The following is a 57,671-nucleotide window of genomic DNA, read 5'->3' on the forward strand; positions in this document are numbered from 1 at the left end:
GCATCGATTTCGGTCTTGAAGCTGGTCAGCACCATCCAGAAGATCGGAAAGAAGATCAGGATCGCGATGGCCCAGGCCAGCGTGCCCAGCAGCAGGCTTTGCAGGCGACGGGATTGTTGAAGAGTCATGGCGACGGCCTCAATGCTTGTCGGTGAGGTTTTTACCGATCATCCGGACGAGGATGATGGCGGCGATGTTGGCAATGACTACGGCAATCAAGCCACCGGCCGAAGCCATGCCGACGTCGAACTGCACCAGCGCCTGGTTGTAGATCAGGTAGGCAAGGTTGGTGGAGGCATAGCCGGGGCCACCGTTGGTGGTGGTGAAGATCTCGGCGAACACCGACAGCAGGAAGATGGTTTCGATCATCAGCACCACGGCAATCGGGCGGGCCAGGTGCGGCAGGGTCAGGTGCCAGAAGATCGCGATCGGGCCGGCACCGTCCAGGCGGGCGGCTTCTTTCTGTTCCTGGTCCAGTGACTGCATGGCGGTCATCAGGATCAGAATCGCAAAGGGCAGCCATTGCCAGCTCACGATGATGATGATCGACAGCAACGGGTAATGGGCCAGCCAGTCCACCGGCTGGGCGCCGAACAGTTTCCACACCGAGGCGAGGATGCCCGAGACCGGGTGGAAGATCAGGTTCTTCCAGATCAGCGCACCGACGGTGGGCATGATGAAGAACGGCGAGATCAGCAGCACGCGGACGATGCCGCGACCGAAAAACTCACTGGCCTCCAGCAGCGCGCTGATCAATACCCCGAGGACGATACTGATCAACAGCACGCTGCCCACCAGCAACAAAGTATTGGTGGCGCCGGGCATGAAACCCGAGTCGGTCAGGAAATAGGTGAAGTTCTCCAGCCCGACGAATTCGTTTTCGCCGGGGTAGAGCAGGTTGTAGCGGATCATCGAGAAGTAGACGGTCATGCCCAGCGGCACGATCATCCACAGCAGCAACAAGGCCACCGAAGGGCTGACCAGGAACCAGCCGGGGTTGGCCAGGCGGATCTTGCGCGCCGGCGGCGGGGCAATCTCGATGGGGGCTTTGGCGGTTGTAGTTGAGCTATTCATGGCATTGAACCGATTTTTGCGGGCCTATGAAGATCCACTGTGGGAGCGAGCTTGCTCGCGATGGCGTCGTGTCAGTCACTCGTGATATTGGCCGGGGAGCCCTCATCGCGAGCAAGCTCGCTCCCACAGGTATCGGGAGCGGGCCTCAATGAGCTGACTACTTGGGATACCCAGCGCGTTTCATCTCGCGTTCGGTGGTGGACTGCGCGGCGGTCAACGCCTGGTCCACGGTCTGCTGGCCGGTCAGCGCCCCCGAAAAGAACTTGCCCACCTGGGTGCCGATGGCCTGGAATTCGGGAATGGTCACCAACTGGATGCCGATGTAGGGCACAGGCTTGAGGGTTGGCGCTTTCGGATCGGCGACTTTCAACGATTCCAGGGTCACCTTGGCAAACGGCGCGGCCTTCATGTACTCGTCGCTGTAGGTCGAGGTGCGGGTGCCTGGCGGTACGTTGGCAATGCCGTCGGTCTTGGCGACCAATTGGCTGTACTCCTTGGACGTCGCCCAAGTGGTAAAGACCGTGGCGGCTTCCTTGGCTTTGGAACTGGTCGGGATGGCCAGTGACCAGGAGTACATCCACGAGGTGCCTTTGTCGGTTTTTTCGTGGGGGGCGAAGGTGAATCCAACGTGATCGGACACCTTGCTCTGGGTCTTGTCGGTGACGAACGAGCCGGCGACGCTGGCATCCACCCAGATTGCGCATTTGCCGCTGTTGAACAGCGCCAGGTTTTCGTTGAAACCGTTGCTGGAGGCGCCCGGCGGGCCGGATTTCTTCATGTTGTCGACATAGAAGTTGAGTGCGTCTTTCCACTCGGGGCCATTGAATTGCGGCTGCCACTTCTCATCGAACCAGCGCGCGCCATAACCGTTGGCCAGGGTGGTGATGAGCGCCATGTTCTCGCCCCAACCGGCCTTGCCCCGCAGGCACAGGCCATATTGCTCCTTGGATTTGTCGGTGAGTTTTTCCGCGAACTCACCGATCTGGGTCCAGGTCGGGTGTTCGGGCATGGTCAGTCCGGCGTTCTTGAACAGGTCCGTGCGGTAATAGGTGATCGAGCTTTCGGCGTAGAACGGCAGGGCGTACAGCGAGCCTTTGACCGACAAACCATCGCGCACGGAAGGGAAGACGTCGTCCAGGTCGTAGGAGGCCGGCAAATCCTTCATCGGCTCCAGCCAGCCCTTGGCGCCCCAGAGTGCTGCTTCGTACATGCCAATGGTCAGCACGTCGAACTGCCCGCCTTGGGTGGCGATGTCGGTGGTCAGGCGCTGGCGCAGGACGTTTTCTTCGAGCACCACCCAGTTGAGCTTGATGTCCGGGTGCTCGGCCTCGAAGGTTTTCGAGAGCTTTTGCATGCGGATCATGTCGCTGTTGTTGACGGTGGCAATGGTCAGGGTCTGTGCGCCGAAGCTGACGCTACTGAGGGTCATGCAGGTGGAGACAAGCAGAGCTTTTACCGAAGGTTTCATCGCGCACTCCTTTTCCGCGCCCGAAAGCTGCGGAAGGACAGTTATTGTTTTTGTGTCTTCCGGATGAAGGGAAGAATGTGCGCTGATTACAGCCTTCAATGGACGGTGTGACAAATCATCCGTCGCACTTGTACTGATACTTTTTTGCACTGGAGGGATTAATGCCTGCCACTTCAGGTCGAACAAAGGACCCGTGGCGAGGGAGCTCGCTCCCGCTGGGGCGCGCAGCGGCCCTCAACAATTCCCCTGACAACTCGGTGCGAAAGGCTGATCCAGGGGGGCTGCTTCGCAGCCCAGCGGGAGCAAGCTCCCTCGCCACAGGGGATCTCTGTCAGGGCGAAAAGTCTCAGCCCTGGTTCTGCTCGGTCAACCGCTGCACCGCCAGCCGCCGGTAGTGGGAAGGCGTCATGCCCTTGAGCTGCTGGAAACGCCGGTTGAAATTGGAGATGTTGTTGAAGCCGGATTCAAAACACACGTCCGTTACCGGTTTGTCGCCGTCGGCCAGCAATTCGCAGGATTTGCTGATGCGCAGGCGATTGACGAATTCGATGAAGCAGCGGCCAGTGGCCTGTTTGAACACCCGGCTGAAGTAGGTGGGTTTCATGCCCAGGTGTTCGGCGACTTCTTCCAGGGGCAGCTCCCGGGCGTAATGGGCAAAGATGTAGTCCACCGCGCGGTTGGTGCGGTCGATGCTGTGTTCGTCCGCCGTTTGCGGGGCGGTCGCGCCGGACAGCAGTTGGTAGTCATCCGTGGCGGCCAGCAGCTCCATCAGGATGAAAAAGTGCCCCAGGCGGCTCATGCCCTGGGAATCGGCGATGCGCTGCATCAGGCTCATGGCCTGGCGGATGGTGCGCTTGCAACGGAACTCGATGCCGTATTGGGCGCGTTCGAGCAGCGGTGCGACCGTCTTGAGTTCGGCGAATACCTGGTGGCCGCTTTCGAACAACTCGTCGGTGAAGTTCACCAACATGTCGCGCTTGGGCACCACTTCGTCCTCGGCCACCTGGCTGATCCAGTTGTGGGGCAGGTTGGGCCCGGTGAGAAACAGCGACTGGGGGTAGAAGTTGCCAATGTAGTCGCCAATGAACACCTTGCCGGAACTGGCAACGATCAAGTGCAGCTCGTATTCCTTGTGGAAATGCCAGCGCACCAGCGGGCAGGGAAAACCGTGCTGGCGGTAGATGATGGACAGCCCGTTATGGTCGTCCATCAGCTCATAGGAGGGGTCGGTGACTCTGGCTGTTCGGGTCATGGGCCTGGCACTTTTATTGTTATCGCCACTGGATAATGCCCCCTTCGCCAGGCAGGTGCCACCTTGGCGTCTAACCGTTGCGGTTTTTTTCTTCGATCCACTGGGACATGTATTGGGTGCTTTTGTGCTGGTGGTGACGCAGCATACTGCCGGTGAAATTGTCCCGGCGTCGTTGTGCCAGGTCTGCCCGGCAAGCGTTGATGCTGTCGATCAGCGCCGGTCCATGCACCTGTTGCCGGTAGCGGCTCGCCAGCAGCGCCAGGCCGGCGTGCTGGGCCTGGGTCCAGCGCGCCTGGTCGCTATACAACTGCACCGCCGCGCTGGCGATGCCTTCGGCACTCCAGGCAATCGACCCGGGCCAGGGCATGTCGCCGTGCATGGCTTCGGCTCCCACGGGCGTGGTGACGTTGGGGGTACCGCAGAGCATGGCGTCGATCAGCTTGCCCTTGATCCCGGCGCCGAAACGCAACGGCGCCAGGCAGATGCGTGCCGCCGACATGACCTGCAAGGCGTCCTCGGCCCAGTTCATGATGTGAAAACCCTGGGCCGGATTGTGCAATGCAGCGGCCTTGGGTGGGGTATAGGCGCCGTACAGGTGCAGTTGTGCGCCAGGCAATTGCTGGCGGATCAGCGGCCAGATGGCGTTTTTCATCCAGAGCACGGCGTCCCAGTTCGGCGCGTGGCGAAAGTTGCCGATGCTCAGGAAATGCGCCCGGTCCTCGAACGGTACCGACGGTTCACTGGGCAGGTCCAGCATCAACGGGCACCAGTGCAGCAGGTTGCGGGGCAGCTTGAAGTGCTCCACCAGCAGTTCGATTTCAACCTCGGACACCATCAGGTTGAGGTCGCAGCGGTACAGGGCGGCGATTTCCCGCTTGGCCAGGTCGGTGTCGGCCATCCGTTGGAACTCCTCGCCCAGGGCCGGGGCGAAGAGGTCGCTGAAGTCCTCGCTCGCCTCATCGCGCTTCAGGCGCTCTTTCAGGCGTTGATGCCGGGCGTGACGCAGGCTTTGCAGATCGGAGGTCTCCAGCACCCGCAGGGCGCCGGGGCAGTGCTTTTCGACGCGCCAGCCGAACTGTTCTTCCATCATGAACTGGTCGAACAGCACGATGTCCGGCGCAAGTGTCTGGATGAACGCGTCGAAGCTGCTGCTATTGAGTTCGATGGGCACTTCGCGGATACCCAGCGCGGCCAGGTCGGCGCGCTGCTCGCCCGGGCCGGCCGGGCTGCTGAAGGTGATGTCCCAGCCTTGGCCGAGGAAGGTGTCGAGGATCTGCATGACGTGCCCACTGGCCGCCGATGAGCGCGGTTCGGGCCAGACATAGCCGATAACCAGGACTTTGGTGGCAGTGGGGTGATGCATGAGCAGGGGGTTCCTCGGAGCGAATCAGGCGCCATCGGCGCGCGGGGCGCCGATAGTGACCAAGAATGCAATCCGGCTCAAGCAAGAATGCGTTTGACCTTGTCCCGCAATTGATCGATGGAGAAGGGTTTGCCGATCACCGACATGCCTTCAGGCACATCGATACTTTCGGCATAGCCGCTGGCAAACAGCACCGGCAGCTGCGGCCGCTCGAGTCGAGCCTGCTTGGCCAATTCGCGTCCGTCCATTACTGGCAGGCCGACGTCGGTCATCATCAGGGCGATCTCCTGCTGGTGGTCGCGCAAAAACCTCAGCGCCTGCTCACAACCGTCCGCCTCCAGCACCTGGTACTCCAGTTCTTCCAGCACGTCGACGATCAACATCCGCACAATGTCATCGTCTTCGACTACCAGGATGGTGGGCTGGGTGGCGGCAGGGGTGGTGGGCATAGTCGACATTCTCGAAAGATGGGAGCGGGAGGGGCACGGAAAAAAAAGGTCTCATTCATGAGTAAGTGCCAAGGCGGCACAAGTTCCCTGGGTTGTACAAGAAAGGATCTATAGTACAAGAGCTGACAAGGATAGTCGCTTCCCTGCTACAAGACGGATTGCCGTGGGATTTGCGTCTTTGACTTGTCAGAAAATGTGGATCCACGCGCGGTTTTTCGGGCAAACTCCACCGATTTCAACTGTCCACCAAGGCCCTCTCCATGACTCCTTCGTCTTCGGTCGACGAGCAAAGCTTTCGCAAACTCCTGAGCCGCAATATCAGCCTGCCGTTGGGCATGGGCGCCCTCAGCGCGGTGTTTTTCATCATCCTTATCACGTACCTGCTGTCGGTAATCCAGTGGGTCGGCCATACCGACAGGGTGATCAATAACGCCAACGAAGCGTTCAAGCTGAGCGTGGACCTGGAAACCGGCATGCGCGGCTACCTGTTGAGTGGTGACGAGCACTTCCTCGACCCCTATGAAGTGGCCAAGCCACGGATTGCCGTGACGTTGGAAACATTGTTGGAATTGACAGCCGATAACCCCGTCCAGACCGACCGCCTGCACAAGATCCAGGCACTCCAGACGGAGTGGGCCAATTACGCCCAAAGCATGATCGACCTGCAACGCACCAGCGGCGATTACCGGGGCGCGGTGAAGGCCGGGCGCGGTAAGCGCCTGACCGACGAAATTCGCCAGTCCTTCGAAGAAGTCGTCGAGACCGAGCAACAATTGCGTGCGGCCCGCAATCAGGATGTGCGCACCACGACCGTCTGGAGCATTGCCCTTTACCTGTTGTTTGTCGCAGCGGTCAGCGGGCTGCTGGCCTACGTCGGTCGCCGGGATCTGTTGAGCCTGTCCGAAAGCTACAGCGCCAGCCTGAAAGTCCAGCAACGCAGCGCTTTGCACCTGGAGAAGCAGGCCTGGCTGCGTAACGGCCAGACGCAACTGGCCGAGCAGGTCCTGGGCCAACTGTCGCTGAACCTGTTGGGTCGCAACATCCTGCAGTTCTGTGCGAAGTACCTGGGCGTCGCTGTCGCTGCGCTGTATGCGCGGGAAGAAAATGGTGTCCTCAGGCGCGTCGCCACCTACGGGCTGTCCCGGGAGGATGAAGAACAACAGCAGGTGATCTTCGCCGGCGAAGGTATTGCTGGCCAGGCCGTGCAGCAGGGGCGTCTTATCCGTCTGGACGATGTACCGGACGATTATCTGAAAGTCAGCTCCGGGCTGGGGCAAGGCCTGCCCAACAGCGTGCTGGTGGTGCCCACCAGTGACGATGACCGGATCAACGGTGTCATCGAACTGGGTTTCCTGCGGCCATTGACCGAGCGTGACGTCGAGCTGCTGGAACTGATCGCCGGCAATATCGGCACCTCCATCGAAGCGGCCCGTTATCGCCAGCGCCTGCAGGAGGTCCTGGCCGAAACCCAGCAGTTGAACGAAGAGTTGCAAGTCCAGCAGGAAGAGCTCAAGACCGCCAACGAAGAGTTGGAAGAACAGTCGCGCATCCTCAAGGAGTCCCAGGCCCACCTGGAAGCCCAGCAACAGGAACTGGAGCAGACCAACGAGCAATTGGCCGAGCAGCGCGACGCCATGGACCAGAAGAACAGCGAATTGAACCTGGCCCAGATCCAGTTGCAGGAGCGCGCCGAAGAGCTGCAGCGCTCGAGCAAGTACAAGTCCGAGTTCCTGGCCAATATGTCCCACGAGTTGCGCACGCCGCTCAACAGCTCGCTGATCCTGTCCAAGCTGCTGGCGGAGAACCCACAGCACAACCTCAGCGAGGAACAGGTCAAGTTTGCCGAGTCGATCTACTCCGCCGGCAACGACCTGCTGAACCTGATCAACGACATTCTCGACATCTCCAAGGTCGAGGCCGGAAAGCTGGAAGTGCGTCCGGAAAACACCAGTGTGCAGCGTCTGGTGGAAGGGCTGCAGGATATGTTCAAGCCGTTGGCGGCGGACAAGGGCCTGAATTTCGAGGTCCAGGTGCTGTCCGATGCGCCGGCGATGCTCTACACCGACCGCCAGCGCTTGGAGCAGGTGATCAAGAACCTGCTGTCCAACGCCGTGAAATTCACCGAGCAAGGTTCCGTCAGCCTGTCCGTGGCCGGTCAGCCAGGCTCGGGCATCGCGTTCATGGTGCGGGACTCCGGGATCGGCATCGCCGTCGATCAACAGCAAAGCATTTTCGAGGCGTTCCGCCAGGCCGATGGCACCACCAACCGTCGCTACGGCGGCACCGGCCTGGGGTTGTCGATTTCCCGGGACCTGGCCATGTTGCTGGGCGGCTCGATTTCGGTCTCCAGCGAGCCGGGGCAGGGCAGTGTGTTTACGCTGGTATTGCCTGAGCGGTATGTCGAGCCCGGTGACACGCCGATAGCGCCGATGACCTTCATCCCGACGGCCACCGCGCCGGCGCCTGTCGCGCCCCAGGCCGCACCGGCGCCGCTGGTCGCCGAGGTGGACACGCCGATTGCCCGCTTCGCCGACGACCGCGACAAGGCGCCGTTCGATACCCGGTGCATCCTGGTGATCGAAGATGAGCCCAAGTTCGCCCGGATTCTGTTCGACCTGGCCCACGAGCTCGGTTACCAGTGCCTGGTGGCCCACGGCGCCGACGAAGGCTTCGACCTGGCTTTGCAACTGGCTCCCGACGCGATCCTGCTGGACATGCGCCTGCCGGACCATTCCGGGCTGACGGTGTTGCAGCGGCTCAAGGAGCAGGCCGAAACCCGGCACATCCCGGTGCACGTGATTTCCGTCGAAGACCGTGTCGAAGCCGCCATGCACATGGGCGCCATCGGCTACGCCGTCAAGCCGACCACCCGCGAAGAACTCAAGGACGTGTTCGCCCGCCTGGAGGCCAAGCTGACCCAGAAGGTCAAGCGGGTGCTGCTGGTGGAGGACGATGATCTGCAGCGCGACAGTATTACCCGCCTGATCGGCGACGATGACATCGAGATCACCGCCGTTGGCTTGGCCCAGCAGGCCCTGGACCTGCTGCGGACCAATGTCTACGACTGCATGATCATCGACCTCAAGTTGCCGGACATGCTCGGCAATGACCTGCTCAAGCGCATGTCCAGCGAAGACATCTGTTCCTTTCCGCCGGTGATCGTCTACACCGGGCGCAACCTGACGCGGGACGAAGAAGCCGAACTGCGTAAGTATTCACGCTCGATCATCATCAAGGGCGCCCGTTCGCCAGAGCGCTTGCTGGACGAGGTGACACTCTTTCTGCACAAAGTCGAATCCCGGTTGTCCCATGAACGACAGCGGATGCTCAAGACCGCCCGCAGCCGCGACAAGGTGTTCGAAGGCCGCAAGGTGCTGTTGGTGGACGACGATGTGCGCAACATCTTTGCCCTGACCAGCGCCCTGGAGGCGAAGGGGGCGATCGTGGTCATCGGCCGTAATGGCTTGGAGGCGATCGATCGCCTGAATGAATTCGACGACATCGACCTGGTGCTGATGGATGTGATGATGCCGGAGATGGACGGTTTCGAAGCCACCACGCTGATCCGCAAGGATCCGCGCTGGCGCAAGCTGCCGATCATCGCCGTGACGGCCAAGGCCATGAAGGACGATCAGGAGCGCTGCCTGGCGGCGGGTTCCAATGACTACCTGGCCAAGCCGATCGATCTGGATCGTCTGTTCTCGCTGATTCGCGTGTGGTTGCCGAATATGGAAAGAATTTAGTGGAACGTGACACTGACATTGAACTTCGTTTGTTGATCGAAGCGATTTACCTCAAGTACAGCTACGATTTTCGCGATTATTCCGGGGCCTCCATCAAGCGCCGGGTCCACCATGCGTTGAGCCAGTTCGAGTGCAAGACCATTTCGGCCTTGCAGGAGCGCGTGCTGCACGACTCGGGTGTATTCATGCAGTTGCTGCAACTGCTGACGATCCCCGTCAGTGAGATGTTTCGTGACCCCTCGCATTTCCTGGCGATACGCGAGGAAGTCGTACCACTGCTCAGGACGTACCCCTCGATCAAGATCTGGATCGCCGGGTGCAGCACGGGAGAGGAAGTCTACTCCATGGCGATCCTGCTGCGAGAAGAAGGCCTGCTGGACCGCACATTGATCTACGCCACCGATATCAATCCGCGCTCCTTGGAAAAAGCCAAGCAGGGCATTTTCTCCCTGGAAAACGTGCGCACCTATACGCAGAACTACCAGAACGCTGGAGGACGGCGATCGTTTGCCGATTACTACACAGCCGCCTACGATTACGCGATGTTCGATAAAACCCTGTGCGAGAACGTGACCTTTGCCGATCACAGCTTGGCGACCGACAGTGTTTTTTCAGAAACTCAATTAATTTCGTGTCGCAATGTATTGATATATTTCAATAAAAAGCTGCAAGATCGTGCGTTTGGACTGTTCCATGAGTCCCTTTGTCACCGTGGTTTCCTGGTATTGGGCAGTAAGGAGACACTGGATTTTTCGGCTTACGGTCATCGATTCGAGCCGTTGGTCAAACAGGAACGGATCTATCGCAAGTTATGAATCAGACCAAGGACAGATCCAACCCGCCCATCGAGGCCATTGTCGTCGGTGCATCGGCCGGCGGCGTCGAAGCGTTGCTCAGGGTATTCGGACACCTGCGCAAAGGTTTCGGCCTGCCCATCCTGGTGGTATTGCATTTGCCGAATGAGCGCGACAGCCAACTGGCCTCCGTGCTCGGCCATCGCCTGGCGGTGCCGGTGGAGGAGGCCCGGGACAAACTGGACATCGCACCGGGTACCTTGTACGTCGCCACGCCCGGCTATCACTTGTCGGTCGAGGCCGACCGTTGCCTGTCGTTGAGCCTGGAGGAGCCCGTACATCATTCGCGACCGTCCATCGACGTTCTGTTCGAGTCGGCCGCCGATGTCTACGGCGAGAAGTTGCTGGCTGTGGTAATGACCGGTGCCAATGGCGATGGCGCCCGGGGCCTGGCGAAGGTCAGGGCGCTGGGTGGCATCACCGTGGTCCAGGATCCCGCTGAAGCCCAGGTCGCGACCATGCCCGAAGCGGCGCTGGCCCTGCATGAGCCCGACCATATCCTTACTTTGCAAGGCATCGGCCAATTGCTGGCCGGGCTGGAATGAACCACATGCCAAAAGATGTTCAAGCCAAACTGCTGATCGTCGACGATCTGCCCGAGAATCTGTTGGCCCTGGAAGCGTTGATCAGGGGGCCAGACCGCGAGGTCTTCAAGGCCCTGTCGGCGGACGAAGCACTGTCCCTGCTGCTGCAACACGACTTTGCCCTGGCCATCATCGATGTGCAGATGCCCGAGATGAACGGTTTTGGGCTGGCCGAGCTGATGCGCGGCACGGAGAAGACCCGCAGCATCCCGATCATTTTCGTCAGCGCCGCCGGTCGTGAACGCAACTATGCCTTCACCGGTTATGAAACCGGCGCGGTGGACTTCCTGCACAAACCGCTGGACACCCAGGCCGTCAAGAGCAAGGTCAATGTGTTCGTCGAGCTGTATCGCCAGCGCAAGGCCATGAAGGAGCAAGTCGTGGCCCTCGAGCAGAGCCAGCGGGAACAGGAGGTCCTGTTGCAGCAGCTGGAAACCACCCGCGGCGAGCTGGAGCAAGCGGTGCGTATGCGTGACGACTTCATGTCCATTGTCGCTCACGAGGTGCGCACCCCCCTCAATGGCCTCATTCTCGAGACCCAACTGCGCAAGATGCACCTGGCCCGGGACAATGCCGCGGCCTTCAGCCTGGACAAGGTGCGGGCAATGGTCGAGCGTGACGAGCGCCAGATCAAGAGCCTGATCCGGCTGATCGAGGACATGCTGGATGTGTCGCGGATTCGTACCGGCAAGCTGTCGATCCGTCCGACCCGTTTCAACTTGACGGCACTGGTGGAAAACCTGCTGCGCAACTTCCAGCCGCAGTTTGCCATCGCCGAGTGCTCATTGACCTGCCTGGCCGAGCCTGCGGTGGAGGGGCAGTGGGATGAGTTTCGCATCGAACAAGTGGTGTCGAACCTGTTGACCAATGCGCTGCGCTACGGTGGCAAGAGCCCGATCGAAGTGCGCGTCTACAAGACGCCCGAGCATGCCTGCATCGAGGTCCGGGACCACGGCATCGGCATCAGCGAGGAGAACCAGAAACGTATCTTCCAGCAGTTCGAGCGCGTATCGTCCAAGGCGGCCGCTTCAGGCCTGGGGCTGGGGCTGTTCATTTCCGAGCAGATCGTCACGGCCCATGGCGGGACGATCACGGTCGACAGTCGTCTCCATGAAGGGGCGTTGTTTCGTGTTTGCCTGCCCTTGCAGAAAACTGTCTTGGACAAAACCGCCGAACAGACGCAACCTCTGAGAGACCCTAAGGTCGTATCAGCAGCTATTGATCGAACAAAGGCTTCTCATGAGTGAAGATGCGCAAGATGTTGTATTGATCGTCGAGGATGACCCGTCGATCCTGATGGTGCTGTCGGCCTACCTGTCGGGCGAGGGATATCGGGTGTTGCAGGCCGAAAACGGTGACCAGGCGTTCGAGATCCTGGCGAGCAAGCCGCATCTGGACATGATGATTACCGACTTCCGCCTGCCGGGCGGTATTTCCGGGGTGCAGATCGCCGAGCCTGCGGTCAAGCTGCGGCCCGAACTGAAGGTCATTTTCATCAGTGGCTACGCGCAGGAAGTGCGCGACACCGATAGCCCCATTACCCGCAAGGCCCCGATCCTGGATAAACCGTTCGACCTGGATGAACTGCAGGCAATCATGCAAAAAATGTTGTCGTAAGCCTGTGGGTGCATGGTGGGCCTGTGGCGAGCTTAAGGTCCGGTTTACCTCAGACCTTGATCATCTCCCGCACCTTGGCCGTCAACAAATCAAACGTGAACGGCTTGGTGATCATCTGCATCCCCGGGTCAAGGAAGCCGCCGCGTACCGCCGCATGCTCGGCGTAGCCGGTGATGAACAGCACCCGCAGGTCCGGGCGCACCTGCCGGCCGATTTCCGCCAGTTGCCGACCATTCATGCCGGGCAGGCCTACGTCGCTGATCAGCAGGTCGATGCGTTGGCCTGACTCGAGGATCGGGACCGCGCCATTGGCGTCGGCCGCTTCCACAAAGGCATAACCCAGTTCACTCAACACCGCGCTCACCAGCACCCGCACCGCCGGATCGTCCTCGACGATCAGCACGGTTTCGCCGTCCTGCGCATACGGCGCATGCTGGGTGGTGACCTGGGGCTCGTGGACTTCTTCACCGCGAAAGCGCGGCAGGTACAAGTTCACGGTGGTGCCTTTGTCGACTTCGCTGTCGATGGTCACATGACCACGCGATTGCTTGCTGAAGCCATAGATCATCGACAGGCCCAGCCCGGTGCCCTGGCCGATCGGCTTGGTGGTGAAAAACGGGTCGAAAGCGCGGCCGATCACCGCTTCGGGCATGCCATAACCGGTGTCCTGCACGCTCAGCACCACATAGTCGCCGGGCTCCAGGTTGGTGTAGGCATCGGTGAAGTCGGCGTCCAGGTGTCGGTTGCAAGTCTGCACCACCAGGTTTCCGCCGTTGGGCATGGCATCCCGAGCGTTGAGCACCAGGTTGAGCAGGGCGCTTTCCAGTTGGTTGGGGTCGGCCTCGGCGACCCAGAGCTGTTCGTCCAATTGCATGTCCAGGCGAATGCTTTCGTTGAGGCTGCGTTGCAGCAGCTCGCCCATGGACAGCACCAGCGTATTCATCTGGACGGCCTTGGAGTCCAGCGATTGCCGTCGGGAAAACGCCAGCAGGCGATGGGTCAGGCCGGCGGCGCGGTTGGCCGAGGTCACGCCCAGGTCGATCAGGCTGTCCAGGTCCTCGGTACGGCCGCGGGCCAGGCGCCGGCGCAGCAGTTCGAGGCTGCCGATGATCCCGGTGAGCATGTTGTTGAAGTCGTGGGCGATACCGCCGGTCAACTGACCTACCGCTTCCATTTTTTGCGACTGGCGCAGGGCCTCTTCGTTGTGACGCAACTGGGCGGTACGTTCTTCTACCTGCTGCTCGAGGGTTTCAAGGGTGGTCTGCAGGCGCAGTTCACTGTTGCTGAGGTCGATCAGGCGGTCGCGGGCTTCGTACTGCCTTCGACGACCCCGCAGGGCGGTGGTCACCAGGCTGATCAGGGTCACCGGATGGAAAGGACGCTCGAGGAAGGTCACGTTGCCCAATTGCGTACCGATACGGGCCGCCGGGTTCTGTTCCGGCCCGCCGTGATGGGTCAACAAGACAATGGGCAGGTCGGACCAGGTTGGCTGCTGTTCGATTTGCTGGAACAGCGTTTCCAGGTCGGGCCCTACCAAAGCCTCCGAAGAAATCACCAGCAGGCCGGCACCGCTTTCCAACTCTTCGCACAAATGGTCCAGGTGGCGGCAGATGAGGCCGGCAAAACCGGCTTCATTGAGGATCATCAAGGCGATCTGGCTGTCCCGTCCCAGCGGCGCGAGGATCAGCGCCCGCTCGGACAGGGGCTCGGCCAGCGTCACCGGTGTTCATCCTTGAGCAGCGGGTTGCTCTCGCCCATGTAGGTGGGGACCCCGCGCAAGACGCCCTGGAACGCCTCCAGTGGCTCGCCGATGGTCATTCCCACGCCGCTGATGCGGTATTCGCGGATGGTCGACTCGTGGCTGCCGGTACGTTTCTTGATGATGGAGATCGCCCGGCGAACCTTGCCCAGTGCTTCGAAATAACGCAACAGAATCACCGTATCGGCCAGGTAAGTAATGTCCACGGGCGCTTGCATGTCGCCGACCAGACCGTGCTGTGCAACGGTCATGAAGGTCGCCGCGCCCTTGCGGTTGAGATAGAGCAGCAATTCATGCATGTGCAGTACCAGGGCGTTCTCTTCCGGCATGGCCGCCTGATAGCCGTTGATACTGTCGATGACCACGGTCTTGATGTTGCCCTCATCGACGCAACGGCGCACGCGGTGGGAGAACTCGCCGGGGGACAACTCGGCGGCGTCGACCTGTTCGATCAGCAGGTTGCCGGTCTCTAGGAGGGCCTGCAGATCAATGCCGATGTTTTTCATGCGCTCGAACAGCAAGCCCAGCTCTTCATCGAAGATGAACAGTGCGGCTTTCTCGCCGCGATGCACGGCGGCTGCGGCAAAAATCAGCGCGATCAGCGACTTGCCGGTACCCGCCGGGCCCAGGATCAAGGTACTGGACCCCGTCTCGATACCGCCCCCCAGCAGCGCATCCATTTCGCCGATGCCGCTGGAGAGTTGCTGGCGCAGGTACTGCCCACGGTGTTCGGCGGCGACCAGGCGCGGGAAGACGTGCACGCCGTCGCCCATGATGGTGAAGTCATGGTAACCGCCGCGGTATTTCTGCCCTCGATACTTGACCACCCGGATCCGCCGCCGTTCGGCGCCGTAGTTGGGGGTCAGTTCTTCCAGGCGCACCACCCCGTGGGCAACGCTGTGTACGGTCTTGTCCAGGGACTCGGTGGTCAGGTCGTCGAGCAACAGGACCGTGGCGTCGTAGCGCACGAAATAATGCTTGATCGCCAGGATCTGCCGACGATAGCGCAGGGAGCTTTGCGCCAACAGGCGGATCTCCGACAGGCTGTCGAGCACGACCCGGGTCGGCTTGACCCGTTCGACCACTTCGAAAATCTGCTTCGTCGCTTCGCCCAGTTCCAGGTCCGAGGAATACAGCAGGCTCTGTTGGTGCTCGGCATTGAGCAGGCTTTCGGGCGGGGTCAGCTCGAAAATATGAATATTGTCATCCAGCGTCCACCCGTGGGAGGCCGCGCCCTGACGCAGTTCACGCTCGGTTTCCGATAGCGTGATGTACAACGAGCGCTCGCCAGCCTTGGCGCCGGCTAACAGAAAATGCAACGCGACCGTGGTCTTACCAGTCCCGGGTTCGCCCTCGAGCAGGAACACATGGCCGCGGGACAAACCACCGGAGAGGATATCGTCCAGTCCCTCGATGCCGGTGGCGGCTTTTGCACTGATCAACTCGTTAGATGTAGACAAAAATAGCCCTCTCATGACTAGGGAAGTGGGCAGCAGGCGGGGTAACGCCTGAAATCGACTGCCTGAACACTTGACCTTTGGCGGTGATGGCGGTTCCGCTTACATCGATAAAACGCGGTGTACTGCACAAACTTTGTAGGTGCTGTCGAGCGAAGCGAGGCTGAAGGCAATTGAGTGATCGCAGCTTTCGGCAGCTCCTACAGGCCCTGTTGCAGCGTCGGGTCATCGGGGTTCAACTGTTCCAATTGCGCCAACAGGATCTGCACATTCTGCAACTGACCGGTTTCCTTCCAATAGTTGATCAGCAACACCCGGGCCTTGCGGTCGGCGGGGTAGCGCTGGACGATTTCCTGCAACTGCTTCTGCGCGGCTTCCACTTCCTGTTCGGCATGCAAGGTGGTCGCCAGGTCATAGCGGTAATGCCGGTTCTCGGGTTCCAGTTCCACGGCTTTTGCCAGACCGAGCACCGCATACTCGCTCTGGCCGTGTTGCAGCAGCCACATGCCCAGCGCATGTTGCAGATAAGCCGACGGTGGCTGGGTTTGCAACTGTCGGGCGAGCAATTGTCGTGCGGCTTCGCCCTGGCCTTGTTTGTCCAGCACTTCGATCTGCATGACCAGCGCCGGGAGATTGTCCGGTTGCAGGCGCAAGGCCTGCTCAAGGGCCAATTGGGCTTTCTTCAATTCGGCGTTGTGCAGGTGCAGCCGGGCGAGCTGGTAGTGGGTGTCCGCGGTTTTCGGACCGTCCTCGAGCACCTGCTCCCAGGTATCGATGGCGATCTGCATTGCGCCGAAATACAAGCCGAGGTCATCCGGCGAGAGGCCCAGCAGGGCATTCACGGCGGCGAACCGGACATTCGGGTCGTCATCATCCAGCAGTGGGCCGAGCAACAGGCTGCGCTGGCCCGTCGGCACCAGCCCGACGATGCTGCCGATGGCGGCCCGACGCACGTCCGGTGATTCGCTGTGCAGGTCCGCGTCCGCCAGTTTCAGGGCTTGCGGGCTGGGGTAGTTGGGCAGTTCGGCGTGCAGCCACACACGGCGCTTGGGTGAGAGGTCTGGACGCCCCAATTGCTGGTAAAGCATGCGTGCCGCCCCCGGCTGTCCGTTGCGGGCGCTTTCCAAGGCTTCACTGTAACCACGCTTGATCGCTTCGGGGATTTGCGGCGTGGTGCTGCGTAGCCATAGCGCGACAAGACCGATCAACAACAGGACACAGAGGCTGAGGAGCAGATAGCGGCGGCGAGGCGAGGGCATGCAGGGAATCCATTACCAGAAGCGTGAAATGTCGCAAGCTTCGGTCAGGTGGCGGCTTGAGTCAAACCTTGTAACAGCGGTAGCGGACCTGCGGGAGCGAGCTTGCTCGCGATGGCGTCGGATCAGCGATATCGATATTGACTGACCCACCGCCATCGCGAGCAAGCTCGGCTCCCACACTGGAATGGAGGGGAGACACAAACCCTATACCCACCCGAGCCTCCTGTGGGAGCGAGCTTGCTCGCGATGGCGTCGGATCAGCGATATCGATATTGACTGACCCACCCCCATCGCGAGCAAGCTCGGCTCCCACACTGGAATGGAGGGGAGACACAAACCCTGTACCCACCCGAGCCCCCTGTGGGAGCGAGCTCGCTCGCGATGGCGTCGGATCAGCGATATCGATATTGACTGACCCACCGCCATCGCGAGCAAGCTCGGCTCCCACACTGGAATGGAGGGGAGACACAAACCCTGTACCCACCCGAGCCCCCTGTGGGAGCGAGCTCGCTCGCGATGGCGGTTGAGCCGCCGACATCACCGCCAACTGACCCACCGCTATCGTGAGCAAGCTCGCTCCCACAATGGGATCTTTCATGGTGGGTGTGGGCGATAGGCAAAAAAAGCCCCGCGTCCAAATGAACGCGGGGCAAAGAATTGGTTGGTTGCGGCCAACCAAAGGAGCTCGGTTGAGCAGGGCGGGTCAGTTGCTGGCAACGGTTTCCGGTTGCCAGCCGCCACCCAGGGCCTTGTAGATCGCGACGATGCCGCGGTACAAGTCCACTTCGGCCTGGGCCTGGGTGTCTTCGGCGGCCAGGCGTTCACGTTGGGCATCGAGCAGCACGAGGAAGTCCACGGTGCCTTCGCGGTAGCGAATCTCGGCCAGGTCGGCGGCGGCGCGGCTCGATTCACTTTGGCGGATCAGCGAAATCAGCCGTTGCTGGCGCTTGCCGTAGTCACTGAAGGCGTTTTCCGATTCTTCCAGGGCCAGCAGCACTTGCTGTTCGTAAGTCGCCAGGGCGCCGTCCGCCTCGGCGTCGGCACCGCGCAAGCGCGCCCGCACGCTGCCCAGGTCGAAAGCGGCCCAGGTAATGCTCGGGCCCAGCGCCCAGGCATTGGCGGCCGAGGAACCGATCTGCGAACCGCGTCCAGCCGTGAAGCCGAGGAAACCGCTCAGGCTGACCCGCGGGAACAGATCGGCCTTGGCCACGCCGATGCGTGCCGTGGCGGCGGCCAGTTGGCGTTCGGCACTGAGAATGTCCGGGCGTCGTTGCAGCAGTTCACCCGGATCGCCGATGGGCAGGGCCTTGGCGATGGCCGGCAATTGTTTCGGGCTCAGGTCCACGCTGAGTTTGTCCGGGCGCTCGCCCAGCAACGTGGCGATGCGATTGCGTTGGCGTACCTGTTCGGCCTGCAGTTGCGGCACGCTGGCTTCTACAGACGCCAGGCGGGCATCGGCACGCACCACATCGAGCTGATCGCCGACGCCGGCATCACGCAGGCTTTCGGTGATCTTGCGCGAATCCTGCTGGTTCTTCAGGTTCGCCAAGGCGATCTTTTCCCGCAGTTGCGCGCCGCGCAATTGACCGTAGGCGTCTACCAGTTCGGCGATCATCGTCACCTGCAACTGATAGAGGTCGGCTTCGACCGCCTGCTGATCGGCATCGGTGGCTTCCAGGTTGCGCCGGATGCGTCCGAACAGGTCCAGCTCCCAGGCCATGTCCAGGCCCAGGTCGTAACGCTCGGTGTTGACCCGGTCGGTGGTCTGCCCGGGAATCTGGCCTTTGCCCAGGTCGCTGCTGGCCCGGCTGGTGATGGTTGGCATCACGTCATTGCTGGCGTCATCGCGAATCGCCCGGGCGGCACGCAAGCGGGCGAAGGCCACGCGCAACTCGCGGTTGCCATCCAGGGAGCGGGTCACCAACGCGTTGAGGGTCGGGTCGTCGAACTGCTGCCACCAGACGCCTTCGAAGCGGGCACGGTCGAAATTCTTCTGGCCGGCGGCACCGTCGGTGGCGGTGGTGATGTTCGCCGCCTCCGTGCGTGGTGCCTTGTAGTCCGGACCCACGGCGCAGGCGCTCAGCGCCAGGGCCAGCAAGCTCGGAACGAACGCTTTCAAACTCATTGTTGCGCCTCCAGTTTCAAAGCCCGGGCCGCCTTGCGGGCCTCGCTGCGCTCGACGAAGTTGCGGATCAGTACATAGAACACGGGGGTGAGCAGCAGACCGAAGAAGGTCACGCCGAGCATCCCGGAGAACACTGCCACACCCATGGCATGACGCATTTCCGCACCTGCGCCGCTGGAGAACACCAGGGGCACCACGCCCATGATGAAGGCGAAGGAGGTCATCAGGATCGGCCGCAGACGCAGGCGGCAGGCTTCGAGGACCGCCGCCAGCGGGTTCATGCCTTCGAGCTGTTTATCCTTGGCGAACTCGACGATCAGAATCGCGTTCTTGCAGGCAAGTCCCACCAGTACGATCAAGCCGATTTGGGTAAAGATGTTGTTGTCGCCACCGGAGAGAATCACCCCGGTAATCGCCGACAGCAGGGTCATCGGTACGATCAGGATCACCGCCAATGGCAGGCTCCAGCTTTCGTACTGTGCCGCGAGCACCAGGAACGCCAGCAGTACGCAGAGCGGGAACACGAACAGTGCGGTGTTGCCCGAGAGGATCTGCTGGTACGTCAGGTCGGTCCACTCGTACGTCATGCCGTTGGGCAGTTCGTCCTTGAGCAGTTTCTCGATGGCCTTTTCAGCCTGGCCGGAACTGTAGCCCGGGGCAGCGGCACCGTTGATTTCAGCGGTGATGAAGCCGTTGTAGTGCATCACACGGTCTGGCCCCGAGGTGTCGCTGACCTTGATGAAGGTCGCCAGCGGGATCATCTCGCCACGGTTGTTGCGCACCTTGAGCTGGCCGATCTGGTCCGATTCGAGACGGAACTGCTGCTCGGCCTGGACGTTGACCTGGTAGGTGCGACCGAAGCGGTTGAAGTCGTTGGCATACAGCGAACCCAGGTAGATCTGCAGGGTGTCGAAGATGTCGCTGACGGCCACGCCATGGGTCTTGGCTTTTTCACGGTCGATGGCGGCATCGACCTGGGGCACGTTCACGGTGTAGCTGGTGAACAACCCGGCCAGTTCCGGCACGCTGCGGCTCTTGGTGATGATGTTCATGGTTTCTTTGTACAGCTCGTCGTAGCCCAGGTTGCCCCGATCCTCGATTTGCAGGCGGAAACCACCGATGGTGCCCAGGCCCTGTACCGGCGGCGGCGGGAAGATCGCCATGTAGGCTTCCTGGATCTCCGAGTACTTGCCGTTCAAGGCACCGGCGATGGCGCCGGCCGACATGCTCGGGTCCTTGCGCTCGTCGAAGGGCTTGAGGGTCACGAACACGATGCCGGCGTTCGGGCTGTTGGTGAAACCGTTGATCGACAGGCCGGGGAAGGCCACGGCGCTTTCAACGCCTGGCTGCTTGAGGGCCAGGTCGGACATGCGCTTGATCACGTCTTCGGTGCGGTCCAGGCTCGAGGCGTCCGGCAGTTGGGCGAAGGCCACCAGGTATTGCTTGTCCTGGCCGGGCACGAAGCCGGTCGGGGTGGTGGAGAAGCCGAAGAACGTCAGCACCATCAGGCCGGCGTAGAGCACCAGGGCGATGCCGCTGCTGCGGATCACCCGAGCGACGGTGCCCACGTAGCCATGGCTGGCACGCTCGAAGAAGCGGTTGAACGGACGGAACAGCCAGCCACCGAACACCTTGTCCAGGAATTTGGAGAAACGGTCCTTGGGCGCGTCATGGCCCTTGAGCAGTACCGCGGCCAAGGCCGGCGACAGGGTCAGGGAGTTGATCGCCGAGATGACCGTGGAGATGGCAATGGTCAGGGCGAACTGTTTATAGAACTGACCGGTCAGGCCACTGATGAACGCCGCCGGAACGAAGACCGCGCACAGCACCAGGGCGGTGGCGATGATCGGGCCGGTCACTTCGCCCATGGCGCGCTTGGTCGCCTCCACGGGGGTGAGTCCCAGCTCGATGTTTCGCTCGACGTTCTCCACCACCACGATGGCGTCGTCCACCACGATACCGATCGCCAGGACCAGGCCGAACAGCGACAGGGCGTTCAACGAGAAGCCGAACAGGTGCATCACCGCGAACGTACCGATCAGCGAAACCGGCACCGCCACCAGGGGAATGATCGAGGCGCGCCAGGTCTGCAGGAACAGGATCACCACCAGCACCACGAGAATCAGGGCTTCGAACAGGGTGTGGACCACCGCTTCGATGGAACCCCGGACGAAGATCGTCGGGTCATAGACGATGCTGTAGTCCATCCCGGCCGGGAAGCCTTTCTTCAGCTCTTCCATCTTCTCGCGAACGTCGTTGGAGATCTGGATGGCGTTGGAGCCCGGACGCTGGAAGATCGGGATCGCCACAGCCGGCTGGTTGTCCAGCAACGAGCGCAGGGCGTATTGGCTGGAACCCAACTCGACCCGGGCGATGTCCTTCAGGCGCGTGATCTCGCCGTTGGCGCCGGAACGAATGATGATGTTCTCGAACTCTTCCTCATTCACCAGGCGACCCTGGGTATTGATCGACAACTGGAAGGATTGGGCATTGGGCGATGGCGGCGCCCCCAGGGCACCGGCCGCCACCTGGCGGTTCTGTTCACGGATCGCGGTGACCACGTCGGTGGCGGTCAGGTTGCGCGAGGCGGTCTTGTTCGGATCCAGCCAGACCCGCAGGGAGTAGTCACCCATGCCGAACAGTTGCACATCACCTACGCCGCCCAGGCGCGCCAGCTCATCCTTGATGTTGAGCAGGGCGTAGTTGGACAGGTAGAGCATGTCGTAGCGTTTGTCCGGCGAGGTCAAGTGCACGACCATGGTCAGGTCGGGCGATGCCTTGTCCACCGTGATACCGATCCGGGTCACTTCTTCCGGCAGTTTGGGCTCGGTCCGGGTGACGCGGTTCTGCACCTGCACCTGGGCGTTGTCCAGGTCGGTGCCCAGGGCGAAGGTGATGGTCAAGGTGATCTTGCCGTCAGCGGTGGACTGGGAGGACATGTACAGCATGTTCTCGACGCCGGTGATGGCTTGTTCCAGGGGCGCGGCCACGGTTTCGCCGATGACCTTGGGGTTGGCGCCGGGGAAGTTGGCGCGTACGACCACGGTCGGCGGCACGACTTCCGGGTATTCGCTGATCGGTAGCTGGAACAGCGAGATGGCGCCGGCGATCAGGATCAGCAGCGAAAGCACCGCTGCGAAGATCGGCCGCGAAATGAAGAACTGGGAAAATTTCATCTTGGATTCAGTCCCTTAACCGCGTGGGGTCGCAGCGGCCAGTTTGCCTGCCGAGCCTGACGCTGCCTTGGATGGCGCGACTTGGGGCAGGTTGCTGGCTTCGAGCGCTTTGCGTTGTTGTGCCAGGGCGGCAATGGTTTCGTCGCTGGACATCGGCACGGTTTCAGGCGTGACCGGTGCACCCGGACGAGCCCGTTGCAGCCCCTTGACGATGATGGTGTCGTCTTTGCTCAGGCCGCTGCGCACGATGCGCAGGCCTTCGATCTTCGGCCCCAACTCGACGGCGCGGTAGGCCGGCTTGTTGTCGGCGTCCATCACCAGCACGAATTTCTTGCCCAGGTCGGTGCCCACGGCTTCGTCGTTGATCAGCACCGCGGCGTAAGTGCCGCTGCCTACCAGCTTCAGGCGGGCGTACAGGCCTGGGGTGTAGGCGCCGTCCTTGTTGTCGAACACGGCGCGACCACGAATGGTGCCGGTCTGCGGGTTGACCTGGTTGTCGACGAAGTTCATCTGGCCCAGGTGCGGGTTGCCGTCCTCGTTGGACAGGCCCATGTAGACCGGCGTGGCCTGGCCGCGCTGGCCCTGGCGGGCGAGTTGGGTGTACTTGAGGAAAACACGCTCGTCGGCGTCGAAGTAGGCGTAGACCTTGTCGGTGGACACGACGCTGGTCAGCGGCGTGACGTCGGCGGTCACCAGGTTGCCGGCGGTGATGTCCGCCCGGCTGACGCGACCGCTGATGGGCGAGGTGACCCGGGTAAAGCTCAGGTTCAGTTTCGCCAGGTCCAACTGCGCCTGGATGGCGGCGGCGGCGGCACGGGCTTCCTGGGCGGCGCTGGTGCGCGAATCCGCCAACTCGGCGGAAATGGCGTTGCTCAAGCGCAGGCGCTCGCCACGCTGGGCTTCGTTCTCGCTGCGGGTCGCGGTGGCGCGGGCTTGAGCCAGTTGGGCTTCGAGACGACGGACTTCAGCCTGGAAGGGGCGTGGGTCGATCTGGAACAACAGGTCGCCTTTCTTGACCAGCGCGCCTTCGGTGAAGGCCACTTCGTCGATCTGCCCGGAAACCCGCGGGCGGATCTCGACGGTTTCTGGCGCCTCGAGGCGGCCGGTGAACTCATCCCATTCGTTGACGGGCTGCTCCAACACCTTGGCCACACTGACTTTGGCCGGCGGCATGGACGCTGCCGTGTCGGGAGTCTTGCCACAGGCGCTCATCACCAGCACCGCCAGCAGCGCGAGGGGAAAACGCAGTTTTGAAAGTGAATGTTCCATGGATAGCATCCGCCAATGTATTGAGAATGGGCGGATGATGCGTGGCGCAAGGCACAGGAACGAATCGAATGAAGCAAAGGTAACTATCATTCAGAATGATATAAGCCATCGATGAGGGCTCTAGTCCGGCTTCCCTCGCGACAGCCTACTGCGGCAAATAAAGGTCATGGACACGCTTGACGGTCCCATCCGCGCGAAGCGCTTCAACCGCGTCGCGCAAATGCTCGACCATTTCCGGTGAGCATTGCCTGGAGCAGGCCAGGTAAAGGTCGGCGTTGCTGCCAACCGAACTCATGAGCAGTTTGCGCTTGGACACCTTCGGCCAGATGTAACGACTCTCCGGCACCCCGTTGAACCAGGCATCGATGCGCCCCATCAACAGCATCTGGGCGGGATTGTCGCCGATGGCCAACGGATAAATTTGTTCATCGCTGAAGCCTTCGGTGCGCAGGATATCTTCCTGTGCGCTGCCCAGGCCGACGCCGATCTTGCGGTAGGTTTCTTTCGCTTGGGCGAAGCTGCTCACCCGCCGCTCGAGGCTGAAAAAGGCGCGCTCCATGGGCATGATCGAGGCGATCCAGGTGAAGCGATCCTCACGAGTGGGGATGCGCGACAGGGGGGTGATCAAGTGGTCATGTTCTTCGCTGACATGCTTTTGTGCCCGGGCCCAGGGAAGCACATGGACCTTTACGGTGTACCCGGCCCTGGTCATGGCCGCCACGGCGACATCGCCCACGATGCCGTGGCCCCTGGGGTCGTTGACGAAGGTCAGCGGTGGTGCGTCAGGAATGTGCAGTTCAATGACCGGAGGTTCAGCGCTCGCCTCATGGGTAGCCAGCAGTGGCAGTAACAGACAAAGCCGGTAAAGCGCTTTGGTTGAGGCGTTCAAAACGCGTGTGGTCGGGCTCATGGACGGATACTTCAGGCATTGAAAGTGGTGCGCCAATCCCGGCGTAAGGGCGGCCGGGAACAACGTCTACAGGCCAGCTTCTTTATAGGGTGCGGCGCATGATGCAGCGATTCAACAGGATTCGCCAGAACCGTTCCATCCCATCACGTCAGTGCCGCTGCCTTGGCCCGACTGTGCTTCTGAAGGTATAGATCATTTACTCGGCGCAAGCGGCTAATTTGGATGTGTACCTGCACGGCGGACCTCCGGTGCAAGATCCTGCCGCGAAAGTCCCGTCCGTTCCCGGCATCGGTTGGACACGGACTGTAGGGTTTTCTTGCTGCAAGCGCGGCGCTACGATGGCCCAACCTCACACGTTAAGAGGATTCTCGATGAGCCTTTCTCCGTTCCACCTGGCGATTCCGGTCTACGATCTTGCCGCCGCCCGTACCTTCTATGGTGAAGTGTTTGGCCTGGAAGAAGGCCGTTCCAGCAGCCAGTGGGTCGATTTCAATTTCTACGGTCACCAACTGGTGATTCATGAGCAACCCAAGACCGCTTCCCAGGAAAGCGCCCAGAGCAATCCGGTGGACGGGCACGATGTGCCGGTCCCGCACTTTGGCGTTGTTCTGGCTTGGGAGGTGTGGGAGGCACTGGCTGAACGATTGAGATCTTTCGGTACGGAGTTTGTGATTGAACCCTACGTCCGCTTCAAAGGGCAGGTTGGCGAGCAAGCCACGATGTTCCTGTTCGATCCGTGTGGCAATGCCCTTGAATTCAAGGCATTCAAGGATATGAGCCAGCTTTTTGCCAAATGATACGGATAAATCGGGAGCCCTTGTGGCGAGGGAGCAAGGCGCGGGTAACTGACGGACGGTTGTTTTGTGACTATATTCATCGGTGGTCACAAGTTGTCATCCCTCGCAGGGATGCGTAAGCTGCTTCCATGAATCAGCCAACAGCACCTTCGCCCAGCACTCGCGGCCCAGCCGACCATGACATTCGCGACCAGATTGTCGCGGCGGCCAACGAGCATTTCAGTCAATACGGCTACGCCAAGACCACCGTGTCTGACCTGGCCAAGGCCATTGGCTTTTCCAAGGCCTACATCTACAAGTTCTTCGATTCCAAGCAGGCGATTGGCGAGGCCATCTGTTCCAGCTGTCTTGCGAAGATCGTTGCGGCCGTGGAGGAGGCCATCAGCGAGGAAGGACTCTCTTCGACCGAGCGCTTTCGTCGCCTGGTCAAGACCCTGATTACCACGGGAATCGACCTGTTCTTCAATGATCGCAAGCTCTACGACATTGCCGCATTCTCCGCGTCGGAGCGCTGGCCCAGCTCCCAGGTGTATGACGCACGGATCAAGCAGTTCGTGGTGCAGGTCGTACGGGAAGGGCGCGAAAGCGGTGAATTCGAACGCAAGACACCCTTGGATGAAACCGTTGAAGCGATACACCTGACCCTTCGGCCTTTCGTCAATCCTCTATTGCTGCAGTACAGCCTCGATCATGTCGAGGTGGCGCCGACGCTCACCGCCAACCTCATCCTGCGTAGCCTGATGCCCTGAGCCACGGCTGCGCCGAGCAGCCGTCCCGCTTCGAAAACGTCTTCCTTGCATTCAGGTTGTACCTGACCGAGTGGTCTTTTTTTGTCTGTTGAGTGACTATTGACACAAATGGTCACATGAATAAGTATGGCGTCGACCTTCAAGTGATTCCTCTTGCGAGGCTTCTGCGGGTTCACGTTCAGGCCGTCGGAGGACGTCTAAATGACCAGTTTTGCTCAGGTGCTGGCGCAGTTCGATCCGAGCGTACCGTTCGTTGCTCCGGCCAATTGGCAGCAGGGTCGCACGATCTTCGGAGGGCTTTCGGCGGCGCTGTCGTTGGAGGCGGTTCTGCGCGAACGTCCACAGGGCTTTCCTCCGTTCAAGTCTGCGCAGGTGTCATTCATAGGTCCGGTCACGCAAGCCCAGACATTCGATACAAGCGTGTTGCGCGAAGGGCGATCCGTGACGTCTGTGTCTGTCGACTGCAAGTCGGGCGATGAGCTGGCGTTGCGCACGACCTTGCTGTTCGCTCAACCACGAGCCAGCAGGATTACCCATGAGGCGTGGGGATGTCCGTTGGTGGAGGAGGCGTCGCGGTACACCACGCTGGCGCTGGACAGCACCATTGCGCCTGCCTGCGCCTTCAACTTCGAAATGCGTCCCGCAGGTGGGTCACTGCCGGTGTCCGGGGCTACAAATCCCGAGTTACTGATGTGGGTTCGTCACCTGGATGCTCAGGGAGTGGACCCAGCGGTGGCGTTGATCGCCCTCGCTGACAGTCTGCCGCCGGCCGCGATGACTTGCTTCACAGAGCCGGCAGCCATCAGCTCGGCTTCCTGGACAATCGATCTGCCGCAGCCCGCCGTGGCCGGCGAGTGGTTTCTCATCAGCGCCTTCAGCCAGCAGGCTTCGGAGGGCTACTCCTTGCAAGATATGGAAATCTGGGACGAAAGCGGTCGGCGAGTGCTTTGGGCGCGCCAGACCGTGGCGATTTTTACCTAATAGAAAAACAAACCGTTCCATCTCCCCAGCAATTGTTCCTAGAGTCCTAATAATGAAAAGAATCTTGCTCAAGACCCCCATGAGTCTCGCCGTTGCGCTTGCAACGTCCCAAGTATTTGCCAGCGGCTTTGCGCTGAACGAACAAAGCATCAGTGGGATGGGCTCGGGTTTTGCCGGGCGGTCCTCTTCCGCTGAAGATGCCAGTACTGTCTTCGGTAACCCGGCGGGCATGTCTCGCTTGAAAAAAGAGCAGGTCAGCCTGGGCGCTGCGACGCTGTTTACCCAGAGCGATATCAGCCAGACCCGCAGCACTTTCGGTGGCCAAGAGGACGGTGACATGGTGCCGACCACCACGGTGCCAATGGGTTACTACGTCAAGCCGGTGGATGAGCATTGGGCTGTCGGCGTTGGTTTTTATGTGCCATTTGGTTTGATCACCGATTACGGCAGCGACTTTGCCGGGCGTTATTACGGCAACAAAAGCGAAGTGACGACGCTGACCTTCCAGCCTACCGTCAGCTATGCCTTCAACGACAAGGTGTCGATCGGGTTTGGTCCGACCATCAACCGTATCAGCGGTGAGATCTCCGGGATGGTGCCCAATCCCCTCAGCCCCGGCAGTAACGATGGCAAGCTCAAGAGCAATGGCGACGATACGGCGCTCGGCTTCAACGCCGGCATCCTGGTGCAGGCAACGGACCAGACTCGCCTGGGGCTGACTTACCACTCCAAGGTCAGTTACCACCTGGACGCCAAGTCCAAGCTCACCGGCGGCATTTTCAGCGTGTTGGGGGTAAGTGGCCGCAGCTATGACGCGTCATTGGACGTGGATACTCCGGAGTCCGTGGACATCTCGCTCACTCATCAGCTCAATGACGACTGGACGATGTACCTGGGAAGTACCTGGACGCGCTGGAGCCGCTTCAAGGAGTTGACCATCGAGAACTCCGGCCTGCCTGCGCTGCTGAGCGGCGCGTTGAGCACCGTCAGCGAAGAACAGAACTGGCATGACACCTGGGCCCATGCCATCGGTGCCGCGTATAAGCTCAACGATCAATGGGTCCTGCGCGCGGGCTTGTCGGTCGACCAGTCGCCCGCCAACAACACCAACCGTGGGCCTCGGATACCAACCGGCGACCGCACGGTACTCAGCTTCGGTGCCGGCTGGACGCCGGTGGAAGAGGTGACGATCGACGTGGCTTACTCCTACTTGCAGGAAGAGAGCGTGCGCATAAACGAAACCTCGTCGACCCGTGGCGCATACAGTTCCAAGTATCGGAACAGTGCCAGCGGTTTTGGTACTTCAGTCAGCTATCGCTTCTAACGCAATAGGGCGTGTGCCGGGAGCCCTTGCAGCTCCCGGTCCTTCGCCGCATCGCATTCATACCCCCATGACATTCGCCATGAGACGCTGGTGAAATCGGCGTGGCGTGGCCCAGATCAACACCGCGAGCGCCTTGTTGCCGAAGCCGGGCACCACACTCATGCGCTCGGCTTGCAGGGCGCGGATGCCTGCGCGAACCACTGGCTCGGGTTGCATCATCACCATTTTCAGCGCTGGCGTGAGGGTCTGGTTGGCGCTCTGCGCAAACCCGGTATCCGACATGCCTGGGCACAATGCGGTCACGATGACACCGTCGCCCTTTAGCTCCTGATGCAGTGCTTCGGAGAAGCGCAGCACGTAGGCCTTGGCCGCTGAATAGACCGCGAAATTTTTCACGCCTTGATAGGAAAGCAAGCTGGCGACCTGCAAAATGTGGCCGCGGCGGCGGATGCGCATGTCCTGGGCAAAGAGGCGAGTCATGGTGGTCAGGCTGGCGATATCCAGATTGATCATGGCCAGGGATTGGTCAATGGCGTGGTCCAGGAACGGGCCCTGCAATCCGTGGCCGGCGTTGTTGATGAGCACATCGACCGCAATACCTCGTTGAACCAGCCGCTTGTGCAGTTCGATGACTGCAGGAATCGAAGACAGGTCGACTTGTTCGTTGATCACCTCGGTGCCGAAACGCTCACGCAGTTCTTTTGCCAGTGCTTCCAGTTTGTCCAGCCTGCGGGCTACCAGAACGAGGGATTTTCCCTGTGCTGCGTATTGCCGGGCGAACTCCTCGCCAAAACCGCTTGAAGCGCCCGTGATGAGCACCCAGGAATTCTCGTTGCTTTTCATATGGCTGGACTCCGGTGGTAAAGATTGAAAAAGCTGTGTTTGCCTGATCGCGAGCAAGCTCGCTCCCACAGGGAGTGAGCGCTAACCCTGTGGGAGCGAGCTTGCTCGCGATGACGGCCTGGTGTTCATGTCGAGTCATCGGCTCGCGATAGGCTGTTGTGGCTGCGGCGCTTGCCAGCCGCCACCGAGCGCCCTGAATGCCGCGACCGCCGCTCGTGCCGATTCCGTCCGTGCTTGTGCCCGGGCATCGGATGCCTGGAGCAGCGTTTCGTCGGCGTTGAGGACATCGATCAGGCTGGCCGTGCCTTTCTGATAGGCGATAAAGGATGATCGACGTGCCTCGTTCAATGAGGCTTCGCCTGCGGTGAGCGTCGTGGCCTGGGCTTCTCGGTTGACCAAGGCGGAGAGCGCGTTCTCGACATCCTCGGTGGCGCGCAATGCGGACTGGCGGTAAGCGGCCAGCGCCTCGGCTTCCTGTCCCTTGGCCTGGTCGATCTGGGCGTTGATCCGGCCAAAATCGAACAGCCTCCAGCGCAATCCCAGCGCCCCCGACGCCTGGCTGGCGTCGCCGGAGAAAAGGTGCCCGGCAGAGACCGTAGTGGCGCTGCCGAGCAACGCGCTGAGGGAGAATTTCGGATAGTACTCGGCGACGGCTTCACCGATGCGGGCATTGGAGGCGGCGAGACGGCGCTCGGCGACAATGAGGTCCGGCCGGCGGCGCAGCAGATCAGCCGGCGTACCCATCTCGCTGATTTGTGGGGGCAGGGGGATGCTACCCGTCTCGGTCAGTTGCGGGCGGTGGGTGCCTGGCGGCGTGCCGAGCATGACATCCAGTGCATTCATGGCGGCATCCAGCCCGGTTTGCAGGACCGGTACCGTTGCCTGGACCTGGGCAAGCGCGCCTTCGGTCTGGCGGACCTGATAGCTGGCGGCGAGGCCTTTGCTGTAGAGCAGTTGGACTTTTTCCAGCAGGTCCTGCTGGGTCTTGACCTGGTGGTTCGCAATGTCCAGCCGCGCTTGCAAGCCGCGCAGGGTGATATAGATGTCAGCGGTCTGCGCGGCGACGGCCAGCCTCGTGGCCGCGGCCCCGGCCTCGGAAGCCTGGTACTCGGCCAATGCAGCTTCGCGTCCGCGTCGCAGGCCACCAAAGACATCCAGTTCCCAGCTCGCGCCCAGGTCCATCGAGTAGGTATTTCCATATCGATCATAACCGGGGTTTGAATCGAGTACCTGGCCCAACGGCGTCTCGACGGATTGATAGGCCCGTGCGGCCTGGCCGCTGATATTTCCCGACGGCAGCAAGGCGGCGTTCGCGGCGCCCAGACCCGCCCGTGCCTGGGCAACGCGCGCTGATGCCTGGGCAAGGTCGAGGTTCTGCTCCAGCGCCCTGGTGATGAAATCGGTCAGCACCGGGTCGCCAAACCCCTTCCACCAGACTGTGAGACTGGTCCGCGGTGTGCCGGTCCTTTGTTCGACAGAAGACTGGCCCAGGAAACGATCCGAAAGCGCGGCATCGGGACGCTGATAGTCGGGACCGACCGCGCAGCCGGTCATCAAGCTGGCGCTTACTAAAAAAGCAAGAGGGCGCAGGGGTGGCATTGACGTTTCCTTGGGATCGACATTTGTGACCATATTATATGATGGTCACACCCTGTCAATTGGTGATGGAAGTGGGTCTTCGGACTTAAAGTGTAGTATTTGCAGGTTATCTACAAAAAATTGGTATTCAGAAATTGCCTGATGATATGTGACCATTGACAGTATTGGTCACGAGCGCAAGAATGAGTCCCCCAGTCCTCTGTTCAGTAAAGGGAACCTATGCTCCGGCTCCGACCTGTCACCCTTGCCGCTTGCTTGTTGCCTCTCGTCCTCACGGCGTGTGGTGACTCATCCACTGCCACCGATCCGCGCACGCTTGCTCCTCTGGTGAGGGTTGCGCAAGTACAGGGTTCCTCCGCCGGCGCGCGTTCCTTCACCGGCGTCGTGGCGGCCCGCGTCCAGAGCGACCTGGGCTTTCGTGTGTCAGGCAAGGTCCTGGAGCGGTTGGTGGATGCCGGTCAGACCGTCAAGAAGGGCCAGCCGCTGATGCGTCTGGACCCCATCGATCTGGGCTTGCAGGCGCGAGCCCAGCAGGAAGCTGTCACGGCCGCACGCGCCCGGGCCAAGCAGACTGCTGACGATGAAGCTCGATATCGCGAGCTGGTGGCCGCCGGGGCGATTTCGGCGTCGGGTTATGACCAGATCAAAGCCGCCGCCGATACCGCGAAGGCGCAGCTCAGCGCCGCCGAGGCGCAAGCCGACGTGGCCCGCAATGCGTCCGGCTATGCGGTACTTCTCGCCGACGCCGATGGCGTGGTGATGGAAACGCTCGCCGAGCCGGGGCAGGTCGTCAGTCCGGGTCAACCGGTGGTCCGACTGGCGCGAGCCGGGCAGCGCGAAGCCGTCGTGCAACTGCCCGAGACCCTGCGGCCAGCCGTCGGGTCCAACGCCCAGGCGACGTTGTATGGCAATACCAGCGGGGCGGTCGCCGCCAGGCTCAGGTTGCTTTCCGATTCGGCTGACCGGGTGACCCGTACCTTTGAAGCACGTTATGTCCTGGAGGGCGCCCTGGCTAATGCACCGCTGGGCTCGACCGTCACACTGCGTATCGCCGAGGGCGCGGCCCAGGGGCAGGTGCTGCAGGTGCCGATTGCGGCGCTGTACGACCCCGGCAATGGCACTGGCGTGTGGGTCATCGACGGCGAGCCGGCAAAAGTGACTTGGCGTCCGGTCCAGGTCCTGGGTTTGAGCGACGATGCGGCGCGCGTTGCAGGCCGTCTCGAGGTCGGTGAGCGCATTGTCGGCCTGGGTGCGCATCTGCTGCGTGAAGGCGAGCCCGTCCGGCTGCTTGCACAGGGCGATGCGAAGGTCGCGGGGACCCGCCAATGAGCTTCAATCTTTCGGCGCTCGCCGTGCGCGAGCGCGCCATCACGGTATTTCTGATTTTCCTGATCGCTGTCGCCGGGACCCTGGCGTTCTTCAAGCTGGGCCGTGCGGAGGATCCGCCGTTCACGGTCAAGCAACTGACCGTCATTACTGCATGGCCGGGCGCGACGGCGCAGGAGATGCAGGACCAGGTCGCCGAGCCCCTGGAAAAACGCCTGCAGGAATTGAAATGGTACGACCGCTCGGAAACCTACACCCGACCTGGCCTGGCTTTCACCATGGTCTCGCTGCTCGACCGCACGCCGCCTTCACAGGTGCAGGAAGAGTTCTACCAGGCGCGCAAGAAGCTCGACGACGAAGCCACCAAGTTGCCGGCGGGTGTGATCGGGCCACTGGTCAACGACGAGTATTCAGACGTGACGTTTGCGCTGTTTGCCCTCAAGGCCAAGGGGGAGCCGCAGCGCCTGCTGGTGCGTGATGCCGAGGTTCTGCGCCAGCGCCTGTTGCATGTGGCGGGGGTGAAGAAGGTCAACATCATCGGCGAACAGGCCGAGCGCATTTTCATTTCCTTCTCCCATGACCGGCTGGCGACCTTGGGGGTCTCTCCCCAGGACATCTTCGCTGCACTGAACAGCCAGAACGTACTGACGCCCGCCGGCTCCATAGAAACCAAGGGGCCGCAGGTTTTCCTGCGGGTGGAGGGTGCTTTCGATACCTTGGAGAAAATCCGCGACACGCCGCTGGCCATCCAGGGGCGCACGTTGAAACTCTCGGACGTGGCGACGGTTGAGCGTGGCTATGAAGACCCGGCCACCTTTCTGGTGCGCAACAACGGCGAAGAGGCGTTGTTGCTGGGCGTGATCATGCGCGAGGGTTGGAACGGCCTCGATCTGGGCAAGGCGCTCGATGCCGAGACGAGCAAGATCAATGAAGACATGCCGCTGGGCATGACGCTGACCAAGGTGACCGATCAGGCGGTGAACATCAACTCGGCGGTCGACGAATTCATGGTCAAGTTCTTCGTTGCCTTGCTGGTGGTGATGGTGGTCTGCTTCATCAGTATGGGCTGGCACGTCGGTATCGTGGTCGCGGCGGCAGTCCCCTTGACCCTGGCCATCGTGTTTGTGGTGATGGCGGCCACCGGCAAGAACTTCGACCGGATCACTCTGGGCTCGCTGATTCTGGCCCTCGGGCTGCTGGTGGATGACGCCATCATCGCGATCGAAATGATGGTGGTGAAGATGGAGGAGGGCTACGACCGGATCAAGGCCTCCGCGTACGCCTGGAGCCACACGGCCGCACCGATGCTCTCCGGTACGCTGGTGACGGCGATCGGCTTCATGCCCAACGGCTTCGCCCAGTCCACCGCTGGCGAATACACCAGCAACATGTTCTGGATCGTCGGCATTGCCCTGATCGCCTCTTGGGTGGTCGCAGTAGCGTTCACTCCCTACCTGGGGGTGAAGATGTTGCCGGACATCAAGAAGGTCGAAGGCGGCCAGGCGGCCATCTACGACACCCCACGCTACAACCGCTTCCGGCGAATCCTGACGCGGGTGATCGCCCGCAAATGGCTGGTGGCCGGCACCGTCATCACACTGTTTGCGGTCGCCATCCTGGGCATGGGCCAGGTCAAGAAGCAGTTCTTCCCGACGTCGGACCGTCCCGAGGTCATGATCGAAGTACAAATGCCTTATGGCACCTCCATCGAGCAGACCAGCGCCGCCACCGCCAAGGTTGAGGCGTGGCTGCAGAAACAGGAGCAAGCCAAAATCGTCACGGCTTATATAGGGCAGGGTGCACCGCGCTTTTTCCTGGCGATCGCGCCGGAACTGCCTGACCCATCGTTCGCCAAGATCGTGGTGCTGACAGACAACCAGGAAGCACGGGAAACCCTCAAGTTCCGCCTGCGCGAAGCGGTCGCTGAAGGGCTGGCCCCGGAGGCCCGGGTCAGGGCGACGCAAATTGTCTTTGGTCCGTACTCACCCTTTCCCGTGGCCTACCGGGTGATGGGACCTGACCCGTCGAAACTGCGGGAGATCGCAAGCCGCGTCCAAGATGTCATGCAAGCCAACCCGATGATGAGGACCGTCAATACCGATTGGGGCCCACTGACGCCGACGCTGCATTTCAATCTGGATCAGGATCGCTTGCAGGCGGTTGGGCTGACGTCCAGTGCTGTCGCCGAGCAACTGCAATTCCTGCTGGCCGGGGTGCCGATCACGGCGGTTCGCGAGGATATTCGTTCGGTGCAGGTGGTGGGACGCGCTGCCGGGGATATCCGCCTCGACCCGGCGCGGATCGAGGGTTTTACCCTGGTGGGTGCGGCGGGGCAGCGTATTCCGTTGTCCCAGGTTGGCGAAGTGGACGTGCGCATGGAGGATCCGATCCTGCGTCGCCGTGACCGGACCCCGACCATTACCGTGCGCGGCGACATTGCCGAAGGCCTGCAACCGCCGGATGTGTCGAGTGTGATTATCAAGCAACTGCAACCGATCATCGATACGCTGCCCGGCGGCTACCGGATCGAGCAGGCAGGGGCCATCGAGGAGTCCGGCAAAGCCGGCCAGGCCATCGTGCCGCTGCTGCCAATCATGATCGCCCTGACGTTGCTGATCATCATCGTCCAGGTGCGCTCGATCTCGGCCATGATCATGGTGTTCTTCACTGCGCCGCTGGGGTTGATCGGCGTGGTGCCGACGCTGCTGATTTTCCATCAGCCATTTGGCATCAACGCCCTGGTGGGGCTGATCGCGCTGTCGGGCATCCTGATGCGCAATACGCTGATCCTGATCGGACAGATCCATCACAACGCAAAGGAGGGGCTGGACCCGTTCCACGCGGTCATCGAAGCCACGGTGCAGCGGGCTCGTCCGGTGCTGCTGACGGCGCTGGCGGCGATCCTGGCGTTTATCCCGCTGACCCATTCCGTTTTCTGGGGAACGCTGGCCTACACCCTGATTGGCGGAACTTTCGTCGGCACTATCATAACGCTGGTGTTCCTGCCGGCGATGTATGCCATCTGGTTCAAAATCCGTCCGGTCAATACCGTTCTAACTGAAACAGCAACCCTGGCATAAGCGATTAATCGCGTACCGCTCCAGTGAGCGTATAAAGAACTGAAGAGGTTTCCATGAGTACTGCAGCAGGTCAAACACGCATCGTAGTCACGGGCGTCGGCGTCGTCGGTCCGCTGGGTTGTGGCGTGGAGCAAGTCTGGCAGCGGCTGCTGGCTGGGCGTTCCGGCATCCGTAGCCTGCCCGAGGCGTTCACCGAGGGTACCGGTGTCGGGGTCGGCGGTCAGGTGCCGTCTCTGGAAGAGGATGCCGTTGCCGGTTATGACCCGGAACGCTTTATCGCGCCCAAGGATCGCAAGAAAATGGATCGCTTCATCGAGTTTGCGCTGGTGGCCGCCCATGAGGCCCTGGAGCAGGCGGGCTGGCATCCGACCGAAACCGTCGACCAGGAGCGGACCGCGACGATCATTTCATCGGGCGTGGGTGGGTTTGGCGCCATTGCCGATGCCGTACGCACAACCGACTCGCGAGGGCCGCGTCGGCTGTCACCGTTCTCTGCACCGGCGTTTCTCGCCAACATGGCGGCCGGCCACGTGTCCATCCGGCATGGCCTCAAAGGCCCGCTCGGTGCACCGGTAACCGCCTGTGCGGCCGGCGTCCAGGCCATCGGCGATGCAGCCCGGCTGATCCGGAGCGGGGAGGCGGACATTGCCGTTTGCGGCGGTACCGAGGCGGCGATCGATCGCGTGACCTTGGGTTGTTTCGCAGCGGCCAGGGCGCTCTCTACCGGTTTTGCCGACCGCCCGCAAGAAGCTTCGCGCCCCTTCGACCGTGATCGCGACGGCTTTGTCATGGCCGAAGGCGCGGGGTTGTTGGTGATCGAGTCGCTGGAGCACGCCTTGGCGCGTGGGGCCAAACCCCTGGCGGAGCTGGTCGGTTATGGCACCAGCGCCGATGCCTACCATCTGACGGCCGGCCCGGAAGACGGCAACGGCGCCCGCCGCGCAATGGAACAGGCGCTGCGCCAGGCCGCTGTCAGCCCAGCCGACGTGCAGCATATCAATGCCCACGCGACGTCTACCCAGGTCGGCGACAGCGGGGAACTGGCGGCGATTCGTTCGGTGTTCGGCACGGACTCCGGGGTGGCGATTACCTCGACTAAATCGGCTACCGGCCACCTGCTGGGCGCGGCCGGGGGCATTGAAGCCGTTTTCACGGTATTGGCGCTGCGTGACCAGATCGTGCCGCCGACCCTGAACCTGGTTCATCCTGACGAGGCCGCCGCTGGGCTCGATCTGGTTGGTTTGAAGGCCAGGAAGATGCCGATTACCCATGCGCTTTCCAATGGGTTCGGGTTCGGTGGAGTCAATGCCAGCGTGTTGTTTCGTCGCTGGGAGGCTGAGGCTTGAGTATTTGATATTGTGTCGCCCGCCACGCAGGGCCATCCCGCGTGGCGTATCACCTGTCACATCAATTTCAATTTTTCCTTAAGAACCGCACAGGCGCGCCGATACAGCGCGGTAGATCCGATTGTGCGGGCGCTCCAGTGGTGTCTCGCCGAAAGATATTCCAGGCGTTCGTGCGCCTGTGCCCTTGTGATTTTTCAGGTTTGACCAGAATCGGACCTCAGGTGATGAACCATGTCAGCCCACGTCAGGACCGAACTGGAAGGCGCCCTTGCCGTCTGCAAAGGTAGTTTTCTTTCCGTTGGTTTTTTCAGTTTTTTCGTCAACTTGCTGATGCTGGTTCCTTCGTTCTACATGCTGCAGGTGTATGACCGCGCGGTAGGCAGCGCCAGTCTGTCGACGCTGTTGATGCTGACGTTGATCATGTTGCTGTTGATGATCACGATGGGTGGCTTGGAGTGGGTCCGTTCGCGGATTATGGTGCGGATCAGTACTCGACTGGACACGCTGCTGAGCCGGCGTCTGTTCGACGCCAGTTTCAAGCAGGCGCTCAATACCAGTGGCATGAATGCCACGGCCCAGCCTTTGAGCGACCTGAACGGTTTGCGCCAGTTCCTGACGGGCAACGGCCTGTTTGCATTTTTCGACGCGCCGTGGATCCCGATCTACCTGGCTGTCATGTTCATGTTTCATTCCTGGTACGGCTGGATGGGGATTGTGAGTGCCGTGTTACTGGGCGCGCTGGCCTTTGCCAACGAAAAGCTCACCCACTCGCCGCTGCAGGCTGCCAATCGTGAACAGATGGCGGCCACTGCGTTCACCAACAAAAGTTTGCGCAATGCCGAAGTGGTGGAATCCATGGGCATGCTTGCCAGCTTGCGCGAGCACTGGAGCGGGCGAACCCATAAGATTCTCGCCCTGCAAAGCCTGGCCAGCGACCGTGCCGCGACCATCACCTCGGTGTCCAGGACGTTCCGGCAGATTGTTCAGTCGCTGGTGTTGGGCCTGGGTGCCTATTTGACGATCAATCACGAGATTTCGTCGGGGCTGATGATTGCCGGCTCGATTTTGCTGGGGCGTGCGTTGGCGCCCATCGATCAGTTGATCGGCGTATGGAAAGGCTTCCTGGGTGCCCGCGCGCAATATGCCCGGCTGCACGAGTTGTTGCTCAAGATTGCCGCCGAGCCTGAACGCATGCCGTTGCCGGCACCCGAAGGAGCGATTCGCGTCGAGGGTCTTTCGGCGGGATCGCCGGACGCTCGCAAACCGATTATCCGCGGCGTGGATTTCCAGGTGGCCGCGGGCGAAGTGGTGGGCATCATTGGCCCCAGCGGTGCCGGGAAGTCGACCCTGGCCAGGGCGTTGTTGGGCGTCTGGCCAAGCCTGGTCGGCACTGTGCGCCTGGACGGGGCCGACATCAGCCAATGGCGTCGGGAGGAGTTGGGTCAGTACATCGGTTATCTGCCCCAGGACATCGAACTCTTCGAAGGCACGATCAGCCAGAACATCTCCCGCTTCGGCCCGGTGAACGCTCCTGCCGTGGTCGCCGCCGCGCGCATGGCGGGTGTGCATGAGTTGATTCTGCAACTGCCCGATGGCTACGACACCTTGATCGGAGCCAATGGCGGTGGGTTGTCCGGCGGCCAGCGACAACGTATCGGCCTGGCCCGCGCCTTGTACGGTGAGCCGCGCCTGGTGGTGCTCGATGAACCGAACTCCAACCTGGACGATGCCGGAGAAAAGATGCTCGCCGAGGCGCTGCAAAAGCTCAGGCAGAGCAGGGCCACGGTGTTTGTCATTACCCATCGATCCGGCGTGCTGGCGCAGGTGGACAAGCTGCTGGTGCTCAATCATGGCGAACTGAGTCTGTTCGGGCCGCGGGATCAGGTCCTGGCCCGCCTGCGAGATGTAACGCCCACGACCCGGCAGGCTGCCGCGATTCAACCGTAGGAAACGGATGAGCCATTTCATGCAAAACAGTCAGCACTCATCCACCGCGTTGCCCGTCGATGACAGGCCGATACGCCGCGTCGGCTACCTCATGCTGCTGGTCACCTTTGGCCTGTTCGGTGGCTGGGCGGCATTGGCCCCCCTCGACAGCTCGGCACTCGCGCCGGGCGTGGTCACGGTCAAAAGTTATCGCAAGACGGTGCAGCACCTGGAAGGTGGCATCGTGCGCGAACTGCGCGTGCACGACGGGGACCTGGTGAAAACCGGCGATGTGTTGCTGGTGCTCGACAACACCCAGGCGCGTTCGGAAATGGAAACGACGCGCAGCCAGTTGATCGCCGCGCTTCAGTTGCAAGCCCGGTTGGAGGCGGAACGTGACGCGCTGCCCGAGCCAGTGGCGGTGCCGGCCCTGGACCCCGCTGACCCGCGAGTGCAAGAGGCCCGGGACAGTGAGGCACGAATTTTCCAGACTCGACGGACCTCGTTGCTGGGTGAAATCGGTTTGCAAGAGAAGACCATCGGACAAATCGAGGAACAGATTCGCGGATTCAAGGCCATCATCGCCAGCAAGCAGATGCTGGCGGCCTCTTATCAAGACGAAATAGTCGATCTGCGGGCACTGCTTGCCGAAGGCTACGTGGACAAGCAGCGCCTGCGCGAACAGGAGCGCAGCCTCGCTCGCCTGCAAACCGAAATAGCCGAAAGCCAGTCCGAGATCGCGCAAGCGCGGGTCCATGTCGACGAGGCGAAGCTGAAGATCCTGCAATTGAAAAAGGCCTTCGCCAGCGAAGTCGCCGGCCTGCTGGGCGATGCGCGGACCAAGGTGTATGAGTTGCGCGAGCGACTGGCCACTTTGCAGGACCGCGATCAGCGTACCGATATCCTCGCGCCCGAGTCCGGAATGGTCATGGGCATGACCGTCCACACCCTCGGTGCCGTGGTCAGCCCGGGCACTGCGCTGCTGGACATCGTTCCGGCCAACGAGGAACTGATCGTCGAGGCGCAAGTGTCGCCGATGGACATCGACCGCATCGCGTTGGGCAAGTTGGCGGACATTCGCTTCAGCGCATTCAAGAGCAGCACCACGCCTGTCATCGAGGGACGGCTGGTGCAGATTTCCGCTGACCGTCTGATCAACAAGGACACAGGCACGGCTTATTACTTGGCACGCGTAGCCCTGACGGACAAAGGGCGCCAGACGCTGGGCAACCTTACCCTGGTGCCGGGAATGCCGGTCGAAGTGCTGGTCAATACGGGCGCGCGGACGCTGTTGCAATACTTGATGCAGCCTGCGAGCAATGTGTTCGCCCGTTCGTTGATCGAGGACTGAGATGAAGCGCCTGATCACCCTGTGCCTGGCACTCATGCCATTGGGCGTCCTCGCTGACGACACTTATGTCGACCTGTGGCAATTGCACCAGGAAGCGCAAGGGGCTGATCCGCGCGTCCTGCGGGCACAAGCCCTGACCCGAAGCGGCGAGGGCAAGGAGCGGGCGGCCTTCGGTCAATTGTTGCCGCAGCTCAACGCCAGTGGCAGCGTCAACCGCAGCCGTCGCGACGACGACCTGAACCGTATCCAGTACAACGGCAAGCGCATGGCCGTGGTGCTCAATCAGGTGATCTACGATCCACAGGTCTGGCGCAGTTACCAGAAGTACATCGAGTTGACCCGGCAGAGTGGCTACGAGTCGACCGATACCCAGGTGCAGGCCAGCATCGATCTGTCCGAGCGCTATTTCGCCGTGCTTGCCGCGGAAGACGAGCTGTCGCTGGTGCGCAGCGAACTGCAGGCGACGGAGCGTAACCTCAAGCGGGTCAAGGCTTTGTACGCGCGCCAGATGGCGATGGTGACCGACGCGCTGGATCTCGAGGCACGGGTGGATGCGCTCAAGGCTGACGAGATCGAAGCCAGCAACAAGGTCCTGGTCAGCCGTGAAGCGATTTCCGAACTGGTGGGGCGCGATGTCAGTGAGCGGTTCAAGCGCATCGGCGACAATCCCGCCTTCAGCCTGCCGGCGCAAGCGCAGGACTACTGGGTGCAGACGGCACTCGACAGCAACCCGGCGTTGCACGCCCGGGAGCACAGCGTCCTCGCCGCCGAGGCGGCCATCGCTGAAAACAAGGCAGGGCATCTTCCCCGGCTGGGCCTGAACTTGACGGCGCAGCGCAGTGATATCGGCTATGAAGGCGCCGTGACGCCTCGCTCGGACAACCTCGTGGCCTCCCTGGATTTGCAGATGCCGCTCTACAGCGGCGGTTCCACTCGTGCACGGGTATCGAGCTCCGAAAGTGACAAGGAAGTCGCCCAGCAAGAGCTGGAAGCCTTGCGTCGCCAGGTCATCAAGGAAACCCGCACGGCTTATCTCGGCATGAGCGCCGAACTCAGCCGGATCAAGGCAACACGGCGTGCGCTGGAGTCTGCCGAGAAGTCACGCATGGCCACGGAAAAAGCCTTTGGCTACGGCGTCAAGAATGCCGTCGATGTGCTGGATAGCATCAAGGAAGAGTTTCGTGCACGACGTGATTTCTATCAGTCCCAATACAAGTTCGTGACCAGTTTACTGGTATTGCATCGCTGGAGCGGTCGATTGGGAGATGGGGATATTCGCCGGGCGAATGAATGGCTGGTTACGCCATAGTTGGTGGATTTAAAGCTTGAAAAGTGGCTATGTGATATCACTTTTTGTGTTTCTAATGCAAAATAACCCCTTTGTAGCGGCCGCATTCTGGAAGGCCGCAGATTGCTTACAGGAAGCTTCGCATGCCCAGTCCACTTGGTTACTCTTCTACTTCGTCCGCCATTCGGACCGGCAACGCACAAGTCGATAGCTTGCTGGTCGGTACCTATTGGGGGACCCCGTCCCTGACGTACAGCTTCATGACGAACAGTTCATTATTCGCCGCCGACTACAGCAGTGACAATGAATATGAGGCCGGCTACGTCCTGACGTCAGCCCAGCAGAACAGTATCGTCAGTGCGCTCGGCATGTGGAGTTCGGTTGCCAATATCAAGTTCACACAGGTCGGCGAATCCGGTACCAATGTGGGTGACCTGCGTTTCGGCGGCTACCAGAATATGGACGGCGACACCGCTGCCTGGGCTTATTTTCCCGATGAAACCCCCAGCGCCGGTGATGTCTGGATCGGACCGGTGACGAACAACCCGAGTCCTGTCAAAGGCACTTACGACTACCTGGTCTTTGTCCATGAGATCGGTCACGCGCTGGGTCTCAAGCATCCGTTTTCCCAGTTGCTGTCGAACCCGACGGTGCTTGCCCCCCAGTTCGATGATGTCCGTTATACGGTCATGAGCTACGACGCCGCGTATTCCTATCAGCCAACCACGCCCATGTTGCTGGATATCGCTGCCATCCAGAGTCTCTACGGTGCGAACACTCAGTGGCAAACGGGGAACAACTCGTATAGCTGGGCTGTTGGACAGTCGGTTTTCGAGACTATCTGGGACGCTGGCGGCACTGATTCAATTGATGCCTTCAATCAGCTGGAAGCAGTCCGCATCAACCTGAATGAAGGCCAGTTCAGCAAAATCGGCCAAGCGTTTACGGACCTCACTACCCAGGCCGCTTTCAACGAAGGGCTGGCGATCGCCTATGGCGCCAAGATCGAAAACGCATTCGGCTCGGCCAATGACGACACACTGATCGGTAATGCGCTGGCCAACGTCCTGAACGGTCGTGCCGGCAAAGATACGATGATCGGCGGGGCAGGCAATGACACTTACGTCGTCGACAATATCGGTGACGTTGTCCAGGAAAGCAGCACCCTGGCCAGTGAAACCGACACAGTCATCTCTGCGGTCGATTACACCCTGGGCGCCAACATCGAGGTCCTGACGCTGAGCGCGAGCGCCAATCTCAATGGCACGGGCAACGCGTTGAACAACCGCATCACTGGCAACGCCGGTGCCAATACCCTGGACGGCGGCAGCGGTATCGATACCCTGATCGGCGGTGCCGGCAATGACACCTATGTGGTCGACAACCTCAAGGATATCGTCACCGAAACCACTACCTTGGCCAGCGAAATCGATACCGTGCGCGCTTCGGTGAACTGGACGCTGGGCGCCAACCTGGAAAACCTCATCCTGACCGGCACTGCCCAGCTCAGTGGTACCGGCAACGCCCTGAACAACGTGCTGACCGGTAACGCCGGCAACAACGTGCTGAACGGTGGCGCCGGGCTGGACACGCTGATCGGTGGCGCGGGGAATGACGCCTATACGCTGGATCAGGTCGCTGAGCTGGCCCTGGTCCAAGAGGGTGTCGATCAGGGTCGCGACAGCCTGACCCTCACTTACGCCGCAAGCGCGTCGAGCAGCGTCGTCGACCTGAACCTCAGCAATCTGCGCAACGTCGAAAGCGTCATTCTGAGCGGCGCCGGGGCGTTCACCGTGATTGGCAACGAGCTGAGCAACAGCCTGATAGGCAATGCTTCGGCGAACAACCTCCAGGGTGGAGCGGGCAACGATAACCTCGATGGTGGCGCGGGTGCCGATACCTTGAGTGGCGGTACGGGCAATGACATCTACACGATCGATGACCTCAAGGATGTCATCAGCGAAACCAGTACCTTGGCGGGTGAAATCGACACCGTGCGTTCAGCGGTCAACTGGAGCCTGGGCGCCAATCTGGAGAACCTCACGCTGATCGGCAGCGCCAACCTCAACGGCAGTGGCAACGCCTCGAGCAACGTGATGACCGGCAATGCCGGCAACAACGCGCTGAGCGGTGGTTCAGGCAACGACACGCTGGACGGCGGCAGTGGCATCGATACGCTTATTGGCGGTGCCGGCAACGACACTTATGTAGTCGACAACCTCAAGGACGTCGTTAACGAAACGACCCTCCTGAGCAGTGAAATCGACACTGTACGTTCATCGGTCAACTGGAGCCTGGGCGCCAATCTGGAGAATCTGACGCTGATCGGCAGCGCCAACCTCAACGGCAGTGGCAACGCCTCGAACAACGTGATGACCGGCAATGCCGGCAACAACGCGCTGAGTGGTGGTTCAGGCAACGACACGCTGGACGGCGGCAGTGGCATCGATACGCTTATTGGCGGTGCCGGCAATGACACCTATGTGGTCGACAACCTCAAGGATATCGTCACCGAAACCACTACCTTGGCCAGCGAAATCGATACCGTGCGCGCTTCGGTGAACTGGACGCTGGGCGCCAACCTGGAAAACCTCATCCTGACCGGCACTGCCCAGCTCAGTGGTACCGGCAACGCCCTGAACAACGTGCTGACCGGTAACGCCGGCAACAACGTGCTGAACGGTGGCGCCGGGCTGGACACGCTGATCGGTGGCGCGGGGAATGACGCCTATACGCTGGATCAGGTCGCTGAGCTGGCCCTGGTCCAAGAGGGTGTCGATCAGGGTCGCGACAGCCTGACCCTCACTTACGCCGCAAGCGCGTCGAGCAGCGTCGTCGACCTGAACCTCAGCAATCTGCGCAACGTCGAAAGCGTCATTCTGAGCGGCGCCGGGGCGTTCACCGTGATTGGCAACGAGCTGAGCAACAGCCTGATAGGCAATGCTTCGGCGAACAACCTCCAGGGTGGAGCGGGCAACGATAACCTCGATGGTGGCGCGGGTGCCGATACCTTGAGTGGCGGTACGGGCAATGACATCTACACGATCGATGACCTCAAGGATGTCATCAGCGAAACCAGTACCTTGGCGGGTGAAATCGACACCGTGCGTTCAGCGGTCAACTGGAGCCTGGGCGCCAATCTGGAGAACCTCACGCTGATCGGCAGCGCCAACCTCAACGGCAGTGGCAACGCCTCGAGCAACGTGATGACCGGCAATGCCGGCAACAACGCGCTGAGCGGTGGTTCAGGCAACGACACGCTGGACGGCGGCAGTGGCATCGATACGCTTATTGGCGGCACTGGCAACGACACCTATGTGATCGACAACGCTCAGGATGTCATCAGGGAAACCTCCACACTGACCAGCGAAACCGATACGGTAGTCTCGTCTGTGAGCTGGTTCCTGGGTGCCAATCTGGAGAACCTCACGCTGACGGGTACCGCCTTCATGGGGATCGGTAACGAACTGGACAACGTGCTGATCGGCAACGCCGGAAATAACGCCCTGGACGGTGGGGCCGGCAATGACACACTGATCGGCGGCCTGGGTGGGGACAGCCTCCACGGTGGAGACGGAGCCGACCGCTTTGTTTTCAACACGCTGGGTGATCTGGGCAAAGGATTTGGCAGTGACTCCATTTCCGACTTCAATAGCCTGCAGGGCGACAAGTTGGACCTGTCGAAACTCGATGCCAATCTCCTGACCACGTTTGTCGACTCGTTCAGCTTCATCGATTCGAATGATTTTACGGCGGCGGGACAATTGCGCTTCGTCGACCAGGTGCTGTACGGCAACGTCAATGGTGATCTGGGCGCGGATTTTGAAATCCAGCTGACGGGTGTCAATACCCTCAACGCCAACGATCTGATCGTTTGATAGCTCGGGCCCTGCGAGGAAAATCCAGGGCCCTTTCTGTATCAAGTGCCGCGTTGTCACCACGCGCCTGCTGCTTGCGCTGGTGCCTGGTTGTACCCACAGCACCGCGTCTTGCGACAAGGGTTTGCCCTTGTGGCTTTTCGTCGCACCGATATCGAGCGCCGCAATACCCGCCATCCAGTCACAGCATGCGGCGCAGGACGTCGTTTCGAGGGTCGCGGTCATAAAACCGATGCTTCAGGGCACCGGCGACATGCACCAGGATCAGGCCGAGCAGGGTGTAGGCGAGCACTTTGTGCAGCCATTGGAAGACGACGAACCAGTCGTCATTCTTGCCCAGGAGCTCCGGAAGGTTCACCCCAAAAAAGAAGACGCCGTCGCTCATCGTGTAGGTGCTCGACATCGAATAGCCCATCAACGGCACGATCACCAGCAGCGCGTACAAGGTTCGGTGGGCAAGTCTTGACGAAACCCGCTCATACCGTGCCAGCGTCTCTGGCGGTTGTGGCAGCCTGGCCGCTCTCACCCGCAGGGCGATCTGGACCAGGACTATCAGGAATGCCAGCACCCCAAAGGATTTGTGCCACGGATAATAGAGCTCATATTTGCTTGCCACTTCGTCATCGAGCCCAGTCATGTGCCAGCCCGCCCAGAGGAGGCCAGCGACGAGCACGGCGCGCACCCAGTGCAAAATTCGCAGGGAGGTTGGATACCGATCAATTGTTGTTTGATTTACCGGATTCATCACGGTCTCTCCATCGATCATCAAGGCATCGAAAAAGCACGTTGGAACGGCCACCCTTTGAGGCCCGGGGGCTGGGAGGGTGGTCCGGTCAGTGCAGGGATTGTTTTCAGCCGGGCAGCAGCACGGTAATGACCTTCTCCTCGGTGTAGGCCAGCGCACCGCTGAATCCTCCTTCCCGGCCAATGCCGCTGGCCTTGACGCCGCCCCATGGCAGGTTGGCGTCCAGCGGGCTCCAGCAGTTGATGCCCACGGCCCCGGCCTTCACCGCCGCAGCGACGCGATGCGCTCGTGCCAGGTCGCTGGTCCAGACCGTGGCTGCAAGGCCGTAGTTGGAATCGTTGGCGAGTGCGACGGCCTCTTCTTCGCTGTCGAACGTGATCACCGTGCCGACGGGCCCGAAGATCTCGTCCTGGGCGATCGCCATGTCATTGCGGGCGTTGGCGAAGATGGTCGGCCGGACGAACCAACCTTGTTCAGGGTTCGATACCCCACCGGCCAGGAGGGACGCACCTTGGTCGATGCCCAACTGGATGTAGCGGTTGACGCGATCCAATTGGGCTTTCTTGGCCACCGGCCCCATCTGCACGCCGGGTTGGCGAGGGTCGCCGACCTTGACGGCGCGCGCGGCATCGGCCAGCGCTGCGGCGAAGCGATCGGCGAGGCCACGTTGGACCAGGATGCGCGAGCCGGCCGCGCAGACCTGGCCCTGGTTGGCGAACAGGCCGAGGGAGCAGCCGAACAGCGCGTCGTCGAAGGAGGCATCGTCGAAGACAATCTGCGGGCTCTTGCCGCCCAACTCCAGGGCCACGCGCTTGAACAGCACGCCGGCAGTGCGTTGGATCTCACGTCCGGCTTCGGGGCTGCCGGTGAAGCTGATCTTGTCGACATGGGGGTGTTCGCACAGGGCGCGACCCACCTCGTTGCCGTAGCCGGTGACGACGTTGATCACGCCATCGGGGAAGCCCGCTTCCTGGGCCAGCGTTGCCAGGTGCAGCGCCGACTGTGGCGTCTCTTCCGACGGTTTGATGACCACGGTGCAGCCTGCGGCCAACAGGGCGGCGAGCTTCCAGACTGTGATCATCAGCGGTGAGTTCCAGGGAACGATGGCACCGACCACGCCCACCGGTTCCCGTACTGTGTACGAGAGGGACTTGGTGCCAAAGTAGCCGCCGGAGGGAATGGTCCGCCCCTCGAGCTGGTTGGCCCAGCCGGAGGAGGCGCGCAGGTTGGCGACTGCGTTGGGTACGTCCAGCCGGCGCGGTTCGATCGGCGAGCGGCCGATGGCGTCGGCGTCCATATCGGCCAGCACGTCGGTGTCGCGCTCCACCAGGTCGGCCAGTTTCGACAGCAGTCGAGCGCGCTGGGCGCCGTCAAGCTGGCTCCAGGCGCCACGTTCGAGCTGGTGGCGTGCGGCGCCCACGGCACGGTCCACGTCCTCGACGGTGCCGCGGGCGCAGCTGCCGTAGACCTGTTCCGTCACGGGGTTGACGAGGTTAATGCGGCGGCCGTCAGAGGCTTCGAAAGACGCGCCTGCGATGAAGTGTTTCAAGTGCTCAGTCATTTTGAAGTCCATGAGTGATGTGCAGGAATCGGGACAGGTCACGCATCGAGGGCGTCCAGGGCGTCGCCGAAAATGTCCAGTGCCTTGAAGAACAGCGCTCGTGAGATCGTCAGCGAGGGCATGACACGCATCACGTTGCTGTAGCGACCGCAGGGAATCATCAGCACGCCGTGGCTCAGCAGGTAACCCATGAGTTGGCCAATCTTTTCCGGTGCCAGTGGCGCCTTGGTGGTCGGGTCCGAGACCAGCTCGATCCCGATCATCAGGCCGCGACCACGGACCTCACCGACCAGCGGGCTGCCGAAGCCGCGAATACGCTCCTGTGCTTCCAGCCCCAGTGTATGGGCGCGGTTGAGCAGATCGAGCTCCGGATCCTGGAGGATGCTGATGTTGGTCAGCGCTACTGCCGCGGACAACGAGTTGGCGGCGAAGGTGTTGGGCATCGATCCGTCAGGAATCGCCGCCGCCAGGTCCGAGCGCATGATCAGGCCGGCCATTGGCAGGTCGCTGCCGATGCCCTTGCCAAAGGTGAGCATGTCGGGCTTCACGCCGGAGTGCTCGACCGCCCACATCTTGCCGGTACGTCCGGCGCCGGACTGCACCTCGTCGACGATCAGCAGCGCACCGCTGCGGTCGCAGGCCTTGCGCAACAGTTGCAGGAACTCTGGCGAGGGCGGCACGTAGCCGCCTTCGCCCTGTACCGGTTCCACGATCACGGCCGCCACGTCATCGGCGGCGGTGTAGGGGGTGTTCAGCAGGTAATCCACGTACTCACCGGCGATCTGCTCGGCGCTTTTGTGCGTGGTATCGAAGGGGAAACGGTAGGCATAAGGGTAGGGGGCGTGAATGACGCCACCCATCTGGGCACCATAGCCCTTGCGGTAGGCGGTGCCTGTCGTCAGTGCGCCGGAAGCGTTCCACACGCCGTGGTAGCCACCGTGGAAGGCGATGATCTGGTGCCGTCCGGTGACGCGCTTGGCGAACTTGATGGCCGCTTCCAACGCATCGCTGCCGCTTTGCGTGAAGAATGTAATGCAGTCGCCGCGCAGGCCGTCGGGCGCGATCTCGGAGAGCTTGGCGGCCAGTTCGGTGCGCCGGGTGCTATTGACCTCCAGAGCGTGCATCAGCACTTCGGACTGTTCGCGAATGGCCTGTACCACTTTCGGGTGGCAGCGACCCACGCTGCTGACGCCCACACCCGCGGACAAGTCGATGTAGGTGTTGTCATCGGCGTCCTTGAAGGTCGCGCCGAATGCCCGGTCCATGGCCACAGGCATGCGTCCGCCGCCGCGTGCCATGGATTCGGTACGCGCCGACAACGCCAGCGCCTCGGTGGTCCGGGGGCCGGGAATGGTGGAGTTAATCCGCGGGGCATCCGCGAAATGGAGGGCTTCGAGTTTGGCTTCGCTCATGACGGTCTCTCAGGATGTCGGTTTCAGTGTGCCGATCATCCCCGTGGCCTGTTCCAGGCCGGTAGCCCGAATCGGCACATTGGATGGACCGCCTCGCGCGTCAGTACCGGAGCACAGACACTGCCCAAAGAAAATTTGCAGAATTCTCTTTATGTGAGAATATCGCTCGGGAGGGCGATCTAAAAACAAGAATATTGGCCGAGGCGTTCGTCATCATGAAAAACCAGAACATCAGCCATTTCCACGACATTCATGTCCACGCAGCCACCGTCCAGGAGTGGAGCCAGGATTACAACCAGTTAACCGCTGGTACGGCTGATAGCTCACTGATCCAGTTGACGACGGCGCGCTGCCACGTGTTTCGCGAGCAGATCAACCAGCGTGTCGTGCAGCACGGCGTGGCCCCACGGGGCAAGATGTGTTTCGCCGTGCCGATCACCGTCCCGGGCTCGATCCGGATGCAGGGGCGGGAAGTGGACGACAGCAGCCTGTTCTTTCTTCATGGTGGCGAGGAGTTCATGTTCCATATGCCGCTGGGCATGGAACTGCTGGCGATTACCTTCGAGCGGGAGTTGTTCGAAGATGCGTTGGCACAAACCGCGTCGGCCAAGGAAATCGGTCAGTTGCTGCGTCAACCGGTGATCAAGGTGTCCACTCAACGCTATGCCGAGGCTCGCCGTCGAATGCTGGCGGCGTTCTCCCAGGCGCTCTTGAGTGAAGAACTCGACCATGCGCAAGACCGGGAACTGGCGCTGGAGCAGACCATGCTCGGCGAGCTGCTGCAATTGATGACCGACCCCGCCTGCGACAAGCAGCAGCGCACGCCAAGTTCCACGCGCAGCTATATTGTCGAAAAATGCCACCGCCTGGCGGCCGCGCAATTGAACAACGTGCCCAGCGTGGATGAGTTGTGCCAGCGCCTCCAAGTCAGTCGGCGTACCGTGCAGAACAGCTTCCGCTCGGTGACCGAGACGACACCGGTCAATTACCTGCGCTCCGTGAGGCTGAACGGTGTGCGCCGAACCCTGATGTCCACCCCCGCGACGCATCTTTCGATAGGCGATGCCGCAGCCCAGTGGGGCTTCTATCACCTCAGCCATTTTGCGGCGGAGTACCAGGCGCTGTTCGCAGAGTTGCCGTCCCAAACCACGCGTGCTGCCATCGGCGGTTGCGCCCTTGCTTGAGCCTTTGCCCGCTGCACCCGGCAGCGGACAGGCTTGCCTGCACAAGGATGTCGAAAAGATGAATAGCCTTCGCCGCCTGCTCAGGGTCTTCGACTTGTTTCGCCCTGAACAGCCGGTCATCGATGTGGACGTGATTTGTCGGGAACTCGGCTACACGCCCGCCACCGCCTATCGTTATTTGCGCGAACTCGGCGACGCGGGGTTCTTGAAGCGATTACCCCGCGGCTACGCGCTCGGCCCACGCATCGTCACGCTGGAGCATCAGATGGCTCACTACGATCCATTGCTGGCCTGCAGCCGGGGCCTGGTGGACAAACTGGTGGCCGACACGGGCCTGGACGCACTGGTCAGCGAATGGCATGGCGACTCAGTGGTCAACGTGCTGATCCAGCGGGGTTCCGACGCCGGCCCCGTGGGTGGCGACCGGGGGCGGCCGATCGATCTGTTCCACAGTGCGACCGCTCGGGTTGTATTGGCCTATCTGCTGCCGCGCCAGATCCGCCGCATCTACGACGTCCACGCGAAGCCCGCCGAAGTGCTGCATCAGGGGCTGGAGTGGAAACCGTTCACCAAGGAGCTGCTCGCCATCCGCAAGCAAGGCTACTGCATCAGCGAAAGCGAGCTGTATCCGGGGCGCAGTGGCGTCGCGGCGCCGATCTTCGACGAAAAACGCCGAGTGCTCGGGAGCATGACCCTGGTGGGGCGTAGCGAGCGGTTTCATGCGTTCCAGCAGGGCTATTTGTGCGACCTGGTCACCGGCGCGGCGTCGGAACTGACGGCGCGTATTGCCTTGCAATAAGGCAAGAGCAGCTGGACGGCGGGCTTTTTCGAGGGGAATGTGCCGATTACCGATTTGGGCTAATGGGGTGTTCGGGGGCAGGCATAGGATCGAGTCCAGCGTGCGACATGATCAATAACGCTATCCGGTGACGGCGAGCGATTGACTGCACCGATCCTACAGCGACTGCCTCATACAATAAGGTCAAGAAAACATGAGTGTACCTCTCCCGGTCAACAGCTCCACGGAGCTCAAGCGTGGGGCCCTGGGTGTCGGCTTCATCATCTTCTTCGTGGTTTCAGCGGCGAGCCCCTTGAGCGTCATCGCCGGTGGCTTTCCCATTGGCATCATGCTGGGCAACGGCGCTGGCACACCGGCCTTGCTGATCCTGGCCTTGCTGGTGTTACTGGCATTCTCGGTGGGCTACACCACCATGTCCCGGCATGTGACCAACGCCGGCGGTTTCTATGCCTTCACTTCTCGCGGCCTGGGTGGCCTGGCCGGCGGCGCGGCGGGGGTGCTGGCGATGTTTGCCTACAACATTCTGCAAGTCGGGCTGTATGGGATGTTCGGCGGCGTGGTCAGCGGCACGATGGAAAGCGTCTTCGGCCTGGTATTGCCCTGGTGGTCGTACTCGTTGATGGCGATGGCCAGCGTTGCGATTCTCGGCTACCGCAAGATCGATCTGTCGGCCCGGGTGCTGTCGGTCATTGTGATCGCCGAATACCTGGCGATCCTGCTCCTGGATTTCGCCATTCTCAGGACCGGTGGCGACAGCGGGATCAATCTCGATGCGTTCGATCGCAGCCACGTGTTCAGCGGCACGCCATCCATCGGCTTGCTGTTCTGCTTCGCGGCGTTCATCGGCTTCGAGGCCACCACCATCTATGGCGAAGAGGCCAGGAACCCGCAACGCACGATCCCGATTGCCACCTACTGTTCGGTCTTGCTGATCGGCGGGTTCTACGCGCTGTCGGTCTGGTCGATGGTGATTGGCGTGGGGGCGGACAAAATCGTCTCCACGCTTCAGGCCTTGCAGGACCCGACGACGTTTATCTATGGCATGTCCGACCACTTTGTCGGCCCGCACCTGACCCAGGTCATCCGCGTGCTGTTCATGGTCAGCATCTATGCCGGGCTGCTGGCGTTCCACAATGCCGCGGCCCGTTACTTCTACGCCATCGGGCGTGACGGTTTGCTGCCCAGCCGGTTGGGCACCACCCATCGCGTCCACCAGAGCCCGCACATGGGCTCGGCGTTGCAGAGCTTGATCTCCGCCGTGGTGGTACTGATTTTCGCCGCCATGGATGCCGATCCGATCCTGCAACTGTTCGCCTGGCTGTCCAACCTGGCGACGCTGTGCGTGATCTTGCTGATGGCGCTGACTTCCGCAGCGGTCTGGGTCTTTGCCCAGCGCCACCCCGAACTCAAGCTGGGGATCTGGCGTGGGCGGATTTTCCCTGGCTTTTCTTGCGTGGCGTTACTGGCGGTCCTGGTCATCGCGGTGGTGCATTTCGATGTGCTGACCGGCGCCAGCAGGGCCTTGTCATACGGCCTCTGCGCGATCATTCCCGCCGCCTTGCTGGCGGGTGTGTTTCTGGCGGCGCGACTGCGCAAGGTGGCACCGCAGCGGTATTTGGGGTTGGGGAGTCATAAGCTATAGGAACCTGCGCAGTATCGATGGCGCTTGGCCGATCATCGATAGTTGCAGAGACGCGTTGATCAATTGTGGTGTGGGGAGGGGGCTCGCCTTAGATGAGTGGTGCTGTCGGTCGAAGCCGCACGTAACCCTTAAGCCCGTACGGCCTCGCTTACACTCAGCTCGCGTCGTTTGGTCGACACACCATCCGACCTGAGTGCTGAACTCACTTTAAAGCAATTGTGCTTATGACTTGGAGCTCGGTCGCCCAGGGATATGGCTCAGTATCGATTTGGAGAAGCCACCATCCACACATATATCCTGGCCCGTGACATATGCCGATAAGGGGCTGATGAGAAATTCGATCACGTTCGCGATATCCACGGGGTCACCGATTCTCGCCAGCGGAATGATTGCTTCCCGTGCTTTCTTGATCTGGGGGTCGGTATACATTTTTTCCGACATCGGCGTACGGGTCATTCCTGGGGACACCACGTTGACACGGATCCCGTCAGGAGCCCACTCCAGCGCGAGCGTCTGGGCCAGCATTGTCAAGGCTGCCTTGGTGGGGCTGTACGCGCCTGAGCCGGCATGGGGAGTCTGGCCAGACATCGATGAGGTAAAGCACGCCGAGCCTCGACTCTCGCGCAAATGCGGGTAGCTGGCCTTGGCAAGCAGCCATGCGCCGCGAAGATTGACGGAGAACATGTCGTCCCAGTCCGCAATGGACAAATCACAGATTGTGCCAGGGCTGGCGATGCCGGCATTCGCAACCAGCGCGTCGAGCCCGCCGAATTCCGCTACTGCAGCTGCCACAAGTTGGCTTGGGACCTCTGGGTCGCCGAGATCTCCTAACAGTGCGATGGCGATGCCGCCCATGGCCTCGATGGATCGAACGACTTCTTCCTGAGCAGGAGTGGGTGTGTGCCCGCATACCGCAATTTTCGGCTGCGAGCCTCGAGCAAGGGCCGCTTCCGCGATCCTCAGGCATGCAGACGCACCGATACCGCTACTACCGCCACTGACCAAAGCTCTCATTGGACACTCCTTCTTATAGTTAGACATTGAGGTAAAAGAGGCTTGTAAAGTACGAAAATAGATTTAGCTTTGCAATCAAATTGACAATGGAATTTGATTCCGATATCGTTTTTTTGCAGTCAAATACCCTTGCCACTAAGTGGCTGTCGCTATCCAGATTCATCCATCGTCGCGTTTTTCAGCTAGCGATAGTGGTCAGGTACAAAATCCATAATACGAATGGCCCGCTTCACTCCAGCGAATACTCAACTGAAAGGATGTTTCGATATGATCATCAGCACGTTTTCCTATCTGTGGTCATCCACGGCAATTGATGCGATTGCGCAGTTGGCCGAGCACGGGCATCGCGTGTTCGAAGTCCCCGTCAGCTCGCCACATTGCTGGCCGGTAGAGCTCTCGACCGCAGACCGTTCTGCCGCAAGCGCGCGTCTTCATGAATACGGTGCGAAGATCAGGTCCCTCAACGCCGGCGGCTATGACCTCAATCTGGCCAGTCCCGCCGCGAATATGCGCCAGAAGAGCATCGAGCACATCAAGTCGGTCATTGACTTGGCTTCCGCTTGGGATACCCAGGAGGTGGTGATATCCCCCGGCACCAGGCGCCCAATGATTTCCCCGCCGCTCGAAAAAACCTACGATTGGATGTACGAAAGCCTGGCAGTCCTGATTCCGCTGGCGAAACAGGCTGGCGTACGCTTACTGCTGGAAAACACTCCGTATTGCTTTACCCCCACCATGCCGGAACTGGCGAAGGTTGTAAGTACCCTCAACGACGATGTGGTCAGGGTCGTCTACGACATCGCCAATGCGGCTTACATCGGTGAAGATCCGGTGGCGAGTCTGTTGGCTTATCACGCCAGCATCGACTTTGTGCATGTGTCCGATACGGGGACGGACGTGTGGGGGCATGATCCAGTCGGCACTGGTGTAGTGGACTTTATCGGGTTGGGAGAGGCCGTTCACGCGACCTGCGGTATTGAAAACTGCGTACTGGAAATCATCCGCGAAGAAAATGCTTTGTATGAGCTGAACAAGGGTGTGCAGGATCTGCGTGCCAAGGGCTGGAAAATCCCGTAATCGTCCACCGGTCGCTTGTCGCTACCGCCTGCGACCGGATAGTTCAAGTAGCCCTTGAGGCCCGCAACGGGTCCAGGTGACAGCGTTTACACCAGCAATACGCGCGCGATCATGGGGGGACGCAGGCTTCGGCCTGATGGAGCCGGTCATGATCGCGACGGTGTATGCGGTACTACCGCAGAGGTAGCGAATCATCACCACTGACCGAAGACCAGAGCGACCAGCATTCGCCTACCCTGATTGCCGAGCGCTTCAGATGTTCGATATGAGCACTCAGGGTTTCCTCCCGCATGCGTGCGATGGGACCGGCGACGCTCAGGGTGGCCACCGGGCCCGAGTTGTCTGGCCGCGAGGTATCGAATACAGCAACCGCCACGACACACACGCCCACTTCACCTTCTTCTCGAACGACTGCGTGTCCGTCTTTGCGGATCTGAGCGATGTCATCAAAGATGTCGCGAATCGAAACGCGCGCATTGGGCCCGGCGTAGTCTCGGCTGTTCTCGATGTCCCAGGCGGCGAGAATTCGCATGGCGCGCTCATCGCGCATAGTGGAAAGCCATACTTTGCCCGCCGCGGTTGTGTGGGGAATGATTTTTTCATCCAGGGCTCGGCGGTACTGCAGCCCTCTGGTGTTTTGCGTGGCTTGCAGCACCCAGGTCAGGTGATCCTCTGCAACTGCCGCCAACCGGACGTGCTCGCCGGTTTCGCTGGCCAGCTCGTTGAGCAAGGGTTGCATGATCCTGGCGAAGCCCGTTTCAGAGATGAAGTTCACGCCCATGCTGGGGATTTTCAGCGTCAGGCGGTAATGATCCTGTTCGTCCTGGTAAACGTAGCCTCTTTCTCGCAGCGCGCTCAATATGCGGTGGGCCGTGGCCATGGCAACTTGGGTTCGCTCGCCGATTTCAGACAGGGCGAGACCGTCCGGGTGGGACAGCAGCAGTTCCAAGGTGTTGAAGTAGCGGCCAATGTGTGACAATTTTTAAATCCTCTTTTTTGCCAGCAATGGCCAGCCAACGTCGTGTCAGGGGTACTGGAGTGTGATGGGAATGCCGCCGAGGCGGTCTGACTCATAGGCCGCCTCGATGATGCGCATGACGTGGTGCATGGTTGCAAGTCCGGCACCGGTATACGCTGTCTCACGGCCAGGGGCGAGGACATCGGTTACGAAATTGTCGTAATACACGTCAGAGTTCAGGCTCATGGTCAGGTCACTTGCCGCTCCAACCGCGTCGATCAGCCGCAAGCCATCCGGGGTCGAGCGCACGTAGAACTGATCGGTTGACAATGAAAACGAGTACTCCCGTTGCTCGGGCGTGTTAGCCGGGTAATTGTAGCCAGTTTCGATGGTGCAGATGCAGCCGCTCTCGGTCACCAGGGTCATCATTGAGGCGATCTCTACGGCGGCCAGCTGCGGGTCGCGGTGCATGACGGCGGACACGCTGCATATGCGCTCTCCGGACATTTGCTGCGCCAGATCGACGAAATGAGGGGCAAGGTTGATCGTGCATCCGCCGCCCGAGCGTTTCGGGTCAAGCATCCAGGCGCAACTGTTCGTCAAGTAGCGTCCGGGCGGGCCGGCGTTGAATCGAAACGACTGGGTTCTCCATTTGGCACCACTCTGCAACGCCGCATGCTTGACGCGGTTCAGTAATTCACTGTGCCTCCAAACCAACGGCACCGCCGCGAACAGGCCGGCGGCTTCGGCGCGTTGGTGCAGGTCCAGCACTTCATGCTGGGTAAGCCCGCAGGGCTTCTCCATCGCAAACGGAATGTTGCGCGCGACCAATGCCTTGCCCATGGCATACAACTCGTCGTGCGGGCCAAAGGCGAAGGCAAAATCAGCCTCTTCGTTATCGAGCAGGGTTTTCCAGTGATCGTAGCGTCGCGCTCCAAAGCGCTGGGCGAGGGCGGGACCACGCGACCCTGTGGCGTCGGATACCGCCGTGACGGCCACATCGGGCAGACGCTCAAGGGCATCAAGGTAGAGCGGGGTGTGCCAGTGGCTTACTTCCAGAAGAACGACTTTCAAACATTCATTCCTTATAAACAAATATGTTTGACGAACTTGCCGGTGCCCTCGGGGTGCGGATCAAGCCCGAATATAACAGCGCACGAGCCACGTTTCCGAGGGTGCGTAGTAGGCTAGCACGACGTGATTACGAACGGAAGTTGGTTTCGTTTTACTGGATGGCGACGTGTGGCGTCTGAGGTGAGGTGCAATTTCAACAGGCGCACGAAAATGTGCACATGCCGGGGCAGTGCACATCGTTAACCGTTTTGGTTCGGGTTATGAAGAGGGGAGGCAGGGTAGGTTGTACCGGACCCTTACAATTCAGTCGAGTAGCGACGCTCGATATCTTCGAAACCTAGAAAACTCAATGCCAGCAGGGCTTGGCCTACGTGCATCGGCTGGCCATCAAGGGTTTGGCAGCCGCGCGATTGCGCCTCAAGCAGCAAGGCAGTCGGCTCGGACCTGGTGATGATATCGACCACCACCGTCGCTGGGTCCAGCCGCGTTGCGTCTATAGGCATTGGATCATCAGGGTTCATGCCGAGTGGGGTGGCATTGATAACGATGTCATGACCTGCTGGGTCAGCTGGGCCTGTATACACAGCGCACGGACCCTCTTTGGCAACTCGGTGTACAAGGTCCGAGGCGCGGTGCGGATCCAGGTCTGAAATGACCAATGATCGTGCGCCAGCAGCGGCAACGGCAAACGCGATTGCCCGTCCCGAGCCGCCAGCGCCTATAAGCAGAACAGATTTCCCCACCAGGGAAACTCCGTGGCGCTGCATGCCCGCTACGCAGCCCAGTCCGTCGAATACGGCGCCCACCCAGCGCCCGTCATTGTCACAACGAACGACGTTGATTGCGCCGATCTGGCGCGCAGTAGGGTGGAGCTCATCCACGATGTCCAGCATGCTCTGCTTGTGCGGCATGGTCACCAGAAGTCCAGCGAGGTTGCGCACGGCTCGCACGCCTTTGACAAACTCAACCAGGTCCCCCGTACCTATCTCCAATGGAATGCAGACGGCGTCAGCCTGTGCTTCGGCAAACAACTTATTCAACAGCATTGGAGACTTGGCGCTCCTGAGTGGATCACCGATCAATCCATATATACGCGTGGTGCCTGTGATGCGTGGATGCATGTCAACCTACTTGTCATTGGCTATTGCACGCTAGTTGCCGGTATGCAGATATCGGAATCCCCCTGACAGAGCGTGCATATCCACTGCCGTGCTGCTCGAAGCGCTGTGCAGAAAAACTGAGCAGCGCGGCGGTGGTGAAGGGGGGCGGTCGTCAGGAGCGCATCACCGGCGCTGATTTTTTGAATGCTTGATCGGAGGCATTGGCGTTTGACTTGGGATTGGATTTTTCCCGCACCT

The 57,671-nt window shown here is 60.9% G+C and carries 43 protein-coding genes (2 of these 43 only partly in view); 20 read left to right on the forward strand and 23 right to left on the reverse strand.

Going from position 1 to position 57,671, the window contains the following annotated elements; all coding sequences use genetic code 11:
* The 6 genes from ACZ5M5_RS14360 to ACZ5M5_RS14385 form a co-directional block, all read right to left on the reverse strand.
* Nucleotides 1–128 carry the start of a carbohydrate ABC transporter permease gene (locus ACZ5M5_RS14360; protein ID WP_060742531.1) on the reverse strand. 703 nt of this gene lie to the left of the window's left edge, so the window shows 128 of its 831 coding nt (coding positions 1–128); it begins with the start codon at nucleotides 126–128; its stop codon lies beyond the left edge, outside the window.
* Nucleotides 129–138: 10 nt separating this feature from the next.
* Entirely contained in the window at nucleotides 139–1,074 is a 936-nt protein-coding gene (locus tag ACZ5M5_RS14365; RefSeq protein ID WP_053184628.1) for a carbohydrate ABC transporter permease, read from the reverse strand.
* 157 nt (nucleotides 1,075–1,231) lie between these two features.
* Nucleotides 1,232–2,542 (reverse strand): ABC transporter substrate-binding protein, encoded by a 1,311-nt coding sequence (locus tag ACZ5M5_RS14370; RefSeq protein WP_060742530.1) that lies wholly within the window; start codon nucleotides 2,540–2,542, stop codon nucleotides 1,232–1,234.
* Nucleotides 2,543–2,888: 346 nt separating this feature from the next.
* Nucleotides 2,889–3,794 carry an AraC family transcriptional regulator gene (locus ACZ5M5_RS14375; protein WP_060742529.1) on the reverse strand — a complete coding sequence of 302 codons (906 nt, stop codon included), beginning with the start codon at nucleotides 3,792–3,794 and terminating at the stop codon, nucleotides 2,889–2,891.
* Between the two features lie 70 nt (nucleotides 3,795–3,864).
* Nucleotides 3,865–5,157: a glycosyltransferase gene (locus ACZ5M5_RS14380; RefSeq protein ID WP_464739273.1), complete on the reverse strand. Its 1,293-nt coding sequence runs from the start codon at nucleotides 5,155–5,157 to the stop codon at nucleotides 3,865–3,867.
* Nucleotides 5,158–5,234: 77 nt separating this feature from the next.
* Nucleotides 5,235–5,615 carry a response regulator gene (locus tag ACZ5M5_RS14385; protein WP_464739274.1) on the reverse strand — a complete coding sequence of 127 codons (381 nt, stop codon included), beginning with the start codon at nucleotides 5,613–5,615 and terminating at the stop codon, nucleotides 5,235–5,237.
* Between the two features lie 251 nt (nucleotides 5,616–5,866).
* Here ACZ5M5_RS14385 and ACZ5M5_RS14390 point away from each other — a divergent pair, with 251 nt between their 5' ends.
* From ACZ5M5_RS14390 to ACZ5M5_RS14410, 5 genes are read left to right on the forward strand one after another with little or no spacing between them, the layout of a single operon-like run.
* A complete protein-coding gene (locus ACZ5M5_RS14390) occupies nucleotides 5,867–9,349 on the forward strand; it encodes a response regulator (RefSeq protein ID WP_464739275.1) in 3,483 nt (1,160 codons plus the stop codon).
* Nucleotides 9,349–10,164 carry a CheR family methyltransferase gene (locus ACZ5M5_RS14395; protein WP_464739378.1) on the forward strand — a complete coding sequence of 272 codons (816 nt, stop codon included), beginning with the start codon at nucleotides 9,349–9,351 and terminating at the stop codon, nucleotides 10,162–10,164. The genes ACZ5M5_RS14390 and ACZ5M5_RS14395 overlap by 1 nt, the downstream gene beginning before the upstream one ends.
* Nucleotides 10,161–10,748, forward strand: a complete 588-nt coding sequence (locus tag ACZ5M5_RS14400; protein ID WP_060742524.1) for a chemotaxis protein CheB — start codon at nucleotides 10,161–10,163, stop codon at nucleotides 10,746–10,748. The genes ACZ5M5_RS14395 and ACZ5M5_RS14400 overlap by 4 nt, the downstream gene beginning before the upstream one ends.
* 5 nt (nucleotides 10,749–10,753) lie before the next feature.
* On the forward strand, nucleotides 10,754–12,034 hold the full coding sequence (locus tag ACZ5M5_RS14405) for a hybrid sensor histidine kinase/response regulator (RefSeq protein ID WP_464739276.1): 1,281 nt from the start codon (nucleotides 10,754–10,756) through the stop codon (nucleotides 12,032–12,034).
* Nucleotides 12,027–12,404, forward strand: coding sequence for a response regulator (locus tag ACZ5M5_RS14410; RefSeq protein ID WP_072405489.1), 378 nt, complete (start codon nucleotides 12,027–12,029; stop codon nucleotides 12,402–12,404). The genes ACZ5M5_RS14405 and ACZ5M5_RS14410 overlap by 8 nt, the downstream gene beginning before the upstream one ends.
* Nucleotides 12,405–12,453: 49 nt before the next feature.
* On the opposite strand, the gene ACZ5M5_RS14415 is transcribed toward ACZ5M5_RS14410, so the two are convergent.
* The 7 genes from ACZ5M5_RS14415 to ACZ5M5_RS14445 form a co-directional block, all read right to left on the reverse strand.
* Nucleotides 12,454–14,124, reverse strand: coding sequence for a response regulator (locus tag ACZ5M5_RS14415; RefSeq protein ID WP_060742521.1), 1,671 nt, complete (start codon nucleotides 14,122–14,124; stop codon nucleotides 12,454–12,456).
* Nucleotides 14,121–15,623: an ATPase domain-containing protein gene (locus ACZ5M5_RS14420; RefSeq protein ID WP_060742520.1), complete on the reverse strand. Its 1,503-nt coding sequence runs from the start codon at nucleotides 15,621–15,623 to the stop codon at nucleotides 14,121–14,123. Before ACZ5M5_RS14420 ends, ACZ5M5_RS14415 begins: the two co-directional genes overlap by 4 nt.
* Nucleotides 15,624–15,820: 197 nt before the next feature.
* On the reverse strand, nucleotides 15,821–16,879 hold the full coding sequence (locus ACZ5M5_RS14425; RefSeq protein WP_464739277.1) for a tetratricopeptide repeat protein: 1,059 nt from the start codon (nucleotides 16,877–16,879) through the stop codon (nucleotides 15,821–15,823).
* A gap of 703 nt (nucleotides 16,880–17,582) precedes the next feature.
* Complete coding sequence (locus ACZ5M5_RS14430) at nucleotides 17,583–19,004, reverse strand: efflux transporter outer membrane subunit (RefSeq protein WP_464739278.1); 1,422 nt, start codon at nucleotides 19,002–19,004, stop codon at nucleotides 17,583–17,585.
* Nucleotides 19,001–22,180 (reverse strand): efflux RND transporter permease subunit, encoded by a 3,180-nt coding sequence (locus ACZ5M5_RS14435; protein ID WP_060742517.1) that lies wholly within the window; start codon nucleotides 22,178–22,180, stop codon nucleotides 19,001–19,003. The genes ACZ5M5_RS14430 and ACZ5M5_RS14435 overlap by 4 nt, the downstream gene beginning before the upstream one ends.
* A gap of 15 nt (nucleotides 22,181–22,195) precedes the next feature.
* Nucleotides 22,196–23,449 carry a multidrug efflux RND transporter periplasmic adaptor subunit MexE gene (gene mexE, locus ACZ5M5_RS14440; RefSeq protein ID WP_464739279.1) on the reverse strand — a complete coding sequence of 418 codons (1,254 nt, stop codon included), beginning with the start codon at nucleotides 23,447–23,449 and terminating at the stop codon, nucleotides 22,196–22,198.
* Between the two features lie 145 nt (nucleotides 23,450–23,594).
* Nucleotides 23,595–24,359, reverse strand: coding sequence for a substrate-binding periplasmic protein (locus ACZ5M5_RS14445; RefSeq protein WP_060742515.1), 765 nt, complete (start codon nucleotides 24,357–24,359; stop codon nucleotides 23,595–23,597).
* A 371-nt stretch (nucleotides 24,360–24,730) separates the two neighbouring features.
* Between ACZ5M5_RS14445 and ACZ5M5_RS14450 the strand changes: the two genes are divergently transcribed.
* The 4 genes from ACZ5M5_RS14450 to ACZ5M5_RS14465 all read left to right on the forward strand — a co-directional run bounded on the left by ACZ5M5_RS14450 (nucleotide 24,731) and on the right by ACZ5M5_RS14465 (nucleotide 28,210).
* Complete coding sequence (locus ACZ5M5_RS14450; RefSeq protein ID WP_464739280.1) at nucleotides 24,731–25,156, forward strand: VOC family protein; 426 nt, start codon at nucleotides 24,731–24,733, stop codon at nucleotides 25,154–25,156.
* A 128-nt stretch (nucleotides 25,157–25,284) separates the two neighbouring features.
* Nucleotides 25,285–25,905, forward strand: coding sequence for a TetR/AcrR family transcriptional regulator (locus ACZ5M5_RS14455; protein ID WP_060742513.1), 621 nt, complete (start codon nucleotides 25,285–25,287; stop codon nucleotides 25,903–25,905).
* Between the two features lie 201 nt (nucleotides 25,906–26,106).
* The gene (locus tag ACZ5M5_RS14460; protein ID WP_060742512.1) at nucleotides 26,107–26,886 is read left to right on the forward strand and encodes a thioesterase family protein; all 780 of its coding nucleotides are present in this window, start codon (nucleotides 26,107–26,109) and stop codon (nucleotides 26,884–26,886) included.
* Between the two features lie 52 nt (nucleotides 26,887–26,938).
* On the forward strand, nucleotides 26,939–28,210 hold the full coding sequence (locus ACZ5M5_RS14465) for an OmpP1/FadL family transporter (RefSeq protein ID WP_103310060.1): 1,272 nt from the start codon (nucleotides 26,939–26,941) through the stop codon (nucleotides 28,208–28,210).
* Nucleotides 28,211–28,267: 57 nt separating this feature from the next.
* Here the strand turns inward: ACZ5M5_RS14465 and ACZ5M5_RS14470 are convergent, their stop codons facing one another.
* A complete protein-coding gene (locus tag ACZ5M5_RS14470; RefSeq protein ID WP_464739380.1) occupies nucleotides 28,268–29,053 on the reverse strand; it encodes an SDR family NAD(P)-dependent oxidoreductase in 786 nt (261 codons plus the stop codon).
* Nucleotides 29,054–29,188: 135 nt separating this feature from the next.
* Nucleotides 29,189–30,652 carry an efflux transporter outer membrane subunit gene (locus ACZ5M5_RS14475; protein ID WP_464739281.1) on the reverse strand — a complete coding sequence of 488 codons (1,464 nt, stop codon included), beginning with the start codon at nucleotides 30,650–30,652 and terminating at the stop codon, nucleotides 29,189–29,191.
* Nucleotides 30,653–30,871: 219 nt separating this feature from the next.
* Here ACZ5M5_RS14475 and ACZ5M5_RS14480 point away from each other — a divergent pair, with 219 nt between their 5' ends.
* From ACZ5M5_RS14480 to ACZ5M5_RS14510, 7 genes are all read left to right on the forward strand, one after another.
* On the forward strand, nucleotides 30,872–31,981 hold the full coding sequence (locus tag ACZ5M5_RS14480; protein ID WP_464739282.1) for an efflux RND transporter periplasmic adaptor subunit: 1,110 nt from the start codon (nucleotides 30,872–30,874) through the stop codon (nucleotides 31,979–31,981).
* Nucleotides 31,978–35,058, forward strand: coding sequence for an efflux RND transporter permease subunit (locus ACZ5M5_RS14485; protein ID WP_060742507.1), 3,081 nt, complete (start codon nucleotides 31,978–31,980; stop codon nucleotides 35,056–35,058). Before ACZ5M5_RS14480 ends, ACZ5M5_RS14485 begins: the two co-directional genes overlap by 4 nt.
* Before the next feature lie 53 nt (nucleotides 35,059–35,111).
* On the forward strand, nucleotides 35,112–36,404 hold the full coding sequence (gene fabF, locus ACZ5M5_RS14490; protein ID WP_060742506.1) for a beta-ketoacyl-ACP synthase II: 1,293 nt from the start codon (nucleotides 35,112–35,114) through the stop codon (nucleotides 36,402–36,404).
* A gap of 231 nt (nucleotides 36,405–36,635) precedes the next feature.
* Nucleotides 36,636–38,351, forward strand: a complete 1,716-nt coding sequence (locus tag ACZ5M5_RS14495; protein WP_192260403.1) for a type I secretion system permease/ATPase — start codon at nucleotides 36,636–36,638, stop codon at nucleotides 38,349–38,351.
* Nucleotides 38,352–38,370: 19 nt separating this feature from the next.
* Nucleotides 38,371–39,681, forward strand: a complete 1,311-nt coding sequence (locus ACZ5M5_RS14500; RefSeq protein ID WP_464739283.1) for an HlyD family type I secretion periplasmic adaptor subunit — start codon at nucleotides 38,371–38,373, stop codon at nucleotides 39,679–39,681.
* 1 nt (nucleotide 39,682) lies between these two features.
* Nucleotides 39,683–40,990, forward strand: a complete 1,308-nt coding sequence (locus ACZ5M5_RS14505; protein WP_060742503.1) for a TolC family protein — start codon at nucleotides 39,683–39,685, stop codon at nucleotides 40,988–40,990.
* A gap of 122 nt (nucleotides 40,991–41,112) precedes the next feature.
* Nucleotides 41,113–44,847 (forward strand): M10 family metallopeptidase C-terminal domain-containing protein, encoded by a 3,735-nt coding sequence (locus ACZ5M5_RS14510; RefSeq protein WP_464739284.1) that lies wholly within the window; start codon nucleotides 41,113–41,115, stop codon nucleotides 44,845–44,847.
* Nucleotides 44,848–45,028: 181 nt separating this feature from the next.
* On the opposite strand, the gene ACZ5M5_RS14515 is transcribed toward ACZ5M5_RS14510, so the two are convergent.
* The 3 genes from ACZ5M5_RS14515 to ACZ5M5_RS14525 form a co-directional block, all read right to left on the reverse strand.
* Nucleotides 45,029–45,592, reverse strand: coding sequence for a cytochrome b (locus ACZ5M5_RS14515; protein ID WP_103310031.1), 564 nt, complete (start codon nucleotides 45,590–45,592; stop codon nucleotides 45,029–45,031).
* Nucleotides 45,593–45,698: 106 nt separating this feature from the next.
* The gene (locus ACZ5M5_RS14520; protein ID WP_060742500.1) at nucleotides 45,699–47,153 is read right to left on the reverse strand and encodes an aldehyde dehydrogenase family protein; all 1,455 of its coding nucleotides are present in this window, start codon (nucleotides 47,151–47,153) and stop codon (nucleotides 45,699–45,701) included.
* Between the two features lie 38 nt (nucleotides 47,154–47,191).
* The gene (locus tag ACZ5M5_RS14525; RefSeq protein ID WP_103310029.1) at nucleotides 47,192–48,565 is read right to left on the reverse strand and encodes an aspartate aminotransferase family protein; all 1,374 of its coding nucleotides are present in this window, start codon (nucleotides 48,563–48,565) and stop codon (nucleotides 47,192–47,194) included.
* A 215-nt stretch (nucleotides 48,566–48,780) separates the two neighbouring features.
* Between ACZ5M5_RS14525 and ACZ5M5_RS14530 the strand changes: the two genes are divergently transcribed.
* From ACZ5M5_RS14530 to ACZ5M5_RS14540, 3 genes are all read left to right on the forward strand, one after another.
* Nucleotides 48,781–49,749, forward strand: a complete 969-nt coding sequence (locus tag ACZ5M5_RS14530; protein ID WP_464739285.1) for a helix-turn-helix domain-containing protein — start codon at nucleotides 48,781–48,783, stop codon at nucleotides 49,747–49,749.
* A gap of 58 nt (nucleotides 49,750–49,807) precedes the next feature.
* Nucleotides 49,808–50,548: an IclR family transcriptional regulator gene (locus tag ACZ5M5_RS14535; RefSeq protein ID WP_103310027.1), complete on the forward strand. Its 741-nt coding sequence runs from the start codon at nucleotides 49,808–49,810 to the stop codon at nucleotides 50,546–50,548.
* A gap of 193 nt (nucleotides 50,549–50,741) precedes the next feature.
* Nucleotides 50,742–52,190: an APC family permease gene (locus tag ACZ5M5_RS14540; RefSeq protein WP_464739286.1), complete on the forward strand. Its 1,449-nt coding sequence runs from the start codon at nucleotides 50,742–50,744 to the stop codon at nucleotides 52,188–52,190.
* Nucleotides 52,191–52,412: 222 nt separating this feature from the next.
* Here ACZ5M5_RS14540 and ACZ5M5_RS14545 read toward each other — a convergent pair whose 3' ends face one another.
* Nucleotides 52,413–53,204, reverse strand: a complete 792-nt coding sequence (locus ACZ5M5_RS14545; RefSeq protein WP_103310025.1) for an SDR family NAD(P)-dependent oxidoreductase — start codon at nucleotides 53,202–53,204, stop codon at nucleotides 52,413–52,415.
* Nucleotides 53,205–53,471: 267 nt separating this feature from the next.
* Between ACZ5M5_RS14545 and ACZ5M5_RS14550 the strand changes: the two genes are divergently transcribed.
* On the forward strand, nucleotides 53,472–54,281 hold the full coding sequence (locus tag ACZ5M5_RS14550; protein ID WP_464739287.1) for a sugar phosphate isomerase/epimerase family protein: 810 nt from the start codon (nucleotides 53,472–53,474) through the stop codon (nucleotides 54,279–54,281).
* Between the two features lie 172 nt (nucleotides 54,282–54,453).
* Here ACZ5M5_RS14550 and ACZ5M5_RS14555 read toward each other — a convergent pair whose 3' ends face one another.
* From ACZ5M5_RS14555 to ACZ5M5_RS14570, 4 genes are all read right to left on the reverse strand, one after another.
* Nucleotides 54,454–55,260: an IclR family transcriptional regulator gene (locus ACZ5M5_RS14555; protein ID WP_060742494.1), complete on the reverse strand. Its 807-nt coding sequence runs from the start codon at nucleotides 55,258–55,260 to the stop codon at nucleotides 54,454–54,456.
* Nucleotides 55,261–55,305: 45 nt separating this feature from the next.
* Nucleotides 55,306–56,313, reverse strand: a complete 1,008-nt coding sequence (locus ACZ5M5_RS14560; RefSeq protein ID WP_060742493.1) for a Gfo/Idh/MocA family protein — start codon at nucleotides 56,311–56,313, stop codon at nucleotides 55,306–55,308.
* A 296-nt stretch (nucleotides 56,314–56,609) separates the two neighbouring features.
* Nucleotides 56,610–57,434, reverse strand: a complete 825-nt coding sequence (locus ACZ5M5_RS14565) for a shikimate dehydrogenase family protein (RefSeq protein WP_103310020.1) — start codon at nucleotides 57,432–57,434, stop codon at nucleotides 56,610–56,612.
* A 151-nt stretch (nucleotides 57,435–57,585) separates the two neighbouring features.
* Nucleotides 57,586–57,671: the end of an MFS transporter gene (locus ACZ5M5_RS14570; RefSeq protein ID WP_060742491.1), read on the reverse strand. It continues 1,357 nt past the right edge of the window; the window shows 86 of its 1,443 coding nt (coding positions 1,358–1,443); its start codon lies off the right edge, out of view — the gene reads right to left on this strand; its stop codon occupies nucleotides 57,586–57,588.

Source organism: Pseudomonas sp. Van50 (assembly GCF_055390755.1).

What these genes read in the sequence shown, in the direction of transcription:
- ACZ5M5_RS14465 (WP_103310060.1), top strand. Translation starts at nt 26,939, where the DNA reads ATGAAAAGAATCTTGCTCAAGACCCCCATGAGTCTCGCCGTTGCGCTT.
- ACZ5M5_RS14500 (WP_464739283.1), top strand. Translation starts at nt 38,371, where the DNA reads ATGCAAAACAGTCAGCACTCATCCACCGCGTTGCCCGTCGATGACAGG.
- ACZ5M5_RS14400 (WP_060742524.1), top strand. Translation starts at nt 10,161, where the DNA reads ATGAATCAGACCAAGGACAGATCCAACCCGCCCATCGAGGCCATTGTC.
- ACZ5M5_RS14480 (WP_464739282.1), top strand. Translation starts at nt 30,872, where the DNA reads ATGCTCCGGCTCCGACCTGTCACCCTTGCCGCTTGCTTGTTGCCTCTC.
- ACZ5M5_RS14455 (WP_060742513.1), top strand. Translation starts at nt 25,285, where the DNA reads ATGAATCAGCCAACAGCACCTTCGCCCAGCACTCGCGGCCCAGCCGAC.
- ACZ5M5_RS14505 (WP_060742503.1), top strand. Translation starts at nt 39,683, where the DNA reads ATGAAGCGCCTGATCACCCTGTGCCTGGCACTCATGCCATTGGGCGTC.
- ACZ5M5_RS14515 (WP_103310031.1), bottom strand. Translation starts at nt 45,592, where the DNA reads ATGAATCCGGTAAATCAAACAACAATTGATCGGTATCCAACCTCCCTG.
- ACZ5M5_RS14540 (WP_464739286.1), top strand. Translation starts at nt 50,742, where the DNA reads ATGAGTGTACCTCTCCCGGTCAACAGCTCCACGGAGCTCAAGCGTGGG.
- fabF (WP_060742506.1), top strand. Translation starts at nt 35,112, where the DNA reads ATGAGTACTGCAGCAGGTCAAACACGCATCGTAGTCACGGGCGTCGGC.
- ACZ5M5_RS14370 (WP_060742530.1), bottom strand. Translation starts at nt 2,542, where the DNA reads ATGAAACCTTCGGTAAAAGCTCTGCTTGTCTCCACCTGCATGACCCTC.
- ACZ5M5_RS14475 (WP_464739281.1), bottom strand. Translation starts at nt 30,652, where the DNA reads ATGCCACCCCTGCGCCCTCTTGCTTTTTTAGTAAGCGCCAGCTTGATG.
- ACZ5M5_RS14380 (WP_464739273.1), bottom strand. Translation starts at nt 5,157, where the DNA reads ATGCATCACCCCACTGCCACCAAAGTCCTGGTTATCGGCTATGTCTGG.
- ACZ5M5_RS14530 (WP_464739285.1), top strand. Translation starts at nt 48,781, where the DNA reads ATGAAAAACCAGAACATCAGCCATTTCCACGACATTCATGTCCACGCA.
- ACZ5M5_RS14550 (WP_464739287.1), top strand. Translation starts at nt 53,472, where the DNA reads ATGATCATCAGCACGTTTTCCTATCTGTGGTCATCCACGGCAATTGAT.
- ACZ5M5_RS14520 (WP_060742500.1), bottom strand. Translation starts at nt 47,153, where the DNA reads ATGACTGAGCACTTGAAACACTTCATCGCAGGCGCGTCTTTCGAAGCC.
- ACZ5M5_RS14565 (WP_103310020.1), bottom strand. Translation starts at nt 57,434, where the DNA reads ATGCATCCACGCATCACAGGCACCACGCGTATATATGGATTGATCGGT.
- ACZ5M5_RS14405 (WP_464739276.1), top strand. Translation starts at nt 10,754, where the DNA reads ATGCCAAAAGATGTTCAAGCCAAACTGCTGATCGTCGACGATCTGCCC.
- ACZ5M5_RS14470 (WP_464739380.1), bottom strand. Translation starts at nt 29,053, where the DNA reads ATGAAAAGCAACGAGAATTCCTGGGTGCTCATCACGGGCGCTTCAAGC.
- ACZ5M5_RS14410 (WP_072405489.1), top strand. Translation starts at nt 12,027, where the DNA reads ATGAGTGAAGATGCGCAAGATGTTGTATTGATCGTCGAGGATGACCCG.
- ACZ5M5_RS14460 (WP_060742512.1), top strand. Translation starts at nt 26,107, where the DNA reads ATGACCAGTTTTGCTCAGGTGCTGGCGCAGTTCGATCCGAGCGTACCG.
- ACZ5M5_RS14510 (WP_464739284.1), top strand. Translation starts at nt 41,113, where the DNA reads ATGCCCAGTCCACTTGGTTACTCTTCTACTTCGTCCGCCATTCGGACC.
- ACZ5M5_RS14435 (WP_060742517.1), bottom strand. Translation starts at nt 22,180, where the DNA reads ATGAAATTTTCCCAGTTCTTCATTTCGCGGCCGATCTTCGCAGCGGTG.
- ACZ5M5_RS14385 (WP_464739274.1), bottom strand. Translation starts at nt 5,615, where the DNA reads ATGTCGACTATGCCCACCACCCCTGCCGCCACCCAGCCCACCATCCTG.
- ACZ5M5_RS14445 (WP_060742515.1), bottom strand. Translation starts at nt 24,359, where the DNA reads ATGAGCCCGACCACACGCGTTTTGAACGCCTCAACCAAAGCGCTTTAC.
- mexE (WP_464739279.1), bottom strand. Translation starts at nt 23,449, where the DNA reads ATGGAACATTCACTTTCAAAACTGCGTTTTCCCCTCGCGCTGCTGGCG.
- ACZ5M5_RS14525 (WP_103310029.1), bottom strand. Translation starts at nt 48,565, where the DNA reads ATGAGCGAAGCCAAACTCGAAGCCCTCCATTTCGCGGATGCCCCGCGG.
- ACZ5M5_RS14485 (WP_060742507.1), top strand. Translation starts at nt 31,978, where the DNA reads ATGAGCTTCAATCTTTCGGCGCTCGCCGTGCGCGAGCGCGCCATCACG.
- ACZ5M5_RS14430 (WP_464739278.1), bottom strand. Translation starts at nt 19,004, where the DNA reads ATGAGTTTGAAAGCGTTCGTTCCGAGCTTGCTGGCCCTGGCGCTGAGC.
- ACZ5M5_RS14425 (WP_464739277.1), bottom strand. Translation starts at nt 16,879, where the DNA reads ATGCCCTCGCCTCGCCGCCGCTATCTGCTCCTCAGCCTCTGTGTCCTG.
- ACZ5M5_RS14545 (WP_103310025.1), bottom strand. Translation starts at nt 53,204, where the DNA reads ATGAGAGCTTTGGTCAGTGGCGGTAGTAGCGGTATCGGTGCGTCTGCA.
- ACZ5M5_RS14450 (WP_464739280.1), top strand. Translation starts at nt 24,731, where the DNA reads ATGAGCCTTTCTCCGTTCCACCTGGCGATTCCGGTCTACGATCTTGCC.
- ACZ5M5_RS14495 (WP_192260403.1), top strand. Translation starts at nt 36,636, where the DNA reads ATGTCAGCCCACGTCAGGACCGAACTGGAAGGCGCCCTTGCCGTCTGC.
- ACZ5M5_RS14375 (WP_060742529.1), bottom strand. Translation starts at nt 3,794, where the DNA reads ATGACCCGAACAGCCAGAGTCACCGACCCCTCCTATGAGCTGATGGAC.
- ACZ5M5_RS14535 (WP_103310027.1), top strand. Translation starts at nt 49,808, where the DNA reads ATGAATAGCCTTCGCCGCCTGCTCAGGGTCTTCGACTTGTTTCGCCCT.
- ACZ5M5_RS14365 (WP_053184628.1), bottom strand. Translation starts at nt 1,074, where the DNA reads ATGAATAGCTCAACTACAACCGCCAAAGCCCCCATCGAGATTGCCCCG.
- ACZ5M5_RS14390 (WP_464739275.1), top strand. Translation starts at nt 5,867, where the DNA reads ATGACTCCTTCGTCTTCGGTCGACGAGCAAAGCTTTCGCAAACTCCTG.